This is a genomic window from Rubrivirga marina (assembly GCF_002283365.1).
In the GTDB taxonomy this organism is placed as follows: Bacteria; Bacteroidota; Rhodothermia; order Rhodothermales; family Rubricoccaceae; genus Rubrivirga; species Rubrivirga marina.
In genome coordinates, this window is record NZ_MQWD01000010.1 from 1 (window position 1) to 57671 (window position 57671).

At 72.5% G+C, this 57671-nt stretch carries 37 protein-coding genes (1 of these 37 running past the window's edge); 24 read left to right on the forward strand and 13 right to left on the reverse strand.

Annotated features, from left to right (window positions below; translation table 11 throughout):
* The 4 genes from BSZ37_RS22280 to BSZ37_RS20950 form a co-directional block, all read left to right on the forward strand.
* Positions 1-408 (forward strand): hypothetical protein (locus BSZ37_RS22280; protein WP_179299814.1); only part of this gene is annotated, 408 nt, incomplete at its 5' end.
* The gene (locus BSZ37_RS20945) at positions 405-1610 is read left to right on the forward strand and encodes an ATP-binding protein (RefSeq protein ID WP_095512632.1); all 1206 of its coding nucleotides are present in this window, start codon (positions 405-407) and stop codon (positions 1608-1610) included. The genes BSZ37_RS22280 and BSZ37_RS20945, both read left to right, overlap by 4 nt.
* 87 nt (positions 1611-1697) lie before the next feature.
* The gene (locus BSZ37_RS22285) at positions 1698-1859 is read left to right on the forward strand and encodes a hypothetical protein (RefSeq protein WP_179299815.1); all 162 of its coding nucleotides are present in this window, start codon (positions 1698-1700) and stop codon (positions 1857-1859) included.
* Positions 1860-1861: 2 nt separating this feature from the next.
* Positions 1862-4312 carry an endonuclease gene (locus BSZ37_RS20950; protein WP_095512633.1) on the forward strand — a complete coding sequence of 817 codons (2451 nt, stop codon included), beginning with the start codon at positions 1862-1864 and terminating at the stop codon, positions 4310-4312.
* Positions 4313-4317: 5 nt separating this feature from the next.
* Here BSZ37_RS20950 and BSZ37_RS20955 read toward each other — a convergent pair whose 3' ends face one another.
* The 3 genes from BSZ37_RS20955 to BSZ37_RS20965 all read right to left on the reverse strand — a co-directional run bounded on the left by BSZ37_RS20955 (position 4318) and on the right by BSZ37_RS20965 (position 6512).
* Complete coding sequence (locus BSZ37_RS20955) at positions 4318-5196, reverse strand: hypothetical protein (protein WP_095512634.1); 879 nt, start codon at positions 5194-5196, stop codon at positions 4318-4320.
* A 67-nt stretch (positions 5197-5263) separates the two neighbouring features.
* A complete protein-coding gene (locus BSZ37_RS20960; RefSeq protein WP_095512635.1) occupies positions 5264-5596 on the reverse strand; it encodes a plasmid mobilization protein in 333 nt (110 codons plus the stop codon).
* 34 nt (positions 5597-5630) lie between these two features.
* Entirely contained in the window at positions 5631-6512 is an 882-nt protein-coding gene (locus BSZ37_RS20965; RefSeq protein WP_179299816.1) for a ParA family protein, read from the reverse strand.
* 1038 nt (positions 6513-7550) lie between these two features.
* Between BSZ37_RS20965 and BSZ37_RS20970 the strand changes: the two genes are divergently transcribed.
* The 12 genes from BSZ37_RS20970 to BSZ37_RS21025 all read left to right on the forward strand — a co-directional run bounded on the left by BSZ37_RS20970 (position 7551) and on the right by BSZ37_RS21025 (position 31550).
* Complete coding sequence (locus BSZ37_RS20970) at positions 7551-9032, forward strand: replication initiation protein (protein WP_095512637.1); 1482 nt, start codon at positions 7551-7553, stop codon at positions 9030-9032.
* A 411-nt stretch (positions 9033-9443) separates the two neighbouring features.
* Positions 9444-15170, forward strand: coding sequence for a tetratricopeptide repeat protein (locus BSZ37_RS20975; RefSeq protein WP_143537788.1), 5727 nt, complete (start codon positions 9444-9446; stop codon positions 15168-15170).
* A gap of 670 nt (positions 15171-15840) precedes the next feature.
* Positions 15841-16116 carry a hypothetical protein gene (locus tag BSZ37_RS20980; RefSeq protein WP_095512639.1) on the forward strand — a complete coding sequence of 92 codons (276 nt, stop codon included), beginning with the start codon at positions 15841-15843 and terminating at the stop codon, positions 16114-16116.
* Positions 16117-16192: 76 nt separating this feature from the next.
* The gene (locus BSZ37_RS20985) at positions 16193-16522 is read left to right on the forward strand and encodes a hypothetical protein (protein ID WP_095512640.1); all 330 of its coding nucleotides are present in this window, start codon (positions 16193-16195) and stop codon (positions 16520-16522) included.
* Positions 16523-16575: 53 nt separating this feature from the next.
* Positions 16576-17502: a DUF6166 domain-containing protein gene (locus BSZ37_RS20990; RefSeq protein WP_095512641.1), complete on the forward strand. Its 927-nt coding sequence runs from the start codon at positions 16576-16578 to the stop codon at positions 17500-17502.
* 21 nt (positions 17503-17523) lie between these two features.
* Complete coding sequence (locus BSZ37_RS20995; RefSeq protein WP_095512642.1) at positions 17524-18207, forward strand: SprT-like domain-containing protein; 684 nt, start codon at positions 17524-17526, stop codon at positions 18205-18207.
* 175 nt (positions 18208-18382) lie between these two features.
* A complete protein-coding gene (locus BSZ37_RS21000; RefSeq protein WP_095512643.1) occupies positions 18383-21211 on the forward strand; it encodes a hypothetical protein in 2829 nt (942 codons plus the stop codon).
* Positions 21208-23364: a hypothetical protein gene (locus BSZ37_RS21005; RefSeq protein WP_095512644.1), complete on the forward strand. Its 2157-nt coding sequence runs from the start codon at positions 21208-21210 to the stop codon at positions 23362-23364. Before BSZ37_RS21000 ends, BSZ37_RS21005 begins: the two co-directional genes overlap by 4 nt.
* Before the next feature lie 2 nt (positions 23365-23366).
* Complete coding sequence (locus tag BSZ37_RS21010; RefSeq protein ID WP_095512645.1) at positions 23367-29372, forward strand: DEAD/DEAH box helicase; 6006 nt, start codon at positions 23367-23369, stop codon at positions 29370-29372.
* Positions 29369-30577 (forward strand): PD-(D/E)XK nuclease family protein, encoded by a 1209-nt coding sequence (locus BSZ37_RS21015; protein WP_179299817.1) that lies wholly within the window; start codon positions 29369-29371, stop codon positions 30575-30577. The genes BSZ37_RS21010 and BSZ37_RS21015 overlap by 4 nt, the downstream gene beginning before the upstream one ends.
* A gap of 8 nt (positions 30578-30585) precedes the next feature.
* On the forward strand, positions 30586-31122 hold the full coding sequence (locus BSZ37_RS21020; protein WP_095512647.1) for a hypothetical protein: 537 nt from the start codon (positions 30586-30588) through the stop codon (positions 31120-31122).
* Complete coding sequence (locus tag BSZ37_RS21025; RefSeq protein WP_281253055.1) at positions 31119-31550, forward strand: very short patch repair endonuclease; 432 nt, start codon at positions 31119-31121, stop codon at positions 31548-31550. The genes BSZ37_RS21020 and BSZ37_RS21025 overlap by 4 nt, the downstream gene beginning before the upstream one ends.
* Here BSZ37_RS21025 and BSZ37_RS21030 read toward each other — a convergent pair.
* Positions 31531-32253 (reverse strand): HNH endonuclease, encoded by a 723-nt coding sequence (locus BSZ37_RS21030; RefSeq protein ID WP_095512648.1) that lies wholly within the window; start codon positions 32251-32253, stop codon positions 31531-31533. The two genes, BSZ37_RS21025 and BSZ37_RS21030, sit on opposite strands and share 20 nt — an antisense overlap.
* A gap of 5 nt (positions 32254-32258) precedes the next feature.
* Positions 32259-33581 (reverse strand): DNA cytosine methyltransferase, encoded by a 1323-nt coding sequence (locus BSZ37_RS21035; RefSeq protein ID WP_218830618.1) that lies wholly within the window; start codon positions 33579-33581, stop codon positions 32259-32261.
* Between the two features lie 410 nt (positions 33582-33991).
* Here BSZ37_RS21035 and BSZ37_RS21045 point away from each other — a divergent pair, with 410 nt between their 5' ends.
* The 3 genes from BSZ37_RS21045 (at position 33992) to BSZ37_RS21055 (ending at position 37730) form a co-directional block, all read left to right on the forward strand.
* Positions 33992-35080 carry a MarR family transcriptional regulator gene (locus BSZ37_RS21045; protein WP_095512650.1) on the forward strand — a complete coding sequence of 363 codons (1089 nt, stop codon included), beginning with the start codon at positions 33992-33994 and terminating at the stop codon, positions 35078-35080.
* On the forward strand, positions 35080-35940 hold the full coding sequence (locus BSZ37_RS21050) for a hypothetical protein (RefSeq protein ID WP_095512651.1): 861 nt from the start codon (positions 35080-35082) through the stop codon (positions 35938-35940). The genes BSZ37_RS21045 and BSZ37_RS21050 overlap by 1 nt, the downstream gene beginning before the upstream one ends.
* Before the next feature lie 77 nt (positions 35941-36017).
* Positions 36018-37730 (forward strand): hypothetical protein, encoded by a 1713-nt coding sequence (locus BSZ37_RS21055; protein WP_095512652.1) that lies wholly within the window; start codon positions 36018-36020, stop codon positions 37728-37730.
* A gap of 122 nt (positions 37731-37852) precedes the next feature.
* Here BSZ37_RS21055 and BSZ37_RS21060 read toward each other — a convergent pair whose 3' ends face one another.
* The 6 genes from BSZ37_RS21060 to BSZ37_RS21090 form a co-directional block, all read right to left on the reverse strand.
* Positions 37853-43153: a hypothetical protein gene (locus tag BSZ37_RS21060; protein WP_095512653.1), complete on the reverse strand. Its 5301-nt coding sequence runs from the start codon at positions 43151-43153 to the stop codon at positions 37853-37855.
* 237 nt (positions 43154-43390) lie between these two features.
* Positions 43391-45877, reverse strand: a complete 2487-nt coding sequence (locus BSZ37_RS21065; protein WP_143537791.1) for a hypothetical protein — start codon at positions 45875-45877, stop codon at positions 43391-43393.
* A gap of 338 nt (positions 45878-46215) precedes the next feature.
* Positions 46216-47250 (reverse strand): hypothetical protein, encoded by a 1035-nt coding sequence (locus BSZ37_RS21075; protein WP_143537792.1) that lies wholly within the window; start codon positions 47248-47250, stop codon positions 46216-46218.
* A 241-nt stretch (positions 47251-47491) separates the two neighbouring features.
* Positions 47492-48316, reverse strand: a complete 825-nt coding sequence (locus BSZ37_RS21080; RefSeq protein ID WP_179299818.1) for a phage exclusion protein Lit family protein — start codon at positions 48314-48316, stop codon at positions 47492-47494.
* A 182-nt stretch (positions 48317-48498) separates the two neighbouring features.
* Positions 48499-49587 carry a site-specific integrase gene (locus BSZ37_RS21085; RefSeq protein WP_095512658.1) on the reverse strand — a complete coding sequence of 363 codons (1089 nt, stop codon included), beginning with the start codon at positions 49585-49587 and terminating at the stop codon, positions 48499-48501.
* Complete coding sequence (locus BSZ37_RS21090; protein WP_095512659.1) at positions 49584-50969, reverse strand: hypothetical protein; 1386 nt, start codon at positions 50967-50969, stop codon at positions 49584-49586. The genes BSZ37_RS21085 and BSZ37_RS21090 overlap by 4 nt, the downstream gene beginning before the upstream one ends.
* A gap of 578 nt (positions 50970-51547) precedes the next feature.
* Here BSZ37_RS21090 and BSZ37_RS21095 point away from each other — a divergent pair.
* Positions 51548-52057 carry an HPP family protein gene (locus BSZ37_RS21095; RefSeq protein WP_218830619.1) on the forward strand — a complete coding sequence of 170 codons (510 nt, stop codon included), beginning with the start codon at positions 51548-51550 and terminating at the stop codon, positions 52055-52057.
* A 441-nt stretch (positions 52058-52498) separates the two neighbouring features.
* Here BSZ37_RS21095 and BSZ37_RS22290 read toward each other — a convergent pair whose 3' ends face one another.
* Together BSZ37_RS22290 and BSZ37_RS21100 are read right to left on the reverse strand one after the other, a co-directional pair.
* A complete protein-coding gene (locus BSZ37_RS22290; protein ID WP_179299819.1) occupies positions 52499-52642 on the reverse strand; it encodes a hypothetical protein in 144 nt (47 codons plus the stop codon).
* Positions 52643-53026: 384 nt separating this feature from the next.
* On the reverse strand, positions 53027-53965 hold the full coding sequence (locus BSZ37_RS21100; RefSeq protein ID WP_095512660.1) for a LysR substrate-binding domain-containing protein: 939 nt from the start codon (positions 53963-53965) through the stop codon (positions 53027-53029).
* Between the two features lie 222 nt (positions 53966-54187).
* On the opposite strand from BSZ37_RS21100, the gene BSZ37_RS21105 reads away from it, so the two are divergent.
* The 4 genes from BSZ37_RS21105 to BSZ37_RS21120 form a co-directional block, all read left to right on the forward strand.
* Positions 54188-54604 (forward strand): GreA/GreB family elongation factor, encoded by a 417-nt coding sequence (locus BSZ37_RS21105; protein WP_095512661.1) that lies wholly within the window; start codon positions 54188-54190, stop codon positions 54602-54604.
* Positions 54605-54636: 32 nt separating this feature from the next.
* Entirely contained in the window at positions 54637-55023 is a 387-nt protein-coding gene (locus BSZ37_RS21110; RefSeq protein ID WP_095512662.1) for a hypothetical protein, read from the forward strand.
* Positions 55024-55067: 44 nt separating this feature from the next.
* A complete protein-coding gene (locus tag BSZ37_RS21115; protein WP_095512663.1) occupies positions 55068-56435 on the forward strand; it encodes a Glu/Leu/Phe/Val family dehydrogenase in 1368 nt (455 codons plus the stop codon).
* Between the two features lie 337 nt (positions 56436-56772).
* On the forward strand, positions 56773-57671 hold the 5' portion of the coding sequence (locus tag BSZ37_RS21120; protein WP_179299820.1) for a universal stress protein. The gene runs 67 nt beyond the window's last position; the window shows 899 of its 966 coding nt (coding positions 1-899); its start codon is at positions 56773-56775; its stop codon lies off the right edge, out of view.

A 57671-nucleotide genomic window follows, 5' to 3' on the forward strand; every position in this document is an offset into this window, starting at 1 on the left:
TCCCCCATCCCCGCCGCCGAAGGCGGCCATCCCCCATCCCTGGCGAGCGTCAGCGAGCCGCCGCACCCCCTCGCGGCCGACCTGGACCGGCTCCGCGCCGACGTCGTGGCCCTCTTCGAGGACGCCGTCGGTCGCGACCGCGCCCGGCAGCACGAGGCCCACGTCCTCGAAACGCTCGGGCTCCCCTCGCCCATCCCGCCCGAGCACGCGGTCCCGTTCCTCCGCGCGCTCCTCACCGCCGACCCGCCCCGCCGGTGGCACCTCTTCAAGCGCGCCCGGGGACGCCTCCACGCCCCCGTCGCCGACCGGCTCATGGCCTTCCACGTCGCCCACGGTCACGCCGCCGAGCCGCGCGCCCAGGACGCCGTCGAGGCCGTCGCCGCGCTCTGGACCCGCCTCCACCGATGACGGAGGCCGTCCCCACCCTCGACCACTGGCGGCCCGTCCTCCCGACCGTGGCCCGCCCCGGCGCCCTCGTCGGCACCGAAGGCCCCGGCCGCTCTGGGGCCGGCGGCATCGCCGTAGGCCCCGACGGGCTCCGCACGGCCGGACCCGCCGCCGACGGCCCGGCCCACACCGTCCTCACCGACCCGGTCCGCGTCGGCCACGGCCGCGCCCTCGCCGAGCTGGTCGGCCGCGCCGCACGCGGGCGCCACACGCTCCTCGTCGGCGACGAGGGCGTCGGGAAGACCCGGCTCCTCCAGGAGCTGGCCGCCGTCGTGGCCGGCCGCCGCGTCGTCCTCGACCCGGCCGACCAGCGGGCCACGAGACGCCGGACGGTCCAGCTCCCCCAGAGCCCCGACCGCGCGTTCACGCTCGTGTTCGTCCCCGAGGCCGGGCCGCCCTCGCGGCTCGTCGCCGCGCTCGTCGACGCGTTCCACGCGCTCGGCGTGCTGGCGCTGCCCGGCGTCCCCGTCGCCATGCGGGCCGGGGCCTGCGCCGAGCTGTCGGCCGCCGAGGTCCGAAAACTCCTCCGCACCGTGGACGAGCGCCAGGCGGCCCTCGTCGAGTCGCTCGCGGACCTCGCGGGCGGCGGCCGCGCGCCCCGCCTCCTCCTCGCCCTCGACGGGCTCGACCGGGCCTCGCCGACGCAGGGCCTCTTCTTCCGCGAGCTGCAACGCCGCGCGACCGTCGTCGGCGCCGTCCGCACGGTCCCCCAGGGCCGCTCGCTCCGGACGTTCTTCGCCACGTTCGGCCAGGTCCCGGTCGCGCCGCTCGACGAGGCCCACGCGGGCGCGCTCTTCGAGTACGTCCGCGCCCGCTACGACGTCGCCGCGGCCGACCCCGCCCACTACCGCCGCGAGGTCCTCCGCCGGGCCGAGGGGAATCCTGCCGTCCTCCGGGCCATGATGCACGACGGCGCGCAGTCCCGGCTCGTCACGCCCCAGGACGTCCGCGACCTCCAAGCCCGCGACGACGCCCCCTTCTTCAACCTCGGCCTCGTCTACGTCTTCGGGCTCATCGGGCTCGGCGCGCTCCGGGTCCTCATGATCGGCGTCCGCGACACCGACCTCTACATCGTCCTCACGCTCGCGACGGTCCTCGGCTACCTCGTCTTCCGGGTGTTCCGGACCTTCTTCATGTTCCAGCCGAGGCCGGACAGCAAGTAGCGCCACCCGGGTCCCCCGCGGACCCGCCCGGCGCCGCTCGCTGGCGGCGGCGCCCGGACCCTCCCGCCAGCGCCACCCCCGAGTCCCGTGCTCCCGTCCCTCTTCTACGCCCTCGCGCTCGCCGCCGCTCAACTCTTCGCGACGCCGGCCGACATCTGCGACGACTGCAACTACCCCGTCGACGACGGCTGCAAGTGCGTCTGCTACTCCGGCGGCTACGACCCCGACGACCCGGCCTGCCAGTTCTAGCCATGCGGCGTAGCCTCCTCCCGCTGGCGGCGCTCCTCGGAGTCGCCGCCAGCGCCCAACCGCAGGTCGGCGCTAGCCAAACGCCGTGCTCGGACAGGCCCGACGGCTGGCCGCTCCGCGCGTGCCTCCGGGCCGCCCACGCGCCCGCCTCGGTCCTCTCGGCCGAGAGCGCGACGGCCGCGCTCGTCTCGACCGTCGACGTCCGCGTCCGCCGCGACTCGACGCGGCAGACCGACAGCACGTTCGTCGAGGCGGACTCGGCGTGGACCGTCGAGTCGTGGTGGGAGGTCACGGAGACCCCCTCCCTCGCCGCGATCGACGACACGACGACGGCCCACGCGCCCGGCGCGCTGCCGCCCGGCTGGACCGTCCACACGCCCGAACGGGTCGCCGAGCCCCTGGCCCACGTCGTCGGCACCCCGCTCCCCGCCGATGCCCTTCCCACTCCCGTAGACGGTCACCTCGACCTCCACGCCGCCTGGCCGTCGGCCTCCGGCGGCGCCGGTCTCGAGGATCGCCGTGGCGACGTGGCGCGCGCCGCGCTCTACGTCCGCACGGTCTACCCGCTCCACGTCGAAGCCTCCGGCGAGTGGCCCGCCTCGGCGCACGCCCGGGGGCCGCGCGTCGAGCAGCTCCTCGCCGATCACGAGGCCGACCCGCCCGACGACTGGGAGCGCGAGCGCCACGGCCGCGCCTCTGCGGGCCAGGGCAACCTGAACCCGTTCGTCCTCTCCCCTGCCCTCGCCCGCCGCGCCTTCCCGCTCGGGCCGCGCGTCGACCGCGAGGCCCCGCCGCTCTGGGTCAACGAGGTCCACGCCACGAACGACGGCCGCGACGCGGGCGAGGGCGTCGAGGTCGCCGGTCCTGCCCACACCGACCTCGCCGCCTGGCGGCTCGTCCTCTACGGCGGGCGTGGTCACCCCTACGACCCGTACGACGACTTCGTCTTGGCCACGCCCGCGCTCTCCGGCGCGCTCCCCGCCGAGGGGTCGCTCGGGGCCGCCTGGCTCCCGGTCCGTGGGATGTGGAACCGGTGCAACGGGGTCGCCCTGTTCGACCCCGACGCCGCGCTCGTCCAGTTCGTGAGCTACGGGGGCTGCCGGTTCAACGCCTCGACCGGCCCCGTCGCCGACGCTGCCGAAACCGTGGCCTCCGGCGCGAGCGATCCCGCCCACCCCGACTCGCTCGCCTGGACCACGCCCACGCTCGGGCACGACGGCCGCGCGCTCCAGGAGTGGACCCAGATGCCCGTCGGCCTCAGCCTCCAGCTCACGGGCGCGGGCAGCGTCGCCGCCGACTTCGCGTGGGGCGGCCCGCACCCCGCCTCGCCCGGACGACTCAACGACTACCAGGCCCCCGCGATGGGTGCGAACGGTCGCACTGCTCGCACCGCCCCGAGCACTCCTTCGATCTACCCTGATCTCACGGGTCGTCCCCTCCTCACGGCGCTCGCCGCCGACTACAGCCCGGCGACCACGTTCTCGTACGACCGCGCCCGGGACTCCCTCTTCGCCGCCGTTTGGCGCGAGCCGCGGGAGGACACCGGCGCGGCGTCAGACTCCCTCCGCGGCTTCTACTCCGGCCTCGCCATCGCCCTCCCGCGCGGCGTCGATCCCACGACGCACGCGTGGAACAGCGCGCCCCGGTTCTCGACCGAGCACCTCTGGCCGCAGTCGCGCGGCGCCGTCGAGGGCACCCCGCTCCACGCCGATCTCCACGGCCTCGCCCCGGTCCGGCAATCAGTCAACAGCTCGCGCTCGAACCACCCGCTCGGGGAGGTCCCCGACGCCCAGGTCGACCGCTGGTACGGCCCCGTAGACGGGTACCTGTCGTCCCCGCCCGGCGTCTCGGTCCGCGACGCCTACAGCAAGAAGCGCGGCGGCGCCTCCCCCCTCTTCGAGCCGCGCGAGGGGCACGCGGGCGACGCCGCGCGCGCCCTGTTCTACGCCTGGACCGTCTACGGTCCCTACGACGGTCCGCTCGACGAAGGCCGCCTCGACGTTGCGTTCTGGGAGGACCAGCTCCCCGACCTCCTCGCGTGGCACGTACAGGATCCGCCCCACGACGCCGAGCGCCAGCGGTCTGCGACCATCGCCGCCTGGCAAGGAACCGAGAACCCGTTCGTTCTCGACCCCACGCTCGCCGAGCGGGCCTTCGCGCCCCGTCCGACGGAGACCGAGAACGCGTCAGCGCCCGCGCTCTCGCTCTCGCTCCCTCGGCCGAACCCCGCTCGCGGTCCCGTCTCTGCCACGCTCACGCTCCCCCGCCCCGGGCCTGTCCGCGTCGTGGTCCACGACGCGCTCGGCCGTGAAGTCCTCGTCGCCCACGATGGCCCCGCCCCTCTACGCCTGGACGTCCGGCTCGACACCTCCACGCTGGGGACGGGCGTGTACACGCTCCGCGCCCTCACGAGCGTGGGGGCCGCGGTGAGATCCGTGGTCGTGGTCCGGTGAGAGCGCTACGTCCAGCACTGACCCGACGTGCACGGCAGGTCTTCCGCCTGGTGGCATCCTTCGCCGAGGTCTGCCTCGCCCAGCGGTACCCCACTCCGGTGGAGGTAGACCCCGGAGTCGCGCCGACGTAACTCCGCCTCCAACGAAATCGCTCGCGCCCAGTCTTCCGGCCACGCCTCGCGTAGCTCACGCCACTGCGCATCGCTCCGGTACGGGCAGCACCAGCACGACGACTTCGGTGGGCGCGGCCATCCCGCCTCGGCCACGAGCTCCAGACACTCCGCCCGCGTCGTCGGCCGGTCGAAGACGAGCGGCCACCGGGTCACGATCCACTTCCGCCGGTCCCCGCCCATCCGCCCCGCCTCGTCGCGGCTGATCCCCAGCCAGTTCACCACGGGGCCGAGTTCGCTCCGCCCCTCCGGCCCGTACCCGAGTTGGCGGACGTACCGCCGCACCACGTCGCGCTTCCACTCGCCCGAGCAGAAGTTCCGCATCTGGCCGACCTTCCCGGACCGCTGGCGGTCCTCCGCTTGGCGCGTGTAGACCGGCATCAGCGGCCTCCCGTCGGTCGAGACCAGGTCCTTCGTCGCGAGCTCGTGCGGCGCGACCTCGACCCGGAGCCCGCCCCCCGCCAGCGCGGGCTGGACCACGTCCTCGAGGTAGGCCCATGTGGCACTCGCCTCGCGCGACGTGTCGGCCATGACGATCCGCTCGGGCCGAGGCAGCTCGCCCCGCAGCACGAGCACAGCGATCGCGGCCGACTGCACCCCGCCCCCGTAGCTCCAGATCACGGGCCGGTCCACCGCGGCCGTCGTCCACCGCTCCCGTAGCGCGGCGACGTCCCGACCTCCCGCCGTGAACAGGTCGAGTTGGGCGTCGAGCACGGCGTGCCAAACGGTGGTATCCGTTTGACAAGATGGCCCCCCCTGCCCTTCCATGCAACCCACCCGCCTAGACGAAGCCGAGCGCGCGCCGGACGTAGTCCGACGGCGACAGCCCGGCCTCCAGCGCGAGCGCCTTCAGCCGCCGACGCTCGGCCTCCGTCACCATCACCACCGTCCGGACCATCTTCGTCCCGTCGGCCTTGACGTACCCCGTCCCCGTCCTCCGGTACCCGTCCCCCCCCACCGACTCGTCGGGTGCGAGCGGTGTGACCGTTGACACCGGTGCGACGTTCGTTTCCTTGTCCTCCGTTCCGGCGGGTTCGGCCGCCTCGGGCTTCGGGCGGGACACCATCCCGCCCAGGGCGGCGGCCATCGCTTCGCGGTCGGTCTTCTTCGCCATCGGTCTCGGGGTCGTGTGAGAAGGGCGTCAGGGTCTACAAATCGAGGTCGGCGGCCACGCGCTCCGCCAGCGCGACGTAGGCGGCGGCCGAGCCGTGCCCCGACCGCGCGTGCTCGCGGACCGTCCGCCCGAGCGCCGCCGCCTCCTGCACGCGGACCGACTGCGGCACGGGCTCAGCCACGACGGGGGCCGCCCCGTCGCCCCGGTCGATCTCGGCCGCCGCCGCCCGGATCGCCTCCAGCACCTGGCCGTGCGCCACGGGCCGCGAGTCGAACATCGTCGGGACGATCTGGAGGAGGAGCGGCAACCGCTCGCCCCCGAACCGCTGGCGCGTCCGCTGGACCCCGCCGAGGTGGCCCACGAACGTCCCCAGCGCCTGCAGCGCGAGCGGCTGGAGCGAGACGGGCGCGAGCACGACATCGGAGGCCGCGAGCACACCGAGCGCGAGTGGCCCCCATCCTGGGGGCACGTCGACCACGACGAGCGGCGCGTCCCCGCGGACGGCCTCGGCCAGCGCCTCGATGGCGTCGCCCACGGCGAGGAGCCCCGCCGCCGGGTCCGCCCCGAGCCGCGACGACTCCGTCGCGAGCGCGTCGCCCGCCGGGCACACGTCGAGCCCAGGCCGGACGTCGGCGACCACGGCCTCGACCGCCCGTGCCGGCCGACCGGCCTCCGAGGCCGACAGCACACCGGACAGCCCGGGCGAGGCCACCGCCGCCTCCGGGTCCACGCCGAGCGCGCCCGCGAGCTGGTCCTGGGGGTCGGCGTCGACGAGGAGCACCCGCCGCGCCGCGTCGCCGTCGCGCTCTTGGAAAAGCGCGGCCAGCTCCGCGGCGAGGTTCGCGGCCGTCGTGGTCTTCCCGGTCCCGCCCTTCGTGAGGGCGACGGCCAGGACGAGGGGGGAGGGGGTAGGCACGGGGTCGTACGGGTGTGAGCGGTGCGACTGCTCGCATGGGTGACAGTCCGGAAGGTACGACCGGTGCGACCCCTGCGACGGAAACCCATCATCTCGGCCCCTCCGACCCGGCCACCCCGAAGCGAGATCGTACGGAGCGCCCTCTGAGCGCGTCGCCCGCCCCGTCCGACCTCCGACACTCTCCCGCCGTCCGCGCGCAGCAGCGGCGACGCCAGGGCCTCTGGCGGGGCTCTCCGACACCGGCCGCGCTCGGTCCTCGTCATCACGCCCTCCGTTGGCCTCGTCGGGACATGTGTCGACGGATAGTTCGGCTGGGTGGCGGCTCGCGGGGCGAACGGTCGCACCGCTCGCACGGGTCGTTCTCGTCGCACCCAGTGACGGCAGGCACTCTGTCCACGCCCCTGCCTCCGGGACCACCAGCGACAAGTGGACCGACGGGATCGCCATGGACCGTCTGACGAGACAGTCGTGCAGATGGGGCAGGGGAGGGGCCGTCCCCGAACGACGGGGAAGGACGCCCGCTCGTCACGGTGCTCGTCGGTCCGTCTCGAGTAGGCGAGAGCCCGTTCCCCTCTCCTCATCCCCACGACGCGCGCTCGTCGCGTTTAAGAGAGTTTAGAACCTTTAAATACCGTTTAGGGGCGCCCATCTTGTTGGGGCGCAACGGGATCGAGACGCAAAGGTGGCCGTCTATGGGACGACGGGTGGTCATCTATGGGACGTGAGGTGGCCGTTTATGGGACGTCGGGGGGTCATCTATGGGATGGCCTCGCCCAAAGGTGGCCGTTTATGGGACCGTGCTCGATCTCGTTGTCCGGCAACGCACTGGGAGGCCGAATGCGCCGCTCGCGGCCCAAAGGTGGCCGTCTATGGGACGTGAGGTGGTCGTTTGTGGGACGGAGGCTCCGTACAGGTGGCCGTTTGTGGGACGGGACCGGCCTCGACGTCCTCAGACGCCCGTCTGGACACCCCGCCTCGCCGCCTACGAGGGGCCCAAGGCGCTCAGGTGGTCATCTATGGGACGGGCCCGCGTGACCCTTGCCACGCACGGACCCCGCGCGTACCCTGACCGTCCGGCCCCGGCCGCGACTCCCACAGACGACCACCCGAGCCATCCAGACCTCGCTCCTCCTCGGCATCGACGACCCCGCCCCGCCCGCGGTCGAGGTCAAGAAGCACGTGGGCGCGGTCCACGCCAAGGCCCCCCTCTCGCTCCTCCAGCGGAAGGTCGCCAACGTCCTCCTCCTCAACGCCTTCGAGGAGCTGGCCGACGACGGCGTCGAGCGCCACGAGATCGCCCTCCGCGACCTCGCCCGGATCTGCGGGTTCGACTCCAACAACTGGGAGTACCTCCAGGACGCCCTCCGCGCGCTCACCGACGTCCGGATCGAGTGGAACGTGCTCGACGAGAAGGGAAAAAAACGGTGGGGGCGGAGCGCCTACCTCGCCGAGGTCGAGATGGTCGAGCGGTCCGGGACGGCCAGCTACGTCTACCCGCCGACCCTCCGCCGCCAGCTCGCCGACCCCGCCGTCTATGCCCGGATCAACCTGGCCATCCAGGCCCGGTTCGGGTCCGGCTACGCGCTCGCCCTCTACGAGAACTGCGTCCGGTTCCGGAAGGTCGGCACGACGGGGTGGATCTCGCTCGACGACTGGCGCGGGCTCCTCGGCGTCGAGGACGGCCAGTACGCCGAGTACAAGTACCTCAACAAGCAGGTCCTGAAGCGGGCCGCCGCCGAGGTCAACGAGTTCTCCGACATCCGGGTCGAGATGGAGACCCGGAAGGAGGGCCGCTCCGTCGTTGCCCTCCGGTTCACCGTCGCCGAGGCCCCCGACGACGACGCCCTCCGCGCCTCCGGCGCCGTCGGCCCGGCCATCCGCGAGGCGCTCGGGGCCGTCCCCGACCCCCGTGACCTCGCCCCCGAGCCGGCCGACGTTATCGCCGACCACCCCCTCGCCGACCTCCAGCGCCGGCTCCTCACGTTCGGGCTCACCGAGGCCCAGGCCCTCGACCTCTCGACCGAGTTCGACGCCGACCGCGTCGTCCGCAACCTCGACCACGTCGAGCACGAGGTGGCCCGGTCGAAGAAGGGGAGGGGGGAGGTCAAGAACGTGGCCGCGTTCACCGTCGCCGCCGTCCGGGGCGACTACGCCGCGGCGTCCGGTCCGCCCCCCGTCGTCCAGCGCGCCCAGGAGAAGGAGGTCCAAGCCGAGCGCGCGCAGGCCGACGAGCGCCGCCAGCGCCAGGCCGAGAAGGCCCAGCGCGCCCGGGCCGAGCGCGAGAGCGTGGAGGCGCGCGCCGAGGCGCTCGACGAGGCCTTCGGCGCGCTCCCCGAGGCCGAGCGCGACGCGCTCACGGCCCGCGCCGTCGCCCGCCTGGCGGACGAGGCCCCCCAGGTCCACGCCTGGTACCGAGAGGAGGTCGAGGCCGGCCTGGGCGAGGACGCCATGCGCCCGGCCGTCCGGTCCACTCTCCGCGCCTTCCGCCGCGACCTCCTCGCCGAGGATACCGCGGACTAACAGTCGGCGTCCACGGCGGCCTGCTCAAACAGGTCCGCCCGCGTCGGGTACCGGCTTGGCCGCCCGCGCCGACTACCGCGTTCGGCTGCGACACTCGGCTGTCGCGGTCACGTGCGAACATGGGCAGCGTTGGTCTCCCTCGATACTGTATCCGTGACAGCTTTTCTGCTCTGGCTAGTGTCTGCACTCGGCGAGACGACCGTGGGAAGCGCTGTGTCAGGCCTCGCCGGTCGGTTCCTCGGTCGTCCCATCGACGAGGCTGAACGGGCTACGGCCGCCGCGCTCGACGAAACCCGACGCGCACACCATGACGCGTATGGTGCGGCCTTCGGGTCACCCGGTTCCACGTTCCTTGACCGCGAGGCGAACGAGGTGCTCCTGCTCCGCTCCACGTTTCCCCGGGGGCGGCGCGTGACCACGACCGACCTCAGCCCTGAGGGGTTCGACGGGGCGCCGTCGGCGACGCCAGAGGTCCTCGACGCCGCGCTCCGCGCGTTCTACGCCGCGCTCGATCTCGCCCCGTCGCGCGCGTTGGACCGGGACCGTGGCGCGCAGGAGGACCGGCTTCTCTTGGAAAACGTCGCTGCCGACACGAAGGCGACGCGTGAGGCCCTCTTGGCCGACGCCGAGATCCCGGACGCTCTCCGCACCGTCCTCGAGCAGCAGGCACCCGACGCGGCGGCGCTCGCCCGCGATGGCCGGCCTGCTGAGGCGGTCCACCAACTCCAAGAGCACATCAGACGGATCGAGGATCTCGGCACCGGCGCGGGCACGGGGCTCCGCACGCTCCTCGATGCCCACCTCCTCACGCTCCGTCTCGAGCTCGGAGGCGCCCACGCACGAGCGGGTGACCACGCCGCCGCTGCGGGCGAGTTCGCGGGCCTCCCCGACATCCGGAGGCTCGCGCCAACGGTCCTCCCCGCGGTCGCCCGGCTCGCGTACAACGCCCGGGACGCCCGAGCCCTCGCGGACCTCACCCCCCGGATCCCGGAAGGGTCCGTCGAGCGTCTCCGCGCAGAGTTGTGGCTCGCCATCACCCGCGGGGACTGGACGGCGACGCTGGCAGCGCTCGACGCCCTCGATGCCATCGAGACCGAGGACGGCACCCGGCTTCAAGCCCGCGCGCGGGCGCTCATCGAGCTCGGCCGGGACCCGGTCGAGGCGGTCGCCTTACTCGACCGCGCGTGGGACGCTGCCGACACGCCGCTCGCCCGGCTCGCCGTCGCCGCAGCCACCGCCGACCTTGTGGAGGGGGTCATCGACCGCGAGGCCGAAGCCCCAGGCCTCGACCGCCCCGCCACGGTTCAGAGCGCCTCCGTACGTCTCGTCGAATGCGTCGACGACGGCGATGCGCCCCTGGTACACGCCGCGGCTCATACGCGGGCCTCAGCGTGGTTCGGGTTTCTTGACGACCACGAGCGCTACGACCGCCACCGCCTCGCGTTCGACGCTGTCGAACTGCCGGACGGCGTCCGCGAGCGGTTCGTTATCGATCCCGCCCTCGGAGCCCCCGCCCTCGCACGCCTCGCTGACGACGGCGTCATCGATCAAGCCACGCTCCACCGCGTCCGCGCCCTCCACCATAAGGCCTCCGGCGACGCGCTCCGTGAGGAGGCGTCCATCCGCGAGGCGCTTGACGCGGGCGCCGACGGACCCATCCGCTCGGCGCTCATCGAGCGCTTGCTCGACCTCCGGCTCGGCGCGAACGACCTCCCGGGCGCCGAGGCGCTTCTCGACGGCCTCGCTCAGGACGACCCGATGCGCCCGCTCTTCGAGGCCAAGGTGGTCTTGGCACGCCACGGGCGCGACGCGGCCCGGACCGCGCTCCGCGCCGTCCTCAACGGCCGTCCCCGCGCGCGCCCGGCGCTCCGGTCCCTCGCGCTCCTCACGGCCAACGCTGCTCGCGACGCCGAGGGGGAGCGGCGTGATGAGCTGTTCGCAGACGCGGTCGCCTTGCTCCGTCGTCTCAACTCTCTGCTCCCATGCCGTGCCCACGCGCTCATGGAGGCCGAGATCGCCGCGAGCCTGGGGCGGACCGCGGACGCCCTTGCCGCCCTCGACCGCGCGGACGTCTTCCACACGTCCCCGGCGTCCCAGCGGATGCGCGCAAGCGTGCTCCACGCCGCCGACCGACTCCCCGAGGCCGCACAGGCGCTCGCTGACGCCTACGATCTCGACCCGACGGACCCGGAAGCCGGCTCCGAGGCGGGCCGGCTGTGGATCGAGGCCACCCGCTTCGACACGGCGGCCGACCTCCTCGCCCGCGTCGCGGCCGACCACCCGGACGAGCCGGTCATCCACGCGAATCTGGGCCTCGCGCTCCTCAAGACGTCCGCCCCGGAGCGTCGTGCCCAGGCCCTCGCAGCGCTCGACCACGCTCTTCGCCTCGACCCGGCCCTTCCGATCCCCCCGTTCGCGCGCATGGAGGCGGCCGACGCCGCGGGGGATACGGAGGCCGGGCGCCGAGCCGCCGCTGACGCCCGGCGCAGCTCGCCGACGCTCACGGTCGCCACCGACGAGGACGTCCGCGAGAGCGAGCGCCTCGTGAGCGAGTCCGGGGCCGTCTGGCTCGACATGCAAGGTCGACCCGCGCTCGAGGCCTTCCTCCGCGTTCACTCCGACCGTGCCGAGGCCGCCCATCGGCTCTCGCAGTCGGACATGGCCCCTTTCGGAGGCATCGCTACGCGGCCGTGGACGAACTGGCTCGCGGCCGTCGACGCCTTCCGCCGCGGCGACGGCGCCGCGCACCCCGAGGCCTTCACGAACCGCGCGCCGTGGCCGTCCGAGTCCATGATGCAGCCGTTCGGGCCGGGCAGCGACCCACTCCCACCCGCGGACGGCCTGCTCCTCGACCTCACCGCGCTCCTCACGCTCGCCTCGCTCGACGCCCTCGACGAGGGGCTCCGCGCGGCCCACGCCTCGTTCGGCCGCATCGTCCTCTACCCCGGAGCCCTCGCCGACCTCCGCGACGAAGTCGGCAACCTCGCCGGCGGGTTCGACTGGGAGGGCCGCCAGCCATACCCCGAGACGCTCGCCCTCGTCGAGCGCTACGCGCTCGGCCCGCGCCCCGACGACCCCGCACCGGACGCGCTCCGCGACGCCGTCCCCGAGCCCGCCCGGACCCCGCTCGGGAACAGCGCCGATGACGTCGGGCTCGCGGTCCACCTCGGCGCCGACTTCGTCCGGCAGCCGTCCTCCTTCGACGAGGGCGATGAGGAGCTGTGGGGGGGGCGGACCTGGACCTCGGCCGAGGTTCTCGCCGCGCTCCACCGCGAGAACCGGGTCGGCCTCTCACAAGCCCGCCAGATGGCCGAGGCCGCCCCAGAGACGTTCGGGGGATGGGAAGCCGCCGACCCGCCTCCGCTCCCCGACCTCGTCGTGTCCGGCTTCCTCTTGACCGATTGGTACAAGGCGGGCCTCCTCGATCTGTGGACGTCGCGGGGGGCAGCCTGGCCGGCCCTCCGCGTTGGCCCGTTCGCCCTCGCCACGCTCAGGGGGCAGACCGAGGGCCGCGCCCGACGCCAGAGCCTCGCCGAGCGGGTGCAAGGAGCCCTCCGTACCCTCGACACCCTGGCCGCCGAGGGGGTCGTGGAGCCACTCGCGCGCCCGCCCGACGCCGACGCCCCTGAGGACCCCATCTCGCGACTCTGGGACCACGCGACGGTGCTCTTCGACGCCGCCCACAGCCGGGGCCTCCACGTCTGGGCCGACGACCGCGCCCTCGGCTTCCTCCTGTGGAGTTACGACGTTCCCATCTCCGGCCCCGAGGTCGCCCCCCAACTCCGCGCCCTCCGCGAACGGTACGAGGGAACGGGCCTGCTGAGCACCGAGATGGTACTCGAGCGGTCAGCCGGCCTCGCACCTAACCGCGCCGCCGCTCTCGGCTGGCGTCTCTTCGAGGCCGGGTACCGGCCGCTCCTCGGTCGCCTCGCGCTCCGGCACCTTCTGGCCGAGTACGCCCACACGTTCGACGCGGACCCGTTCCGTCGCCTCCTCGCCGCCGCGGGCGCGCTCGACGCGTTCCTCCCGAGCCAAGAGATCCTCCCAGCGGGTCGCCGAGAGCCGTTCCTCAACGCCGCCGCCGTCCCCATCCTCGACTCCCTCCTCGGCGTCGCGTGGGACGACCCGTCCCTGCCCGACGACGAGCGCCCCGGGCTCGGCACAGCCATCCTCGACGCCTGCTGGCCCCTCTTTGAGGGACCCGCACTCCGCGACGCCCTCGGCCTGAGCGTCGCCCGCCTCCTCCTATCCCGGGCCGTCCGCGCTCGCCGGGACCCCGACGCAGACGACCCTGCCGACGTGGGGGAGGGGGACCCCCGCGCTGAGCTCTGGCTCGCGACGGCCCTCGCTGAGCGCCTCTCCTCGGACGACCGCGCGGCGGTCGCGCGGGCCGTCGAGGACATGGCCCTCGACTTCTACCGCGGCCTCTGCGACCGCCCGCTCGATGTCGAGGGCGCGCCGCCCCTCGTGACCGACGAGGAGCGGATCGGGGCCGAGATCTTTACGCGGCGCCTCGCGGCTCGGACCGCCTGGCGGCGCCTCACCCCTCTGCTCCGCACGCCGCTCCTCGACGACCTTGCCCCCGTCGTCCGGCGTGTCCTGGCCCTCCTCGCTGGAGAGCCCGCGGCCGGCCTCACGGAGCGTGCGTACCGCGTCGGGTCCGGCGAGTCCGGCGGGGTCATTCGGGTGGACGAGGAAGACATCGAGGCCGCAGCGATGCGCGCGATCGAGGCCGCCGTGGCCGGCAACGCGGGTCCGGGCTCGCCCGTCTTCCCCTCGCGCGTTCACGGGACGTGGAACAGGGCCGTACCCGTGGAGGACCGCGAACAGGAGCCGTCCCTCCCCGAGATCCTCCCTATCGGCCTCGACGTCCCCGCCCTCGTGCTCGCCCTCCGAGACCACCCCGTCCTCCAACCCGCCGTCGTCGAGCACCTCGCGCGGTCGCTCGACCACATCGACCCGCCCCTCCGCGCGCGCGTCCTCGGCCTCCGGGACGATCTCCTCGCCGACGACGAGGCCGAGCGCGAACTCGCCGTCGAGCGGCTCGCGGACGCCGCCGTCGGCAGCGTCTCTCTCGACCTCGAGCGCGACCCGGCGCACGCCGCCACCCGGCTCCGCTCACGCTCGCTCGAAGACCTCGAAGCGTGGCTCTACGCCCCGACCGCGGACCCCACCCCCTTCGACGAGGCCGACGTCGTGGTGTACGGCGACTTCCGCGCGCCCCTCAGCAGCCTCCAGACGGCCCTCCTCTTGACGCTCGACGGGTCGCAGTCGGACGGCCACTTCTTCCCGCAGGCGGACGCCGCCCTCCGAGCCGTCACCGACGGCACCGTCCCGTCTCCGACCGACGCGCTCTCCGCGTTCGCCCACGCTGCTGAGACGAGACGGTCCAGCTTCTCCGCGGTGTACGTCTTCCTCATCGCGCTCCACCTTGCTGCCCGTCACTCCGACGTCGCCGACGGGGAACTCGCCCGACGACCGGGGGACGGGGGGGGCAGCAGGGCGCTCTCCGGCACCGACTGGCTCCGGCGGTTCGCCGCTGAGGCGCTCGGTCATCGTGGCGAGGGTTCTCCGCTCCGGGACCCTCTCCTCGGCCACGCTCACTCGCGCGTGCTCCGCCTGGCCGTCCACGCGTGCAGCGGACCGGCCGCCGTCGGCGCTCTCTTCGCCCGCGCAGAGGGTGACGCTGACCGGGTCGCGGCCGAGTGGGCTACGGCGGTCCTCGTCGCCTCTGACCGTCTCTGGGCCTTCCTCGCCGACCGGTACCCGGAACCCGTCGTTGCTGCCCAAGAACTCGACGCTGCTTGTACGCGCGTCGGATTCGTCCTCGGCGCTCCAGGTCGGACCGGCGACCTCTTCAACCCCCTCGCCGTCGGCCCGGGACTCGTCGATTACGAGCGGTGGCTCATGCTCCACGCCCTGGACCAGACGTGGGACGCGCTGACGCCACCGGCCGGCCTCCCCCTATGGTGGTCTACCGACGCAGCCGACGCGCTCCGCGCAATCGCTGAGCGCCCCCATGAGCGCGAGGCCCAGCTCTTCGAGGGAGTGGAACGCAATGGCCTGCGTTCCACGCTCGACCGCCCCCCCTCTGCCATCGCTCAGAGCCTCCTCGACCGTTCGGCTGCCGCCCTCTAGCACGATCGGAGAGCGGAGAGGGCGCCCGTATACCGCTCAAAAAGTCGGTCGAGCCCATAGGCTGCGGGCATCTCGCCCGGTGCGCATTCGCCGAGTCCAGCCCTGAGTCTCGCGCCGCCGGGCCGCTCGGCGCCGCTGCACCGACGGCCCCGCGCCCGCTCGGTGAGCCCCCCGCCTGGCCGACGCCCCGCTCGCCGCGCAGGCGGAGACCCGCCGCCCGGCGCCTGGTGGGGAAGGGGAGAGGCTCGCCCCGCCGCCCGTCTAGGAGGCCGGGCCGCGCGGCTCTGAGCACCCCGTGGCCGGCTGATCCCTCTCTAACCGCCCGGCCCTGGCGGCCCCGGCGGAGGTGCGCCGAGGGCTGGCCCTCCCTCCGGTCGGGGGCGGACTGCGGTGCGGCCTCCGGCCGCGAATGAGGGTGCGCGCCCGGGGGCTCACGCAAGAAAGGCGCGCCGGGCCTCCGGCCCTCTCCGGGCTGCGGCAAGGGGCGCTCGGCTCGGGCCGACGAGCGGCCCGGCCTCGCTCCGTGCTCGCCGTCCTCCCGACGAGCGGTCCGGGCGGCTCCGCGCGGCCCTGGCCTCCGCCCTCCGCGCGCGAATGCGGGGCTTCCAGCCCCCGGGCGCTGGGCCTCTCGGTCCCCCTCGGGGTGTGGTTCCACTCATCCCCCAAACCCATGTCCTCCGCCACCTCCGCCGCGCTCACCGTCCGGTTCGAGCGCCTCTCGTGCGACGCCTTCACCGTCACCGACCGCGACCGGCCCTGGCGGGTCCTCGTCGTCTACCGCGACCGCGACCCGCTCGCCTACGACGCCCTCCGCGAGCTCGAGCTCTGCACCGCCGACGTCACGCCGCGCCGGGAGGCCCACCTCCTCGGCGTCGTCGCCGCCGCCTGGCAGGCCCGCGACGCCCGCCTCGGCCGTCCGCCGCTCCCCGTCCGCCCCGCCGCCTAGTCCCTCACGTGCGCCGCTGGCGGCTCCCGTCGCCAACCGAAGGTCGACGCAGTCAGCGGCCCAGCCCTCCGATCCCATGACCGCTCTCCGCTCCCGCGTCGCCGAGACCGCCCGCGTCTACCGCCTCCATCCGCCCCGCGTCTCGCTCGGCCGCGTCGTCGCCACTCCCGGTGCCCTCGACGTCGTCCGCGACCACGGCGTCGACCTCCCCGGCCTCCTCCGCCGCCACGCGTCCGGCGACTGGGGCGACGTGTGCGCCGCCGACGCCCAGGCCAACGACCTCGCCGCCGACCCGGCGTGCCCGGCCCGGCTCCTCTCGGCCTACGACACGGCCGGCGGCCGGCTCTGGGTCCTCACCGAGGCCGACCGCTCCGCCACCACGGTCCTCCTCCCCAGCGAGTACTAGCCCCGTCCACCGGCGCCCCCGCCGTGCGTGGGGGCGCCCTCCCCTCCGGCCCCATGTCCGCCCTCCGCATCGCCCCCTTCACCGCCTCGCCCGCGCTCGACCCGGCCCGCCGGCCGGCGCCCGACGCGCTCACCGACCAGGCCGCCCGCTGGGCCGAGCACGTCCTCCGGACGGCCCGGCACCTCCCGCCGGTCTACGTCACCCGGAAAGCCCTCGACGCCGTCGCCTTCTCGCTCCGCCACGGGCTCCGCCGCCTCGCCGTCCCCACCAAGCTCGTCGGCGTGGCCGCCCACCAGCCGGCCGTCGAGGCCCTGGCCCGGTCCCACCGCCTCCCGCGCGCGCTCCGGCCCCGCCTCGTCGTCTCGCGCACTCGCCGGGCCGAGGGCGGCCCCGAGCGCCTCGCCGTGCTCGCCCCGCAGCCCGACCGGACGCTCGCCCCCCTCGGCTACGTCCAACCCAAGCACGTCGCCTGGCTCGCGCCGCTCCTCGGCGCCGGCGGCGGCTCGGCCGAGACGGACGGCCCCCACCCGCCGGCGGCGTCCGTCCACCTCGTGGAGGTCACCGGCCTCGGCCGTCGCGAGCGCGGGCTCCCCGTGACGCTGGGCGTCAACGTCCGCATCGAGCCCGCAACTCCGGACGTCACGCAGCGCGAGCCGCGCACTGCACCGGCCGTCCTCGCGGTCCGCCTCTGGCGGGACGCCGACGGCACGGCCCGCATGAGCTGCCCGCACCTCGTCCGCCATTCGCCGTCGGGCCCTGAGTGGGGCTATCGTGGCTCCGGCCCCGCCGACTGTGCGCGGTCCGTCCTCATCGCCTTGGTCGACGAGCCCACGGCGGACGCCCACTACCAGGCCTTCAAGGACGAGGTCGTCGCCGTGCTCCCCGAGACCGGGGCGATCATCCAGCGCACGGCCGTCCTCGCCTGGCTGGCGGGCCGCGCCGAGGCGCCCGCCCAGACGACCACCCCCCGCACGGCCTGACCGCGAAGCGACGACGACGTCATGCCCACGCTCGATGAAACCCGCGCCCTCGCGCTCCGGCTCTTCGACGAGCTGGGCCGCGACGTCCTCGGCGAGTCGCTCCGCCAGCGCGGCTGGACCTTCGGGTTCGACCGCGCCCGCAAACGGCTCGGCGTCTGTCGCGTCCGCGACAAGCGGGTCACGCTCTCCTCGCACCTCGCCCGGACGCTCCCCGAGGCCGAGGTCGAGGACACCGTCCGCCACGAGATCGCCCACGCTCTCGACGCCGAGCGGCGCGGGCGCACGAACCACGACCGGACGTGGAAGGCGCTTGCCCGCCGCTGCGGGGCCAAGCCCGAACGGTGCTACTCCGGCGACCTCCCCGACGACCCGGCCGCGCCCTACGTCGCGACGTGCCCCTCGTGCGACGCCACGCTCGGCCGCTACCGCGAGCCGGCCACGCCGCTCCGGTGCCGGGCCTGCGCACCCGCCGGGCGGCCCGCCTACCTCCGCGTCGTCCACCGGGCCTCCGGCCGCGTGGTCTGGCCCGGCGGAGCCGAGCCCGGCGACTACGGCGGCACGGCCGGCGTCGAGGCCACGTGCCCCCGGTGCGGGGCCACGTACCGACGCACCCGGCGGCCCAAGAAGGCGACGGCGTGCGCCCCGTGCTGCCGACGCCACGCCCGAGGGCGCTACGACGACCGCTTCCGCCTCCGGTACCGTTGACCAGACCTCCCGCCCGTGGTGAGGGATACCACGGCGGATTCCGCGTCACGAATGCTCAGCCGCGCTTCGGTGGTCGTGAGAGGACGATGCGACGGGTGCCACTAACGGGGGGTTACTTTGGCGGGCCGTGAATCCAACGCCAAACGTCCCGACGGACTGGCGCACGTGGGGTCCCTTGGAGTGGAGCGCCTGCCTCTGCCGTCACCTGTTCGGGACCGACCGCGCGGCCGGCCCCGTCGCCTTCGTCCCCGCTACCCGGTTCGACCTCCGCCGCGCCGTCGCCGACCCGAGCGCCGACGCGGCCGAGGTCGAGTGGGCGTTCGTGCGGGCGGTCCGGACGACGCCGGAGCGCACGCGCCGACTGCTGTCGCCTCGGAGCCCCGAGTTCGTGGCGTCTTGGCTCTCGGACGACCCCCCCGCGTACCTCGCGCACCTCGTCCTCACGTGCTACGTGGCGGCCGGGGGGGAAGAGGGGACGCTCGACGAGGGCCGGTTCCGGGAGCGCCTACGGCGGACGCTCGGGCACCCCGAGGGGACGACGTACGACCTCCCGAACCTCGGCCTCCTCTGGGAAGCCTTCGCCGCGTGGCTCGAGGTCAGGGCGTCCGCCGGCAACCTCCGCCCCCTTCGGCTGCCCGACCCTGGGAGGATGAGCAGGATTGGGTACTCCCTCCGTCTCGCCTTTCCGACCCTGCGCGACCGGAGGATTCTGGCCGACGCGTTCGCCGACCTCCGCGGGGACGTTCCGTCGACGCGCGCCGCCGTCGAGCGCGTCCGGGGGCTCGACTTCGGAGAGCGCTCTCAGGTCCCGTCCGTAACGGACGACTTCATCCGTCACCTCCGCCGAGGGGACCCCCACGTCCACGGCCACCCGTTCTGGACGGCCGTCCGCGATGCCGTCGCGCTCGACTACGCCTCCCCGAGCGAGCCCCGCCTCCGTCTCGCGCTCGTCGTCGACGAGCCGGCCGCGCTCGACCTGTCCTGCCTCCTCGCGTGCGGCGAGCTCCCAGCGGGGTGGATGCCGCCTCCCCGCGTGTGGATCGAACCGCTCGCCGCTCGCGTCGGCGGCTTCGAGCGCGCCATCCACTTCGACGGCGGCCCGGGTCCGGTCCAGGCGCTCCTGGATGGCCGCGCCGGGTCACGGTGGACCCCTCTCGGCAGGACGGCCTTGGCGCGGGCAGCCTCGGAAGGGGCCGTCCTGCTGGCCCGAGACGAGTCGGGGTGGCCGGTCTCTCGCCTCTCGCTCCCCGACCCCGGCACGGACGTCTGGGTCCTCGCGCGCCGCCAGACCCTGGCCGCCGTACTCCGCGTCGCTGCGGTCGCTCCGCGCCCGAGGTCGTCCGCTTACGAGGGGTGGGACTGGGTCGGTCCCCTCGACGCAGAGGCCTTCTGCGGGGTGAGCGACCAGCTCCCTAAGCTCAGCGTCTTCCAGCGGTCGGTCCCGCCCCCTGCCGTCCGACTCGTCGGTGGGGTAAGGACGGGGGCCGCGTACTTGGGCGTGCCGGGCGCCCTCCCAGCCGTCTCTGCGCCCTCGGGCGCTCGGGTCGTCCGAGAGGAGCCCGACGGACGCCAAGTCGCTCTCCGTCCTGCTAGCGGCGGCCGGTACTACGACCCCGACGACGCCGAGCCCATCGGCCTCCACCGCTATGAGGCCGCCGTCGGAGGTCGGCACGTCGGCAGCACCTCGGCCCGCTTCGTGGCGGCCCACGTCGGCGTCGACTACCGAGCCCCCGGCGGGGGGCCGTGGTACGTCGAGTCCAGCCACGCCGAGTTGGAAGTCTGGGGAGACCCGCCGGAGACGACTGAGGAGGGGGCGTCTACCGAGCGCGTCGCCGACTTCTCCGTCCTGGTAGGCGGTCGGTCGGCCGTCGTCCCTGACGCCCAGCCGGTTCGAGAACTGGCCCCGTTCGTTGAAGTCGTTGCCGCCCTCTCCACGACGAGGGCCGGACTCCCGGAGGGCGAGTTCGTCCGGCTCCTCGCCAGCGTGCTGGGCGTCCCCGGGGGCCCGCTCCTGTGGGACGTCGCGCGGGCGTGGGTCGAGGCGGGGCACCTCGACCTCCTCGCGCCAAACGCGTGGCCGAATCGGAGATACGTCGCCCGGAGGCCTGCCCTCGTCATCTGGCCCGAGGAGAGGCGGACGGCGACGCTCGTGGGCCTCGCACCGGCCGAGGTCCGGGACCGGATCGCGTCGCACGCTGGGCGCCTCGGAGTCGAGGTGCACCGACGGACGCGCCATTCGCCTTGGGTGCCGGACCTCCCGACGGTACGCGCGCCGTCCGAAGCCTCTCTCGCCGAGCTCGCACGGATCGTGGACCTCCCCTCGCCCGTCGCGGCGAGCCCGTTCCGCGCGGCCGCTCCGTCGGCCGTCGTGAGGACGGCGCCCATCGATCTGCCGAGAGACCTCGTTTCTCAGGGAGTGTGGTCGTGGGCGTACGGTGGCTTTGGCCACCACGCCGGTGGGGACGTCTCCGTCTCTCGATGGACGCACCCCCGCCGCGCCCCGGCTTACGCGGTCGAGTCGGGAGGGGAGAGGAGGGTCTTCCGGACGCGCACGTGGGCGTTCCTGTACGCCACTGCGCTCCGCGGCGAGCACGCGTTCTCCGCTGACGCTGGCGGACGCCTCGTGACGACCGGCCCCGTCCGCCTCCCCGTCCCGCTCGCCCGCGCGCTCGCGGTCGTCGCCGGGGCACCAGGGCCGTTCGCCGACTCGGCCGGTCAGTCAGGCTACGCCATCCCGTGCGTGCCCGCGGCGCAGACGGCCCTCGTCGACTGGCTCTCAGAGACGCGGAAGGTCCCGCAGAGGGCGTCCCTTCACGCCCGACGTCTCGCCCAGCTCGCCGCCTCGTCGGCGGGGCCTACCATGCCGATCTCCTCCGTCATCCGTAACCGGCTCCGTCCGTTCGACCACGACCCAGACGTACGCCGTCTGCTCAGTCTCCGCGTCCCAGTCCCTTTGACCGCGCACGTCGCCCGCCTGGCCGACGACCTCGCAGCACGCCGATGAAGCCGCCTCCGCCCTCCGAGTCCCTATGGCTGTGCCGAGTCGACTGGGTCAACCGGCACGCGGACGGTGAGCCGTACGGAAACGTCGAGCCCCTCGCGTGGTCGGACGACGCCGGGTGGGGTCAGAGCCCCAAGATCCCCGAACGCTTCCCCGACCGCGGCCGGGCGTTCTGGCACGGCGTGCCGGACGACGTCGGAGAAGGCGACCTGGTCGTGGCTCGGTTCGAGCGGCGGCACAACTACCGACCCGACGGGCGGAGCGAGGCGTTCCAACTCGCGTGGTGGGAGCCCGCCGTCGAGGTCGTCGACCTCAGCGCACACGGCGACGAGCGGGCCGTCCGCACGGCGCTGGCGAACGACGGTGTCGAAGCCGATCTCGCGACGCGCCGCGTCGTCGTCCAAGTCGACGAGGAGACCGTCGCCGGCCCCCTCGACCTCGACCGCACGGACGGCGGGCGGTGGCGGCTCCCCGACGAGGGGCACGAAGACGTCGAGGCCCGGCCGACGGAGGGCCTCCTGGCCTCCCCGGTCGCTCTCGACGGAGTGTCTAGGCAGGTGGTCCATGGGCCTCTCGGGCGGCCCGCCAAACTCCTCAACTGGACCTCCGACCGCACGCTCGCGCTCGGGCTTCTACGTCGCCTCCGTAAGCTCGGCGGCGCGTCCACGGAAGAGCTCGGCGTGACGGAGGGCATCTTTCGGCAGTACGTGGAGGCCTATCCCAGCTTCCAATGCCACAACGACCGCCAGCGCGACCAGGAGGCCGCTCGGTTCCGTCGCGTCCAGGAGCTCGTCGCAGTCGTCGAGCGCGACCGGACCCTGCTCGACTCGGCTGCCAACGCCCTCCTCGCGCATCCCCGTGTCGCCGCCGCCCTGGAGGAGCCTAAGCGTGCGGCCGTCGAGGCTGCGGTCACCAGCGCGCGTGGCGAGATCGAGGCGGCGCTCGCCGACGTTCAGAGTGCGCTGGAGGCGGCGCGGCGGGAGCACGACGCCCTCTCCGCTGAGAAACGCACGTTGCTCGCCGAGATCGAGGAGGCGAGGGCGAGGTCGGAGCGCGTGAGGGCCGCCGCGGAGACGGACGCCGCGGAAGCCGAGTTGGCCCTTCGATCGCGGCTGGAAGCGCTGGCGGAGGAGCCCGCCAAGCTCTTTGCCGAGGCCGCCATCCTCCGCGCGCTGACGGGTCCCCACGCCGAGGGCAGTCCGAGACCGAGCCCGACGCGAGTGGAGGAGAGCGAGGACGCCCCCGTGGGAACGCTCGTCGAGAGCGTCGAGGACGCGGCGGTCGCTCTCGCTGGGCGGATCCGGGCGGGCGGCGGAGACTTCGCGACCGGGCCGACGGCGCTAGCCGCGTTCCTCACGGGCCGCGCCGTCGTCGTCGCGGGGGACTCGGCTTACGACCTCCTCCGCGCCCTGGCCGACGTCGTCGCAGACGGGCGGCTCACCTGGATCCCCGCCGCCCCGACGCTCGCGTCCCCCACCGACCTCCTCGGCGCGTTCGAGCCGGCCGTCGGGCGGTTCGTCCCCCACCCGGGAGGACTCCTCGCGGAGCTCGAGGGTGGCGGACCCGACGACCCGATGTCGGTCGTCGTCGTCGAGGGGTTCGACCGAGCCCCACCGGAGCACTACCTCACTCCCCTCGTCCAGGCCTACGCCGACGCCGGCAAGCCGCGCGCGCGAACGCTCCCGCACGCCGCGGTCGACGGCTCGCCCCGCCGCTTAACGTGGCCCCCCAGCGTCCTCCTCGCCCTCACCCCGAGCGAGGGGAGCGGGGGGTTCCCGGCCGGACCCGCGTTCTGGCGCGAGGCCGTCCTCCTCGACGCCGGCGACGACTTCGTCTCACCCGTCGCGCCGCCGTCGTGGCTCTCGTCCAACGCGTGGCGGCGCGCCCGCGCGGGCGTCGAGCCCGGCGACCGTCCGTTCCACGTCGAGGGGTCCTCGCCCTCGGTCGACCGGGCCACCGCCGATCTTTACGCAGCGGCGACTCACCTCGGACTCGGACCCGACGACGCACGCCGCGCGGCCTTCGTCGCCGCCCAGATCCCGAACCAAGCGGCCGTCGACGACGCGCGGAACGCCATGCAGATCGCTCTCGGAGCTGCCGCCGCCCCCCTGGAGGGCCGCCTCGCCCGCCTCTTCGCCGCGACGCCCACGACCTGACCATGCACGACCCCATCGGCAGTTTCGAGAGGATCCGGGACCTCTACCTCACCTACCTCGAGACGGCCTTCCGCGTCCGGGACGAGGGCATCTCCCGAGAGCGGCGGGCGCTTCTCGAAGGCGAGCTGAGCTCCGAAGGGTCGACCGACGCGCTAGCGACGGACCCGCTCGTCGAGCCCGTCCCGCGGTACGCCCCGGCGACGGACGGCGCAGGGCGCCCGGTCCACCTCCACGACCTCACCGACGACGAGCACGGCCACCGCCTCCCAGGGTTCACCTCGGCCGAGCGGGAGGCGTTCGTCGACCTCGCTCTCGCGGGCCTCTTCGACGCCGCGCCCATCCCCGAGGGAACTCCCGTACGGCGGAGAGCGGACTACCCGCTCTACGAGCACCAGGCCGACATGCTTTCGCGGGGCGTTCAGGCAGGCCGGCCCGGCGTCGTCACGTCGGGGACCGGCTCAGGTAAGACCGAGGCGTTCCTCTTACCCGTCCTCGCGAGGATCGCCAAGGAGGCGGCGTCGTGGCCGGCTCCCAAACCGGGCTACCTCGGCGGCCGGTGGTGGCGTCAGGGCGGCGACTTTCGACCCCACCGCGAGGGCGAGCACCCGGACCGCCCCGCCGCCGTCCGCGCCCTCGTTCTCTACCCGATGAACGCGCTCGTCGAGGACCAGCTCACCCGCATCCGCCGAGCGCTGGACTCCCCGGAGGCCCGCCGCGTCATGGACGACCGCTTCCGCGGCAACCGGGTCTTCTTCGGGCGCTACACCAGCGCGTCGCCCGTGACGGGGCACCTCGACCACCCGCGGCCCGGCCCAGACGAGGCCGAACGAAAGAAACGCGTGGTCGAACGACTCGCCGCCGCGCTCGCCGACGCCGAGCAGACGCAAGCCGCGGCCCGCGACCACGACGCCGCAGCAGAGAAAGCGGCCCGCGAACGGAGCGGCCCGACGCCCGAGCCCACGCGTTACCTCTTCCCGTCCGTCGACGGGGCCGAGCTTCTCTCACGGTGGGACGCCCAGCGGACCCCGCCCGACCTCCTCGTCACCAACACCAGCATGCTGAGCGCCATGCTGGTCCGCGAGGTCGACGCCCCGGTCTTCGACCGGACGCGTGCGTGGATCGAGTCCGACCCCGACGCCTACTTCTACCTCGTACTCGACGAGCTCCACCTTCAGCGAGGGTCGGCCGGGACGGAGGTGGCCTACCTCCTCCGCGTCCTGCTGGAGCGCCTCGGGCTCACTCAGCCCGAGCACCGGCACAAGCTCCGCGTCCTCGCCTCTAGCGCGTCGCTCCCCGTCGACCAGGAGCCCGAGCGGAGTCGGAGCCTCCAGTACCTCTACGACTTCTTCGGGAACCACGGGCTCCATGGACACGAAGGGGCCGTTCCCATCGACGCGCCCGAGGCCTGGGCCGGGGCCGTCGTCGACGGGCACCCACTTCTCCCGAGCCCGGCGGAGACGGGCTTCCTCGACCCCGCGCCGTTCGTTGGTCTTCTTGATGCGTACGAGGGTGCGGAACGGGAGGCGCTCGGCCATCCTCGCCATCATGAGGCCGCCTGGCGCGCGGCGGCGACGGGCTTGGGGCTTGGCGAGGGCGGCGACCTCGTGGACTTGGCTCCCGCCGTCGTTCGCGAGTGCGGAGCACATCTCGTCCGGGCGTGCCTCGACGACGGTCGCCCCCGTGCCACGGCCACGACGGCCCTCGCCCGCACCCTCTTCGGGTTCGCCTCCCCCGCGGCTCTGCGGGCGGTCCGGGGGCTCCTCGTCGCCCGCGGGCTCGGCGACGCTCTCCCGACGTGGTGGCCCGAACGGGCCTCGACGTTCGCCAAAGCCCTAGCGGCCGAGCCTTCCTTCCGGGTTCACCTCTTCTTTCGGGCCATCGAGGGGCTCTTCGCGGCTCCCGATGAGCCGTCCGCCGTCGATCCCCAATTCCAATCGGAGGGCCGGATGCTCGGGCCGCTCTCCGTCGAGCGCGGCGAGCGGTTCGCCGAGCGAGCCGACGGCTCGCGAGGCCACCGCATGCTCGAGCTCCTCTATTGCGAGTGCTGCGGTGAACTCTACCTCGGCGGACGGCGGAGCGAGGTCGATGGGGCCATCGAGCTCCTGCCGTACGAGCCCGACGTCTCGAACCTCCCCGAGGCCGCTCGTCAGCGGCTCTTCGAGGAGCTCTCCTACGACGACTACGCCGTCTTCTGGCCCTCGACGCGAACCCCGGCCGAGACGCCGAGTGGGGAGCCCGAGGCCGGCACGTGGCAGCGGGCCGTCCTCGACCCGTCCGCCGGCGTGGTCCGTCTCACTCAGTCCCGGACCGACGGCGTCGTCGGTAAGCTCTTCGTCCGCGGCCCTGGGCACCACGACCGCCGCCACGGCCGGGCCAACGACGAGCCCGGGACGGCCGTCCCCTTCGCGTGCCCGTACTGCGGGACGAACTACGGCTTCCGGAAGCCTGAGATGCGGCTCTCCCCACTCCGAAGCTTCCGGGCCGGCTTCGCCAAGACGACCCAGCTCCTCGCTACGGAGCTGTTCGACGTGCTCCGGCTCGGGTCCGACGACCCCAAGCTCATCTCGTTCTCGGACAGCCGGCAGGAGGCGGCCCGCGCCGCGCTCGACGTCGAGGCTGGCCATCACGCCGACCTCCGACGTGACCTCCTCGTCGCCGCTCTCCGCGAGGCGGCCCGCTCCGACGCCGCCCTCGACCCTGACGAGGTCGAGGCGCAGATCCAGAAGGCCATCGAGGCCCGTGACTTCGAGCGCGCCGGCATACTTGACGCGGCCCTCAAAGCCGCCCAGGCGGCGGGGGCCGACGACGCCATCCCGCTAGACCGCGTCGTCGAGAGCAACGACCGCAAGGACTTCCAGTCCGCCGCGGGCGGCACGCGCCGCCCGCTCCGGCCCTTCGTCGCGGGCTTCGTCCGGCTCGGGCTCCACCCGGCCGACGACGCCGGCGTCGCCCCGGTCACGTACCGGCACGGCGACGAACGCCTCGAGCGACACTGGGCCGAGCTGTTCGCCGTCGACGCCGACGGCCGGCCGGACTGGCGGGACGACCCGGCCCACGCCGCCGAGATCGACCAGGCCCGCGTTGCCCTCGTCGACCAAGTCCAGCGCGTCCTCACGGACGCCCTGTTTAGCCGGAACTACTTCGCCCTCGAAGAGACCGGCCTCGGCTACCCCTGCCTCCTCAACGTACCCCCCGGCGAGCGGTCCGAGGCCGACGCGTTCCTCCGCGTGCTCACTGACGCCTATCGGCTCCGCGACGACCCATGGGCGAAGCCCGGCGACGAGCGCGGCAAGCCGTGGGCCTCCGCGGCCGACGTGCCCAAGCGGAACCGGCTCCGCCGGTTCGCGGAGCGGGCCGGGCAGGACCCCGACGCCGCCCTGGACCGCGTCCTCCGGCGCCTCCGGGCGTCGGGCCACCCCGACGGGTTCGTCGCAACGGCCCAACTCGGCGTCCGCCTCGTCGGGCCTGCCGACCCGTTCTGGCGGTGCGGGCACTGTGGCCGGGTCCACCTCCACCGCGGCGTCGGGGCGTGCACCCGGTGCTTCCAGCCCCTCCCCAGTGCGCCCTCCGGCGAGGCCGGAGCCCTCCGCCGTCGGCACTACCTCGCCAAGCGCGTCGAGCGCAGCGCGCCCCCGTTCCGCCTCCGATGCGAGGAGTTGACCGGTCAGACGTTCGATCCCGCCGACCGCCAGCGCCGCTTCCGCGGCGTGGTCCTCGGCGCGGCCACCTCCGGGACGGGCCTTCCCGACGCCGTCGAGGGCCCGCTCCGCCGGGTCGCGAGCGAGGTCGACCTCCTCACGGTCACGACGACGATGGAGGTCGGCGTCGACGTGGGCAGCCTCCAGGCCACCGTCCAGGCCAACATGCCGCCCCAGAGGTTCAACTACCAGCAGCGCGTCGGACGGGCGGGTCGGCGACGCCAGGCGTTCTCCGTCGTCCTCACGGTCTGCCGTAACCGGAGCCACGACCTCCACTACTTCCGCCACCCCGAGGCCATCACCGGCGACCAGCCGCCGCCGCCGTTCCTGTCCAAGTCGCTCCCCGAGCCGGCCCTCCGGTTCGCGCGGAAGGCGTGGCTCTCGCGGGCGTTCGAGCACGTTCGCAGCGCGTGCGCCCAGACTGGGGAGCCGTTCCCGTACGACGACCTCCGTCCGCCGGACGTCCACGGCGAGTTCGTCCCGACGGCCGACTTCTTCGCCGGCCCGGTCTGGGCCGACCGGCTCCGCCGCGCGCTCGCGGCGACGAAGTCGTACGCCGACCGCCTGCTCGGCGTGCTCGCCGAGAGCTCCCCGCTCGGCCGGCTCGACCTCGGCGTCGACGACCTCCTCGCCGACGTGGCGTCCGTTGACCCGACCGCCGAGGGGCGACTGGAGGCGACCGCCGAGGGGCTCGGCCAGACGCTCGCCGAGGCGGGCCTCCTCCCCATGCTCGGCATGCCGACCCGCGTCCGCGACCTCTACTACGACGCGGAGCCGAAGGGGAACCCCTTCCGACCCCGGGCCGAGTGGAAGACGATCGACCGTGACCTCGACGTCGCCATCTACGAGTTCGCCCCCGGCGCCGTCCTCGTCAACGACAAGCGCCAGCTCGAGTGCGTCGGGTTCACGGGGCCGCTCCCCGAGACGCCTAAGAAAGACGCCTCGGGACGGTGGACCTACGAGCCTCGAGCCCGCGCTCTCGGCGCCCCCTTCTGGCTCGTCGAGTGCGAGCGGTGCGGGGGCTGGAACCGCCTCGACCGCGCGCCCGACCTCGCCGCGCCCGACCCCTGTGAGAACTGCGGGGCCGCGCTCGACGCGACGGCCGCGGCCGAGCACCGCGTGCCGAACGGGTTCCGCACCGACCTCCGGCCGAAGCCGTTCGACCCGGGGCTCCGCTCGCCGCGGCGGTCGGGCTTCGGCCTCGTCGCCGAGAGCCATCCCGCCCCGTTCGGCGACGGCCCCGGCAACCTCGCCTGCGCGTTCTCCTCCCGCGCCCGTACCTACCGCGTCAACGGGGGCGACGGGGCCGGGTACCGGGCGGTGACGGTCCGGGATTGGAAGTACCCCCGGCGCACGCTCCCGGGACAGCCCGTCCTCGTGGACCAGGTCGTCGCTGCCGAAGACCTCGACGAGGTCCGCGACCGGTTCGACCTCGACGGGCCGCGGTTCGACGGCCTCCACCTCGCGGCCCCGAAAACGACCGACGCCCTCTACCTCGCCCCCCGCGCCATCCACCCCCACCTCGACCTCCTCCCGCGCCGCGATGGGAAGCGGACGGTCGCCGTCCGGGCCGCCGCGCTCTCGGCCGCGTTCCTCCTGACCTACCGGGCCGCTGAGGCGCTCGACGTCGACCCCGACGAGCTCGAGGTCGTCGAGCCCCGCGTCGTCCGCCTCGAGGATGGGGCGCCGCCCGTCCCCGCGCTCCAAATCACCGACCAGCTCGTCAACGGGGCCGGCTACTGCCGGCAGCTCCACGAGCGCGACGCCGACGGCGTCCCCCTCGCCGTCCGCCTGGCCCGGTCCGTCGTCGGCGACCCCGGCCGCAGCCCGCTCGCGGACCTCCTCGCTCCGGGCCACCCCGACGCCTGCGACCAGGCCTGCTACCGCTGCCTCCAGCGGTACGGGAACCAGCCGTACCACGGCCTCCTCGACTGGCGGCTCGGCCTCGCCTATCTCCAGGCGCTCCTCGACCCCGCGTACGACTGCGCTCTCGGCGGGGCCGGCGGCGACCCGGCAACGGCCGACTGGCTCGACCTCGCCCACCGCTACGCGACCGACCTCGTCCGCTTCGACGGGGCCGGCGAGGTCCGCGAGGCCGGCGGCCTCGTCGCCTTCCAGGTCCATCCCCACGGCCGGTGGGCGGTCGTCGTCCACCCGCTCTGGAACGTCCGCGGCGACATCCTGCCCCCGAGGGTCGAGGAGGCGCTCGACGAGATCGAGCTCGGCGACGAGCAGGGGAGGGCCGTCTGCGTCGACACCTTCGACCTCGCCCGAAGCGCGCTCACGGTCCGGGGTCGCCTCCTCTCGTGACGCCGTCCCCGCTCCCCCCGCCGGTTCGGAGCGTCGTCGGCCCGGACGCCCTCTCGGCGTCCGGGCTTGGTCGAGCGTCACAGTGCCCGCTCTCGGCCGCACTCGACGCGGACCCCGACGCCCCCCGTCTGCCGGTCCACCCCCGCGCCCTCTACGGCCGGGTCCTCCACCGCCTCGTCGAGGCCGCCGCACGCGGCCAAGTGGACGACCGGGACGGATTCGCGAGGGGCGCTCGCCGCGCGGTCGACGCCCTCCTCGCCGAGCTCCCCGAGCGGACGCCCGCCCCGCAACGTGTGCTCGGGGCGCTCGAGTGGAGGCGCAGGCGGGCCGACGCCGTCGCGGTCGCGCGGTCCGTCGCCGGCAAAGCACCCGTTCGCCGCGGAGCCTCGGCTCCAGCCCGCTCGCCGGACCGCCCTGAACCTTGGACCGTGGCGGACGGCCGGTGGACGGAGGTGGTGCTCCGGAGCGACGTGCTCCGCGTGACGGGGCGGGCCGACCTCGTCGAGCGCTCCGGCGACCTCGTCCGCATCTCGGACTTGAAGACCGGGTCGCCGACGACCTCCGACGGTACCGTCCGCGCGTCGGTCGTCCTCCAACTCCGCGCTTACGGTCTCGTCGCGGCCGAGAGGCTGCCCAGCGCGCGGATCGAGCTCCGCGTCGTCGGCACGTCGTCCTTCGACGTTTCATTCAATGAGGGCGACCGGGACGCCGCGCTGAGGACGATCCGTTCGGTCTCCGACCAACTCCCGCCGTCGCGCCACGTCTCCGCTGCGGACCTCGCCAGACCGGGGGCCGCGTGCGGGTCATGCCGCCATCGACACCGTTGCGGGCCGTACCTGGCGAGCGCTCCGAGTTGGTGGAGGGACGGCGAGGACTTCCCGTTCCCCCTCGACCTCTGGGGGACCGTCGAGTCCGTCAGGAGCGGAGGGGAGACGTCGGACCTCGTTCTCCGCGACCCCACAGGGCGCCGGGTCCGCGTCGCCGGGCTCCGTGCAGCGCTCGCGCGCGACCTCGAACCCGGCGACGCCCTCTTCGCGTTCGGCTTCGACGAACCGACTGGGCGCCGGGGTCCCAGCTGGCGCCCGGCCCCGCTCGTGCTCCGCGACCTCGACCCCGACACGGGTGCCGCGGCGTGGTCGCTCGCCGTGTTCGGCCCCCCGCTCCCCGACGTGCCGCCGCTCCCCGTCCGATCACCCGCCCACTGACCCGACTGATGGCGACCTACGACATCCGACTCGTCTACGAGGCCGGCCCCGACCCCGTCACGCGCGAGCCGCTCGGCCGAGACGATGAAGTCGTCACGGTTGCCGCAGACTCCCCTTGGGAGGCCCGCTCCCGCGCTTTGGCGTCCGCCACCACCCGCGCGATGGGCCGCGTCGTCAGGGCTTACGACCTCGCCACCGGTGAAGAGGTCAGGCCGCCGCTCTCCGAGGGGTTCCGGCCCGGGCGGTTCCGCGTGGACGGCCTCGACGGGACCTACGATGGCTTCACTCGCGGCGAGACGTGGAACGGGTTTGCCGTCCCCTACTTCCCCCTCGCCGAAGCCCGCCGCATCGCGGCCGACTTCGCCGCGCAGCCTCCGAACCCGGACGGCCAGCCCATCGGCGAGTACGACGCCGACCGAGACGTCGTCCGGCTGCGGGATCCTTCGTCGGACGACTGGGACGAGACGCCGCGCGTCGAGATCGACGGCCGTTCGCTCTACCCCGTTGGCGCCCACCTCTGGACGTGGGAGGAGGCGGAGCGGTGACCGGGCCGAACGCTGGGGACCGTGACGACGAAGCACCGTCGGAGACCACGCGGCGGCGGATGTCCCGCGTCGGGTCGAAGGACACGGGACCCGAGATGCGCGTCCGCCAGACGGCCCACGCCCTCGGCTACCGCTACCGGCTTCACGCGCGGGACCTCCCCGGCTCGCCGGACCTCGTCTTCCGAGGCCGGAGGAAGGTGATCTTCGTCCACGGCTGCTACTGGCACCGCCACCCGGGGTGCAAGCGGGCCTCGATGCCCTCGACGCGGCGTGAATACTGGCAGGCCAAGTTCGACCGGAACGTCGCGCGCGACGCCGACGCCGAGACCGCCCTGCGAGAGGCTGGTTGGGACGTCCTCGTCGTGTGGGAATGCGAGACGAAAGACTCCCATGGGCTCAAGGACCGGCTCAGGCGGTTCCTCGGATAGCCTCGATCAAGGTCCGAAGGTCGGCCACCGCCATCATCGGTCGGCTCCTGTGGATCATCCGGTGGCAGTTCGCACAAAGAAGTGCGAGGTCACGGAGACGCGTCGCGCCGCCTCCGGGCCGGAGCGACGACACGGGTACGGTGTGGTGGCATTCGATGAAGCCGTCTCCGAGCTCTCCGTACGTCGCAGAGAAGTCGAAGCCGCACGTCTCGCATGTCAGACGCCCTTGCTCTGCCATGGCTCTCTTCTTCCTACGGACGGCTCCTGCGTTCCGTTCACGCGTCCGATGCAGCCTCGTGAGCAAGCGGCCCTCGGCGAACTCCTCCATGTCCTCTCCCAGATCCAGCGCGTCGCTTCCGACGAGCGATCGGATGGCGTCCGCTGCGTTCCCGATCGCGTCGGGATCCCCGCCGAAGTCGTCCCACACCTCGCGCTCGACGCGGCCCCCGCGTGGCAAGCCGCTCCCGACGTGCTCCGGGTCGACGGCCAACAAGTTGCCGAGCTTCATCGACACGCTCGTCGGGTTCCTGAACGTCGCCAGACGGTCGCTTGGGGCGTGGAGGGGCAATCGCCCCAAGAGGTCACTCAGCGCGACCACCTCCGGATCCGTCGCGGGGAGCTGGCGGCGCCCAGCCGCGAAGTAGAGGTCGAGGGCGAGGATGACCTCGTCGCGGCTCCAGTTCGGGTTGCGCGTCGTGCCCACGGCCCTCAGAGCCGTTTCACCGCCCGGCGGTGTCGGGGGTCCGCCGCTGGGAGGAGCTCGTCGTCGGAGATGGCCTCGGGACTGTCGAGGAGCCTAGCCAGGACCCGCCCGTGCAACCCGGTGAAGAGGGGGGGGACGGCCTCGCCGATCATGGTGCGGACCGTTCCCAGTCCGCGACGGACGGCCTCGCCCCATTGAAACGAATCGGGGAACGTCTGAAGCTTCTGGCACTCGTACGGGCTGAGGACGCGGGGCTCCCGGTGGTGGAGCGTCACGTCGCTCCCGACGCGTCCCGACGCGGTCGTTACCGTCGAGGCCGGCGCGTCGGCGCGCATCCGGCGGTAGCTCGAGTTTCGAAACCCCTTTACGAGCCGGGGAGCGCCGTCCGTGACGACGACGGGGCGGAGGAGCGGCTCCCCGCACGTCGGGCACGTGGCCTCATCCTCACCCACGCTGAGGTTCTCGCACCCCGCCTCGCAGCACCGGTTCTCCCACGCGCTACCGCCTTGGTCAGGAGGGATCGAGTCGACCATCGCGAACTGGCGCTCTGACCACACGGGCACGGCGTGGAGTCCCCCGAACCCATCCGCACGTGCCGCGTCCGGGCTCCCGGCGCTGAGCGGCGGGACGCCCGCGAGAGCCTCCGCGACCGTCACGCGTTCGCCGCCGTAGTCCGGCGCACAACGGGGGAGGGGGTACGGCGTCAGGCCGCGCGCCTCGAGCACGGAGAACGCCGGGAGGTCGCGCCGGACGAACGTGGTGAACGCCCGTCGCCGCGACTGAGGAACGCCGAAGTCGGCCAGATCCACGACGACGGGATACGCCTCGTACCCGAGCGCGTCGAGCTTGTCCGTGAGATACCGCGCGGCCGTGACCGCCGCGGCCGTCTCCGGGTGGCGGACCTTCCGAGTCAGGAACTGGGGCACGTTCTCCACCACGACGAACTGAGGGCGCGACTCCGCGACCACGTCGGCGATCACCGTGACGAGCAGGTTCCTCTCGTCCTTGGAACCCGCGTCTGGGTCGTCCCCTCTCCCGAGGTCGTTCCGGGCCGCGCTCATACCTTGGCATGGGGGGCACGCGGTCAACAGCGCGAGGGGGGCGCTCTCGGCCGTGCTCCTCCGCCGCGCGTCTAGCCTCGTGAGGACGTCCCGCCACGTCTCGCGGAGATCCCCTTCTATGGTGTCCGCCTGTGGGTGGTTGAGGTGGCACACGGCGAGCCGGTCCGGCTCCAGCTCCGCCATGACCTCGAAGCGAAACCCGGCCTCCACGTAGCCCAGGTCCCCTGCGCCGCAGTTCGAGAACAAGCTGGCGGACCTCTTGGGCACCGTCACGACCAGAGGGAAGAAACGGACGCCACAGAGTCATCCGGCTCCAGGGGGAGCTCTTTGGTGACCCTCTCTGCCATCCGGCCTTGGGCTGCGAGTAGCTCGACCGTGCCGGTCCGGATCTCGGCATCCCCGACCTTCACGCCCTTGACTTTCGAATATGTGGGCGTCGGTGGAGGCATGAGCAGAGGCAGAACGGGGAGGCGCAAGCTAGCCATTGAGTGTGTCCCAGGCTGCCGGCGAGAGGGAGGGGAGCCCATGTGAAGCGAAGAGCCGCCAGTCAGGTCCGGCCTTCCGGACGATCCTGTTCCATTGCTTGTTACAGCCCAGAAGCCCTTCAGCGCCAGGGCAAGGTAGTTGACTCAATAGAACGAGTTGACAAATATTGTCAACTAGGCTAATTTGGTCAAATGCCAACCGATCCCACCGGACTCGAGACCGAGATGCGGGCCGCCGTCGACGTGCCCCGCTGGCTCCACGACTGGACCGGCCTCGACATCCACGTCGAGGAGGAGGCCGAGAGGGGAGGGGCCCGGGTTGACCTCGCGGGCACGCTCGGGGGGGCCCCGTTCGTCGTTGAGGTCAAGGCCGAGGGGGGCGTCGCCGCCGTCCAGCGCGCCATCGACGGCCTCCAGGCCGTCGGCGACGCGGCCCGCATCGTCGTCGTCCCGTTCATGTCGCCCGCCGGGCGCGAGCGGTGCGAGGCCGCGGGGGTCTCCTGGATCGACCTCTCGGGCAACGCCCAGCTCCGCGTCCAGCGCGGCGACCTCCGCGTCGCCGTCCACGTCGAGGGCAAGCCCGACGCGTTCCGCGGCCCCGGGCGCCCCCGCAACGCGTTCGCCCCCAAGGCCGCCCGCGTCGTCCGCCTGCTCCTCGCCGACCCCACACGCCGGCTCACCCAGGCCGAGATCGCCGAGGCCACCGACCTCGGGCCGGGCTACGTGAGCCGGATCGTCCGGCACCTCGAGGACGAGCGGCTCCTCGACCGCGACGACGCCCGCGCCGTCGGGCCCCCCGACCCCGGCCTCCTCCTCGACGCCTGGGCCGACGCCGACGCCTTCCGCCACGAGGTCCTCGGCGGCCACGTCCCCGGCCGCACGGGCGAGGAGCGCGCCCGTCGGCTCCAGGACGCCCTCGCGGACCACGGGCTCCGCCACGCCTTCACCGGCCTCGCCGCCGCCTGGGCCTACACCCACGCCGCCGCCTTCCGGTCCGTCGCGTGCTACGTCGCCGGCGACGCCGCCGCGCGCGCCCGCGCCCTCGCCGACGCCGGGTTCCGCGCCGACACGGCCGCCCCGAACGCCCGCGTCCTCCTGCCCGCCGACGAGGGCGTCTTCGACGGGGCCCGCGCGGCCTCCGGCCTCGAGTGCGTCTCGCCGGTCCAGGCCGTCGTCGACCTCGCGCACGAGCCGGAGCGGGCCGCCGAGTTCCGCGAGGCGCTCCGCGAGCGGGCGCTCGCCGGATCCCCAGCGGACCACGACACGACCGCCGCCGACTGATGGCCGACCCCAAGCCGCTCTACGCCACCGACTACTCGCCCGAACAGGTCGACCGGACCGTCCGGGCGCTCCTCCAGGTCGCCGTCGCCCTCGGCGACGACCTCCCCCACGTCGTCCTCGTCGGTGGCCTCGTCCCGCTCTTCCTCGTCGACCAGGCCGAGGCGGCCACGCGCGACGAGGCCCACGTCGGCTCGGCGGACGTCGACGTCGCCCTCCACTTCGCGCTCCTCGACGAGGACCGCTACGACGCCCTCGCCGGGCGCCTCGCCGCGAGCCGGTTCGAGCCCGACGAGAACGCCCGGGGCAACCCCACCCCCCAGCGGTGGAGGTACGGGCCGGCCCCCTCCGTCAAGGTCGACTTCCTCATCGACGAGACCGAGACCGACGACGGAACCTGGGACCGCGTCCTCCACCTGGGCGAGGGCCTCGCCGCCGTCCGCGCGCTCGGGCTGGCGCTCGCCTTCGACGACGCCGTCGAGCACGAGCTGGACGGCGACACCCTCGACGGCGCCCACGCCCGACGCACGATCCGCGTCTGCGGCCCCGGCGCGTTCGTCGTCCTCAAGGCGCTCGCGTTCCGGAACCGGGCCGCGCGGAAGGACGCGTACGACCTCGCCTACGTCCTCCGGAACGTCGGGGGCGGGCCCGAGGGCGTCGCCGACCACTTGGCGCCGTTCCGGGACCACCCCGCCGTGCAGCGCGCCGTCCGAGTGCTCCAGGAGGACTTCGGGTCGGAGCGGGAGACCGGTCCCCGCGCGGCGTCGGCCTTCCTCTACGCCGAACGGATCGACCCGGACTACGTCGCGGGCGTCGCGGGCTCGGTCCAGATCGTCCTCCGGCGACTCCAGGCCACCGGCTGACCAGCACTTACTGGCGCCTCACCGATTGCGTCACCAGCAGCGACCACCCTAGAGCCCGCTCGCGCTGACCTCGATCCATGCCTCGGCACCGCTACAGAACCTCGGACACGATCGGGAAGATCGGTGCGGCCGCCTTCCGAAGCTGGGCGGAGGCCGTCGGGCTCGTCGTCAACGAGTCGGCCGACGACCAGGCTGGGTGGGACTTCATCGTCGAGTCCAATCCCGAGGCGGCCCACGAGCCGCCAGCGGACCCCTTCGGGCATGCCGACTCCTTCCCGGTCCGCGCCCGAGTGCAGGTCAAGGCCACCGACAAACGGGACGGGGCCATCGACATGAAGTTGAGCAACTGGGTCCGGCTTGTCGAGTCGCCCGACCCGGCGTTCGTCTTCGTCGCCGAGCTCGACGGCAAGGACATCCCCCAACGGGCGTGGCTCTACCACGTCGGCGAGGACGACTGGCGCGACATCGAGCGGCGGAAGTGGGAGAACGAGACGGGGCACGGCAAGAAGGCGAAGCGCCCGCTCCACAAACTGTCCCGGCGACTCCGGTACGGCGCACACGATGCGCTCCCGTCCCTGGACGGTTGTGCCCTCCTCGACGCGATGGCCGACGCCGTCGGACCGTCGCCCTCCGAGTACGCATCGCGCAAAATGACCGTAGTCCGCGAGGCGGGGTACGAGCGAGGCAACGCGACGGTCCGCCTCCGGATCGGCGGTGACGCTCCCCCGGACGTCACGCTCGCGGAGGCCCAACTCGGTCTGCGGCCCCGCGTCCGTGTTCGCGACGTCCACGTCGCGCCCATGCGTTTCGGCGTCACCCACGAGGGCCGTGTCCACGTCGTCGGAGACGCCGAGCTGTTTGTGCAGACGGCCGCGCCCGGGGTGCCTGTGGAGGTCGAGTTGGAGGCTAGCGGCGACGTCGCCCGCGTCCCGGCCACGCTGCACGTGCCCCACGCCTTCACTCACCGACTGGCGTCCGGTCAGGACCCCGAGGGGCTGAGCCTCCGAGCCCGGTCGCCCGAACTCGACCTCGTCGTCCGGTTCGGACGGGCGTCGTCGCTCAACTTGAGTTCCCCGGCATCGGATCACCCCACCCCTCTCCGCTCTCTCCTCGTCCTCTCGCGGGCGACCCGGGTAATGGGCTCGGCGGCCCGGAACGGCGTCCCGCTCGACATTCGGGTCGTGGGTCCGGACGGGGTCGCACTCAAGCTGAAGCAGGATCCAGTCCCTCCCAGTGAGGGCGGCATCAACATCGATGACTTTCCACCCGACTGGCTCCTCGACGGCGTCGAGGACGCGTGGCACGTCGCCCGTGTGTTCGAAGCGGAGAACGAGGTGGTGACCACGATCGACGAGATTGCCGAGAGCGCCCTCGGTCTCTCGCAACTCCGGTCCTTCGCCGACGGGAGCGCCGACGGGGCGTACCGTTTTGAGTGGGAACCCGGTGCCGAAGGCGAAGGACCGCAGCGTTTGACCGAGCTGTCCGAGGCCGTCATCGTGGCCTACCACGCGGCGCTGGGGGCGACTCGCTTCAGCGTCGCGGCCCACCTCGGGGGCTCTTTGGAGTTCGAACACCCCTGTGCCTACTCGGTCCATTTCGGCTCGGTCGACCACCAGGTGCTGCGAGCGACCAAGATGGCCGCGCCCCCGCCGGATCTGGCGGCCCTCGCAAACCGGTCGTGCCAGAAGCTTGGGAAGGTCGCCCTCCTGTGCCTCCTCGTCGAAGACCAGATGCGTATGCTGCTCCCCGGTCCGAGCGGTGAGCTCCCACCACCCGCTGGCCAGGACTAGAGGGCACCTCCCTCGGAGCCATCCTCGTCGAAGAGCCATCACTCGCGGACGTACTCGGCGAGCATGGCGGCCGACTTGTGCCACGCGCTACTGGATAAAACGCACGGACCGCCCCAGCATCCTTAGCCGTCGCCTACGCGCTGCGCTAGTTCGAACGCGACGGGGACTTGCTGCGTGACCATCGCTCCAAGCAGGTGCCGAAACGCGGCGAACGCCGCCTCGCGCTGGCGGAGCGCCTCGCGGTCGTGCTGCCACACGTGGACGAGAAGCTGAATCGTCAGGTCCACTGACTTGCTGCGAGCCCGCGGACCGACCGTATGGTCTTTCCATAAATGGGCTCCTTCTCGCCGGGCGGCGTCGCTGAGCCAGATTAGACCGTCGAACCGAACCGCGTCAGCTGCAGGCAGAACCAGGAAGGCCGCCAGATGGGCGACGTCCGTGTCACGCCGGAGATGGGTCTCAGCCCACGCTCTCAGGCCCGGCTCAACGGCGGCCACCACCTGGGCTCGGTCCGCCGTCCAGGTCTCCGCCGAGAGGTGCTTGAGTCCCAAGAGGTCGCGCCACAGCTCGTCTCGCCGGAACCATACGCCCGCGTCCGCCAGCGCCCAACGCGCGTGACCCTGTGCGTACTCGATCATCAGCTGCCATCGTCGGAGAACGACCTGAGACGCGCCCAGCACCGCTCGTGGCCACCACTCCATTAAGAACCACGAGACGAGCCCTGAGGCCGACGGTCCGAGGTTGAGAATCGGCTCCCAGTACTCGCGGGCCTCAGCATCGGAGTCGGCCTCTGCGGCGAGTGCCGCCGCGTGCGACGCGACGAACCGGACCCAGGGATCGTCCACACCCTCGAAGTCCTCGGTCGGGGCATCATCTGGGAGCGTGAGCCATTCCGCGGTCTCGCGAACGGCGTCTGCCCAGACGGCCCGCCACCGCTCCCACGACTCCACCTCCGCCAACTCACCTGGCAGAGGGATACCACGGAAGGCCGAGACAGCGAGTCCAGAGTCGAACGGCATATCCGGGCGGGCGCGGTGACCCGGTCGCGCAGATCGAAGCCTCGGCTCGGTGTCCGAGTCACCTGCTGTCAACTCCGACACCGGGGGCACGGTCGCGCTCAGGCTCCCATCGACGAAACGGCGGCTCGCGTCCTCGCGCTCCGCATCGAGCCGGTCGATTTCATCCTGGATGATCGCCTCGCCTCCCTCTGGTGGGAATCTCGCGACGTTCCTGAGCTGCCCCAGCCTCCGATCCGTGCGGGCGAGTCGCAGAATCAAGTGAACAAGGCGCAGGTGGTCGTTCCCTAGGCGCGCCCTCTGTGCCTTGACGCCGTCCACCAGTGCGTCGATCTCCTCGCCGACGCCCGTCAGAGCGAGCCGTGCGACCGCTCGACGGAGTTCTTGGTCGTCTGGGTCGGAAGCCCACACCGTCGGGAGCACACGTGCGGCGAAAGACCGCGCGCTCCACATCCCAAGGCCGGGGTGATCGGAAACCGACCTGGCGGCCTCCAGCAGAGTCGCGCGCGCCCACGCCGCACGCTCAGCGTGCGACGCAGTGCTGCGTTCTCCGAACACGGCGAGGACGGCGGCGATGCCGGCGAGTACATCGAGAGCGCTCTGCGGAGTATCTGCCCACTGACGATCGCTGAGAGCCTCGAGCCGTTCGACGCGCGACCACAACTCGTCGAGACACTCAGGCGTCGCCTCCTTCTCCCGGTCTAGAAGCTGGGAGCAGTCCATCGGCGTCGTGAGCGGAAGCATGTTCGCAACGAACTCGGCCTGAGCTTCGTCATTCCGGACTTGCTGCTCGGGCGGAGGCTGGAACACGAGGATTTGGCGCGCGGGCCCCCCGTCTTCGTCGTCTGTCGCTTCTATGGCGTCCTCCTCGGCCGGCGCCCAATTGTCCGGGTCGAACTGTGCGAGAAGGGTCGGGATGTACTCCCACCCGTGATAGACCGTGTCGACCTCGCGAGACCAACGTTCCCGCGCGTCCGCGACCGCCTCGCGAAAGCTCTCGTCGCTGTGGAGCAGGAAGAGGGCCACGTTGACCAGGGAGGCCCGACGGTGGGGGTACTCGTGCCACTCGCGGTAGGCGTCGTGCTGAGCACGAGGGAGGAGCGTGAATGGCGGCGAGATCGCCGACTTCCACATCATGTTCTGGCTCCCCATGTTCGTCCAAGAGAACAGGTGCGGGCTGAGCAGGAGCGGCCTCAGAGGCCCGAGGAACAGATGGGGCGCCCGCCGCCCGACTGACGCTAGCACGCCGACCATGGCCGTTGAGGTGGTCTCTCGCAGCAGCCGGGCCACGAGAGGGCCGACATCGTCACCCGCCTCGATCCGGTCGTACAGGTGCTTTTCCAGCGCCATCAGCGCGCTCGCCACGACCCCCTCCGATGTAGGGCCGTCGAGGTTCCAGCCGAACACCTCGGCGTGACCGACCGTCTCGATCTCTCCATCGGACGTCGCCAATCGCAAGACGAACGGCTCGGCGCGCTTCCCGTGCCACCGTTCGAACCGGTCGGAATGGTTCTCCGCCCAGCGCTCCGTCGCGTGACGCAGCAACCGGACGATCACCTCAATTCCGGCGTCCTCGTCGAGGGTGAGCAGCTGTCGGAACGGACCGCGGGTGTAGAACGGGGGGTGCCACTGGGGTCGGGCGACGTAGACATCGCGAAGCGGAACCTCGTCGTACCGGTCCCTTGCGGCGGGTGCGCGGATCAAGAGCGCGAGGAGGATCTCGACGGCGGCTTCGGGAGCCGCGACCACGAGCGGTGCCAGCGCTCCCTCTTCGAGGACCACGTGCTGCAAGGACCCATCTACCTCGAAGGCCGGGCCGTCAGGCCACGGCTCAGGCGTCGGACCGGGTGGGCCGAACACGGAGCCCAGAGGGACGCCCTTCTGGCGCGCAAACGCCCGGTTCTCCTCTTTCTCTTCCTCCGTCAGCGGCGGCGGCTCGAACCGTTTGGGGCTGAGTCCGGACGCCTCTCGGAGGATGGCCAGCGCGGGGTCGGTGTCCTGCGACGCCGAGAGGAGCACCGCCGTATACACCGAGCGGCTCACCAGGTCGTCGCTGCGGAGCCCGTAGCTGCCCCGGCCCTCCTTGTCGCGGAGCGTGGCTTCGCCCAGCGCCACGGCCGTCTCTGCGGCCTCGACCCTCATCGGCCAACCGTCGCGCGTGTGCTGAAGCCAGAGCGCGACCACACGCGCCACGACTAGGCGTGCGGGGTAGGGGATCTCGTTCCGGTGCGTGTGGAGCACCGCCAGCGGCGCGACCCAGTACGGCGCGTACGGAATCCGAGCCGAGGCCGCGAGGTACGGTTCCATGTCGGGCGCGACCTCGGCGAGGACCGTGCGGAACGCGTCGTTCGGAACGGTCGCTGAGTGGAGCAGTCGGTGCAGGAGCCGGTTGAGCAAGGCGCCTTCGTCCTCGATGAGGACCGGCCACAAGGCCGTCAGTGCACGCGCGGACCCGACCGTATGCGCCGAGGCTTCGAGCAGCAGGTCGCGCGCGAGGTCCGCCGCGTCGCCCAGGTCCTCGAACGCGGCGAACGCCTCCCGCCAGGACGCCAGTCCGTCGTGTTCGAGAAGGTGGAGGCCGTAGAGCCGAACCGCTCGGTACCACACGGGTGAGTCCATCCGGCTCTTCAAGAACTCCACCAACCGGCCGCTCTCCGTCTGCTCGCGCAGGATTCGGAGCCGGACCCAATCCCCGTAGAGGTCGTGCTCGAACCGGACGCGGTCGTCCCGCCGAGTCAGGAGACGGTCGTCAACGAGTGCCTCCAGCGCGCTCCGTTCACCCGTGTCGAACTCGCCCGACTCAACGCGAACCTCCGTCACCAGGCGATCCGCCTGCTTGCGCGCGAGCGTGGCCGCGGCGGCGCCTCGGTCGAGGGACACGTCGGCGCGCTCGATCTGCTGGTCCCAGAACCACATCGCGAGATGCGACTCGCCGACCGTGTGGAGGTCGAGTCCGCTCGTCGAGTGCAGCGCGAGCAGGTCGAGCACCTTGGGGCGGAGCAGCACGGGCGCCAGGTGCTGCCGCAGACGCAGCGGCCTCAGCTCGGGGAACGCCTCCCAGACGGGCGCCAACTCGTCCACGTCTGGGCTCTCGACCGCGTACGACTCGACGCGCTCGGCCGCTAACCCGTCGCGCCGCAACTCGTCCCGGACGCGCGGCCACGCCTCCGGCGTACAGGTGAGCAGCGTCCGCCAGCCCGGCCGGACCTCTTCGCCGTGGGTCAAGCCCACCGCGGCGAGCAGCGCGCCCACGCGGGCGAAGGCCTCGGGGGCGTACAGCCGGTCCAGCTGGTCGATCACGAGGAGACCCGGAGCGACGTCGTGCTCCATCAACGTCGGGAACGATGGAGATCCTGAGACCACGTTGCCGCGCTCCAACGCGTCCCCGGACGCCCACACCACGCGGCCGGCGTCGTCCTCAAGGGCATTGAGGGCTTCGTGACGCGCGATTACGGACTTCCCGACGCCGGACGCACCTAGCAAGATCACCGCTGGCGCGTCCATGCCCGCTAGATCGGTTCGGGCACGTGACCGGGGGAGCACTACCTGGCCTCCGATCCGGTGGCGGACGCGCCTCGCCGCCTCGGCGCTCGCGTCTCGCAGAGCCTCCCATGCAGGACGGTGGTCCGGTCGGCCGCGCAGCACGAACCGGGGCGGCACCCGGGCGAGCACCCCCGCACGGTCTACGTCTCCCGAGGCGGTGCGCAGACTCCACGCGATCTCTTTGAGCGATTCCCACAGGGCGTCGGCCTCGTCGGCGTCTCCGCTCTGCAGCGTGTCTTGCAACAGTTCCTTCGCGCGCAATCGCCGCAACGAGTTCTGAGCGTTGAGGTCGAACGGGAGCCACAGCACGCGTCGCAGCATCCGGCCCGCTAGGGGAGGGCTCGAGCCTGCGGGCACGAGGTCGTCGGGGCACGCCGCGCTCGCGAGCAGTCCACGGACGGTGTCGTTGGCGCGGTGAGGTCGAGCGACATCCTCGTCCAACTCGTCCGGGCTCTGTGCGTGGGCACGTGCCAGGAGGTCCTGGACATCCGACTCCACGTGGGGCGCAGGAGCCGACACGAGAGCCAGCCAGTCCCGATCCTCGACGAACGCGTCAGACGACGTGCCGAGGAGTTGCTCCCACGCGTCCCGTACGAAGTCCGCCGGGAACGATGCCACGCCGAACTGCGCGCTGCTCTTCACGGAGGCCGCCACGTAGACGGAGCCTGGGTACGTGAGCACGACATCGTCGAGATGCCACACGCTCGCCGGCTCTTGCACGTCCACGCGCTGTGGCACGCCGGGGACCCTCTCGATTAGAGTGCGTCCTGCGATAAGGTGTGCCAGGACGTAGGCCACCACCTCGGTCTCGAAGTCGTACCCGCCGCCGCCGGTCTGCTTCGGAGTCGCGTCGCGTCGGGCCATCGATTAGTGACTAGGGTACCGGTCAGATAGGAGCATAATCTCGCAGTTGCACGAACGCTCTCTGGACTTCCGAGCGGAGCCTGACGCTCACAGCCCGATCCCCTCGCTGGCGTTCTCGTCGAAGAGCCGGCCCTCCCGGACGTCCTCGGCGAGCATCGCCGCGCTCTTGTACAGCGTCTGCTTCTGAATCACCTAGTTGCTCCACGCCGAGCGGGGGTTGATGTGACAGACGGGCGGCTACGTCGGTTCGTCCGGGGGCGTGGGACGCTGCTGGAGCGCATCGAGCGCAGGGTTGGGCACCCAGGGCTCTGCGTTCAGGACCACGACGGACGCCCATTCGTCGGCACCCGCACGAGTCCCAATCCCGAGCCACCGGTCGCTCCGGGTCTCGTACTTCCGCGTCGCGACCATCCCACCCACCTGGGGTATGCCCTCTTGGTCTGGCGTCTCCGGCCGGAGCATGAGGTGTGTGAGCCCGAGGCTCGCGCCCTGGATCGGGAACGAGGCCCCGGTGTCACGGCCCTCGGTCTCAGCCACTTGGCGGTTCTCTCGAATCCGCTCGGCGATGGGCTCTCGAAGCTCGTGCGGGAGGTCGTAGATCACCGACGCGATAGCCATTCTCCCTCTTGGTGCTCGGGCCTCAATCTCGTCGCGGATCTTTCGGAGCGGTTCGGGGAGCGGCTGGGCTGGCTTCGCAGCGGGCGTCTGGCGCCCGCCATAGGTATGCATGAAGTAGGCGTCCATCGAAGTGGTGTAACCCATGAGTTGGACGCCAGCGTCGGGGTCGCCGCCGGTGGCGTGCTCGAATCCGGTCCCCTCAAGGAGGTAGTGGCCGAGCCAGTCGAGCTCGTCGTTCGCCTTCGCTGAGGGATTCCCGGCCACATCGACGCGGTGCGCGAGGAAGTGGAGAAACTCGGTTGGTGAGTCTACTAGCTCTGCGACCACTTCGAGGTCGGCGAGACTCACGCACCACGGCGTGTCGTCGGGGCCTGCGTTCTCGGCGAGGAGGCCCGCCTCAGCCAGTTCGGGGAGGTCGGTCGTGAACGCACCGAGGTCCTCCAGCGTGATGACGACGAGCGCCGCGTCTTGGACGTCGCCTGGGGCCAGATTCACCTCCGACCCGTCCTCGCGTCGGAACCGGTCTCCGCCCTCGAAGAACCGTTTCGCCCGGACAGCCTGATAATGGCCCTCGCCGACGAGTCGGTCCCGCAGCTCTTCCCGGAGCGAGTCCGACGCGCCCCGTCTCGCGGGGGGTGAGAGGACGCCGGCCTTGACCTCGACGAAGAGGAGCGTCTCGTCGTAGCGCAGCAAACCGTCCAATTCTGTCTCGCCCACCTCGCCCGCGCGGTCCTCCGCCTCGTAGGTGAGGTTCCGCTCGACGGTGGCGCCTGGAAGGAGCCCTGACAGAAGCTCCATCGCGCGACGCTCGGCGTATGACGCACGCGAGCGTTCGTAGCGGTCCCAGGCCGCTTCCGTCGCCTCTGCAGCCTGGAGCGGGCGGAGCTCTCTCGGCGGGTCGGGGTTGAGAGCGCTCTCGATGTTCGCTCGCAGAGCCCAGAACACCGACTGGGGCACGGGGCAGAAATATGCGTCTCCAGCGTGCGCCTCGACTGAGTGCTCGCCGGGGCGGAGCCGGATCAGGGGGCGGACGTGGAGCGGCGGCGTCGCCGAGGGCTGGGTGAAGAACTGCGATGCGACGTCGCCGAACCCGAGCGCCATCCGCTCCGCGAACGCGGCGGCCCGGTCGGGAGCTACGCCCGACGTGACCGCCAGTTCGTCGGCTGTGAACACGAGCGCGTCGCCGATGAACGTGTAGGCCCACGGCATGAGCCGGTACAGCGCGCGTTCGCGGCGTTCGTCCGGTGGGAGCGCCGCCCCCTCGCGGTAGAAGGTCTCGTCATGTGGAGGGGTCACCGTCCCGTCTTCCACGTACGCATCGACCCCAGCTAACAGACCGTCCACAGCCTCCCGGAGCCGCTGGAGGTGCTGGTTCAGCTTCTGCTCTGTCACTGCTTCCACGGCCGCGCACAGAGCGAGCGCGTCGGTCCCCGAGAACCCCAGCACGTCCAGGAGCACATCGTCGATGGGCGTGAGCACGCCGCGCAGCATTCGCTCGAGATGGACCGGGTAGGCAGCGTACCGGGTTGCCGTGCCCGTGATGAGGGCTTTGAACCGTAGCCACGCGAACCTGGACTGGGGTTCGTCGGCCTCCAGGTCGATGCTCTTTGCCCCATGCAGTCCAACGACCGAGCGGAACAGGTCCTCCACTCGCGCCTGGATTCTCGCCATCTCGGACGGGAGGTGGGGCACGAGCCCGCCCCCCTCACCCCGGTCGAACGGCTGGGTCAGCGCGAGCGTTGCCACGTACTCGGTGAATGCGTCGTTGCCGTGGTGAAGGTATTCGGCGTAGGTCTCACCGTCGGTGATCGCATTGGCGAGCCAGAGCGAGGCGATCACGTTGAGCGGGTTCCGCTGGGCGAGCACGTGCTGGATCGCCGCTACCTCCGCCTCGATCTCGCCCTCCACCCGTGGGATCGCCTCGACCAGCGGACGGAGCGCGTCGCGCCGCTCCTCCAACGTCATGTCCAGGTTGTGCCGAACGATCCGATCTCCTTCGTTGACGAGTACGAAGCCGGGTCCGACGAGGACATCTTCGCCGTGGGCGGGCTCACCAGGCTCACGTTCAGCCAGCTGACCCTGTTCGCTAGCTTCGTCGTCAGACATGGCGTTCAGTGTGGGTGAAGTGAGGGTAGCGGACCGACCGGCGCGAAATCTCGCAGGAGCGATGACGCTCCCCGCCTCTCCGAGCGGAGCCTGACGCTCAGAGCCCGATGCCCTCGGAGGCTTTGTCGTCGAAAGGGCGTCCCTCGCGGACGTACTCGGTGAGCATGGCTGCGCGCTTGTGCCGGGTCTGCTTCTGGATGGCCCGTCAGCCTTAGTGTCGTCATAACCATGCTCTTCTCTCGCCCCAACTGATTGCGTCCTGCCTCCCAATCGGCCCCGCCTGCCAGACGGGCGACGGGTGCATCCCTATCGGCGACTTCCCCGAGGCCCCCTATAAGTCAGGGCGGTGCATCCGACAGCGGGGATCCCCCCTCGACGGACTGTCCGTCGTAGGTCCCGTGCTCAAAGTACTCGCTCAGCCAGTTTGCATTCCCCCTCGGCCTCGCGAACCCTTCGATCCCCCACAGGTGGTCCAGGTGGCGCTGGACCAGCCCCGGGATGAGTTGCGCTCCGTAGAACATCGTCGCTCCTTTCCGGTGGAGAATCTGCTCATCCTCGTCGTCACGATTGATCCACGTCGGTTCTCGGAGCTGGCCCGTGTGAAGGAGCCCGTTACGCATCTCAGCCACGTGGTTCGCTCGTTTTTTGGCGTCCGAGCCGTCCGGGAGGTTCGAGAGCCCGTAGTGAACCACGTACCGACGGACGAGCGGGCCGAGACCGGGTGCGCCCCAGTCCTCCACCTTCTGTCGGAAGCGGGATTTCCGGGCGCTTGACAGGTCCGTGCGTGCGTCGACCACCGCTCGGAGCTCGTCTCGCAGGTCCTCGGCAACGGGCTCGTCCGGCTCCGGGGGCGCCTGGGCACCGATGTCACGGACCGCGTTCTCGAGGGCGACGGAACCCATTGCGGCTCTGACTTCGGCCTCGACCGAGTCGACCGCCTGGAGGTACAGGAGGAACGCGGTGCGCCTCTCCGGCGGCACGAGGTTCGGACGGTGCTCCCAGGCCACCCAAGCGGCCCTGTGCAACTCAAACTCCTCAACGACGGGTGCGCTGACGCGGGGCAAGACGTACCGTCCCGCGTCGGACGGTAGCATCACGCGGCGTCCAGTGAGGTAGCTCAAAATCTGGAGGAGGTCCCAGATCGCTCCCATCGGCCTCTCGTCGGGTAGGTGCGGCACACCCAGTAGCGCCTCACCTTCAGAGTCGGTCTCGGCAGTGGCCGTGACCAGCGGCTGCCTCATCACCGTGCTGTTGAGAGATAGGTAGAGAGGCAGGCGGGGCTCCTCGAACCGAATCGTGAAGGGGCCGACGTGCCACGGCTGCCCTGTCGTAGACGGGTGGGCTTGCAGGTTGCCGAGTTCGTAGCGGGGCACTGGGATGACAGCTGAGTCCCTGCCGGGACGCGTTTTCGGCGCATGTGGGTCCCGACTTCCTTTTCCTCTCGTGTTGTAGAAGAGCAGTCGCTCGCCGGGAGGAGACGCGAGCGCGTCCGCGGCCGCAACGCCTTCGAGCGGGTCGTACCGCCGGCTCCGGCGGGCGAAGGCGTGGCGCAGATCGGACTGGGTTGGAAACGGAGTGTCGGATGCAGTACCAACTACCGGAGGCCACAGCCACTCATCCATCACCCCCGATGCCCTCCTTCAACTCGTCCACCTCACGGACGAGCTGGCCGACCCACGCCTGAGCCGTCTCCGACTCCACGATCTCCGGCGGCCGCTCGGACAGGGACAGGAACAGGGTGAGAGCGCACCCCGCCATCGTCCAGAGGTGGTCCTCTGGACCGACGGCCTCCGGGTCGAGGAACCCGAGCGCGTGGAGGAGCCGGTCGTCGAGGTCGGGGTGCCTCGACTGGCTCAGGCGCGACCCGCCGTGCCGCTCGCGGTCGTTCTTGCTCTCGACGGCGAGGAAGAGGAGCGCGCAGTGCGCGACGACGACCCCCGCCCTACGGGTGCGCGCCTCCCTACCGTCGTCGCCGTCGAGCAGGGCCTCGCGGGCGAACACGTCGGCCTCGGCCTCGACCGCCTTCGCCTCCTCCAACGACCGATCGCCAGCCTCCCACAGGTGATCGAGAGTCACGTGAGCGTACTCGTGGAGCAGGACGTAGACAGCGGCCGCCACATACAGGCCGTTTGCCTTCGCCACGTAGTCTATTCCGTCTCCAGGCACGGGCCGTCCGGGCCGTGGCCACTCCTGTCTCCAGGCCGGAGTGGTTTCGCGCGCGTCGAACGCCCAACCGAAGGCGGCCTCCGCCGCTCGTACGAGTCGGTTCCGGACGGCGGGGTTGGGATGCTCCGGGACCCCACGCTGCGCCCGCCGGTGGACCTCCTGGTCGAGGACGACCATCGCGAAGGCGATTGCCCAGAGATACTGGAGGAAGGGTTCGTGGAGTTCGATCCGCGCCGGCACCCCATCCTCATAACGGACCCGCGGCGTCTCCAACGGGCGGGGCTCGACGTCGAATTGGATGGCCGGCGAGAGCACCCCGCCCTCGACATCCGTCTGGTACTGGCAGAGGAGGAACGGCCGGGCGCGTTCGAAGCCGTGCAGGACGTTCCCGTTGAGCTCCGAGATGGGGAGGAGAGAGGCCACACCTTCGCCGTCTGTCCCAGGGTTGAGGGTGTTCATAGCCCGATCCCCTCGCTGGCGTTGTCGTCAAAGAGCCGACCCTCGCGGACGTACTCGGCGAGCATGGCGGCCGACTTGTGCCGGGTCTGCTTCTGGATGGCCCGGTCGGGCTTCCCCGCGCGGGCGGCCGTCGTCGCGAACCCCGCCCTCAGCGAGTGCCCGGCGTACAGGGCCGGGTCGAGTCCCGCGGACTCCGCGCGCTCCTTGACGACGTTCGCCACGGTCCGCCCCGTGACAGCCTTACGCCCCAGCCGGCCCCACCGGTCAACGCCTCGGAACACGGGCCCCGAGAGGGGGGAGGGCCGCCCCTGGTCGGCGAGCGCCCCGCTCGCGGCGGCCACGTACGACCGGACCGCCCGGACGGGGCACGTCTCGGCGTGGTCGCCGTAAGCGACACCCACGACTTGGCCCGCCCCCTCCTGGTCGCTCTTCGACTTGGGGATCAGGAGCCTCAAGCCCTCCGGCGTGTACGAAACGTCCTCCAGGCGGACGGCGGCGAGCTCGCTCCGCCGGAGCGCGGCGGCGAACCCGAGGAGGAGCATCGCCTTGTCCCGCCTCGCCCGGAGCATCACGCCCGGCGCCGTGTCGTCGGGGAACGCCGTCGCCAGCCGCACGGCCTCGTCGCAGACGGCCGCCATCTGGACGACGTCGGCGGCCAGGGCCGGGGCCACCTTCCGACGGGCGACCCCGAGCTGGCGGACGACGCCCGCCCACACCGAGTGGAGCGGTTCTCTCGACCGCGACGCCGGGGTCTCGAGCCCAGCCAGCTTGTGAGCTTGGCTGATCGCGGCGAGCCGGCGCTCGAGCGTGGCCACCTTCAGCGGGGCCGTCGGCCGCCCGCGGTCGTCGTCGGGCCCGGCCTCGGCGCGGCTCGCTATATATAAGGCGACGGTCTCTGGCGTCGCCGGCATGGCCAAGACCGAGCGCTCATCACACCAGCCCGCGAAGTCGGCCCAGTCCGAGCGGTAGGCCCGGAGCGTGGCGTCGGACCGGGAGGCCTCCGCGAACCGCCGGGCGGCCTCCGCGTCGGCCTGGAGCGGGGAGGGGACATGGCTCCGGCGCGGGGCCGGGAGAGACTCGCTCATGTCGGAGACGACGCGCCGGTGAGGAGGGACGGACGGGGTTTCCGAGGGAACCGCTGGACGCCCAGATCAAGGTCCTCGCGCTCTGCCCACGCGTCGAAGTCGACCTGGACGCGCGCCTCCTCGCCGTCAATCCAAATCGCCGACTCGAACATGAGGTCGATGAGTCCGGCGGTCTCGTCGTCGTACTGAGCGAGGAGCGCCCCCGGGGTCTCGAGTGTGACCCGTGAGGGGGCTCCGTCCGGTCCCCTCGGCGTCCGTGTGACGTACGGTTCGAACAGGTCCCCGTAGACCGTCTGGGCCAGGAGGTTGTAGCGGAAGAGCGGGATCGCGGCGTTGAGGACGGCCTCGTCCGTTTCGGCTTCGGCCAGCGCCCGGTTCAACTCCGGATCGTCGACCTCCAGAACGAGCGGAGTAGGGTTCTCGCTCGACCGGACAAACGCGCTCGGGGGCGTCATCCCACGCACGCGGAGGTTCTCGTCGAGGATCTCACGCAGTCGACGCATCTTCTCACCGAACGGCATGTCCGGGGCGGCGCGGATCGCCGGGATCCCCGCGTCGATTCGTTCTCGCATCTCCCTCCGCTGGTCCTCATCGAACGCGTAGTTCATGAGCGCTGCGACGCCATCGAAGCCGCTCATCAGCGTCTCGATGCAGTCGAAGCCGAACACGTTCTCCGCGAGGGAGATCGATCGGACCGTCTCGATCAGGCCGGCCGTGTGCTGGAGCACCTCGTCGTGCGTCCACCGGACCACTTCCACCTTCCGGTCCGAACGGCGGACGTTCCGGAAGATGACGGTATCCTCGTGGACCTCGTAGCCGTGTGAGCCGGCGTGAGAGACGGCGTTGCGCACCACCGGGTCGTAGTGTTGGAAAAGGTCCCAGCCCTCGTTGTCCCGTCGGATCCTGCTCCGGGCGTACTCCACCTTCCCCAACTCCGTCGACCCCAGGTTCGCCACCTCGATCCCGTCGAAGGTCCCCTCGATGAACTGGTAGCTCGCGGACACCAGAGTCGCGTAGGGGTCGAACAGGTCACCGACGACATCCCGGTAGACCCGGACGAGCTCGTTGCTCCGCGCGGCAACGTCGTCGTCGAGGAATGCCCCTACAAAGGAGCTATAGACGCGGGCCGCATGAGTCCGTGCGCGGTTCTTGACCGCCACCCACGGCAGGAAGACCCGCTGCAGGTAACCGGTCTCGTCGCGCTGGCGCGCCTCGTGGAGAAGTCCGAGCAGGAAGTGGATGTTGTCAGACCGCTCAGCGAGGTCGCCAAGCGGCATGAGCAGAGCACGCTGGATATCAGCAGCGACCTCCGGGTCGTCCTGAGACGAGCGGAGGTAGAGGAGCCCGTCAAGCTCGAGGAGAGAGTGTGGCGCCGAAGGCATTAGCTGTTATTGCAAATCGACAAGCCCCATATAGAATCCCATCGGGGAGCCGGAAGGTACGCCGTGTGGCGGCGTCGATTTCCGATAACGTCCCCTTATCGGAAGTCAGACACGACCGGCCTCGGCACGTCCGAAAAGCCGGAGCGCGCGAGGTTGATGGACGCCGATTCCTGAACGGGATCCCGAACGGCAAACGCTGCCATCAGGGCCGATCCGGTCTCGGCTTCTGCCGCGATGCGAAACCCGCCGTTTGCCGAACTGGGGAGGACCTTCCGGTGCAACGTCGAGCCCGATCGGCTGCCACTCCTGAGCAACCCCGGCGGGCGCTGGCTGCCGAGACCGAGCGCCGGTCGACGACCGGGGTGTGCATGAGGCGCCGTCGGACCGCGGCGTATCCTGTCGCGCACCGTGCCCGTCCCTCCCGTAGCTCACCCCGTCCTTTCTTATGAGCGCCGTCGCGGTGCTCGGATGACCGCTTGGTCAGACCGCAGGGCCGGCCGCGTCGGGGAGGGTCGGGGCCTCGCCGGTCGGTGTCCAGCCCGCCGGCCTCTTTCCTGGCGGTCGGGCTGGTGCGTCGCGTGAGCCGTAGGTCGCAGGGGGGGCCGGGGCTGGGCGGCCGCGCCCTCCGCGTCGGCGTCGAGGCCGGCCTCCAGGTGGCCCTCCTCGGGGCCGTCCTGTGGGCGACCGGCCTCCCGTTCGTGTTCCCGAGCCTCGGCCCGACCGCCTTCGCCCTCGTCACGCGGTCGGGGACGGCCCCGGCCCGGGAGGTCCTCGGCGGCCACCTCTGTGGCCTCGCCGCCGGGCTCCTCGCCTACCACGCCCTCGCGCCCGGCCTCGCGATCACCGACGCGATCGGCCCGCTCTCCGCGGGCGGCCTCCGGCTCGCCGCGAGCGGGGCCCTCTCGGTCGCGCTCACGGCCGGGGCGATGGTCCGGCTCCGGGCCGTCCACGGCCCCGCCTGCGCGACGACGCTCATCGTCGCGCTCGGCGTGCTCCCCGGGCTCCGGGAGGCCGCCGTCATCGTGGCCGCGGTGGCCGGGATGTACGGGGCGCACGTGGCGTCCCGCGGGCGGCGGGCGCGCGGCTAGGCGTCGGGGCCGAGGGCCCGCTCGACGAGCGCGAGGAGGTCGTCTTCCCCCGGCGTCACGCGGCCGTCGGCCGCGGCCACCCGGCGGAGGTCGGCGAGGACGCGGGCCCGGGCGCGCGGCCCTGCGCCGGCAGCCCCCGAGAGCGGTGCCGTCCGTGACGGGCCTCGGCGGCATCCGCGCTGCGATCCGGGGGTGTGGGGCCCCTCCGGTCCGTGTCGCTTCGCCCCGCGTCGGGAGCGACAGGGTCGCTGGCTGGGGGAGCATAGACCACCCACGACCGCCAATGTCGACGGGCGTAGAGGACCGCCCCCGCGGCCAAGGCGATGGGCAGGACGATCGCGAGGAGGGCCAGGGCGCTGAGGGCAGCGTAGAGGGGGGTCGGCACGGCTAGAGAGATCGGGTCGAGGGGGGCTCCACAGCAGGCGTACAGGGCACCGGGGGCTAGAGGACGGCTGTGCCCCGTGGGGGGCGCGCGGCGCGTCCGACCCCGCGGAGGCGCTCGCCCACCTGCCAGGCGAGGACGTAGAAGGAGATGAAGGCAGCGAGGCCAGCGGCCTCGAGAACCTGCGTGAGGGAGATCGACATGGCGAGCGAGGCGAGGGGGAGCGGGCGGCAGGGGGCGTTGACGGGCCGGTGGCCTATTGGCCCCCCCGAGACCGGCGGCGCCTCAGCGTAGGCCGAGGTTCAGGGGCGTGCGCCCGTGGGATCACGGGGGCGTGAGGAGCGGGGAGGGCTCGTCATCGGTGCGGGGGTCCGCTGAGGTGTGAGTCGTGTAGCGCCGGAGATCACTATTCGTTTCATCTATTGTTTTCATGACGCGACAATCTTTGATTATCGGACGGCCACCTCACTCCCCACGCGCGACCGAACACCCCTCGACGCAGAGGGGCGCTCCCACACGCCGCGCCCGGGGCGCCCCCTTACTGGGCGGCCCTAGACCCCGGAGGGCACGGCGCCTAAGAGTGTCGGTCAACCCTCAGGCGCGTAGAGGACCGCGCCCTCCGGGAGGTCCGCCGCCGCAGCGCGCGCGACCTCGGCCGCGAACGCCCGGACGAGCTGGCGGCGCACGAGCGTCGCCGCGTAGACGAGCCGGACGGTCCGGCTCGGGGCCGGGGCTCGGAACGGGCGGACCGAGGCGGGCGCGTGCGACCCCTGCCCCTGGACGGCCAGCCACGGGAGGAGCGTCATCCCGTAGCCGCGGTCGACGATCCGCTGGAGCGTCTCGAGGTTGCCGCTCTCGAACTGGACGGCCTTCGCGTCGGGCCGCCCGGCCGCGCCACGCGCGAGAAGGTCGAGAGCCTGATCTCGGAAGCAGTGGCCCTCGCGCATGACCCACACGTCGTCCGGGCTGAGGTCCTCGACGCCGATCGCGTCCTGGTCGTAGAGCCGGTGGCCCGGGGCCACGTAGCCCACGAGCGGCTCCTCAAAAAGCGGAACCTCCTCGACCCCGCGTACGGTCGGGGGCGTCGCCACGAGCCCGGCGTCCAAGAGGTCGCGGCGGACGTGGTCCGAGATCGTCTCGGCGACGAGCTCCTCGAACACCAGCTCGACGCCGGGGTAGCGCCGGGCGAACGGGCCGATCACGAGCGGGATGAGGTAGGGCGCGAGCGTGGACAGGATGCCGACGCGGAGCTCGCCGGCCAGCTCGCCCGTCGCCTCGCTCACGAGGTCCTCCAGCCGCTCGGCCTCAGCGAGGACCTGGCGCGCCTGGGCGACGACGGCCCGGCCGACCTCCGTCGGCTCGATGGGGTGGGCCGCCCGGTCGAACAGGACCACGCCGAGCTCGGCCTCGAGCTTCTGGAGACCGGCGCTGAGCGCGGGCTGCGTGACGTGGCAGGCCTCGGCTGCCCGGCCGAAGTGGCCGTGGCGATCGAGGGCGACGGCGTAGGTGAGTTGGAGGAGGGTCACGGTGATAAAGATCGATTATCGCGGGATGAAAACAAGCGATTGGACTAATGATCCCGGGGTGCCGAACCTGCCTCCAGCCTGGCGCTCCGCCCGGCCCGGGCCCCGCCCGGTCTCCCCATCTCGACCACCCGTCCCCGCCGCCCCTCGGGGGCCGGGGCCCCGCGCCCCGGCCCCCGAGGGGCGGCGGGTCCCACCCCGACGGGCCGCGAGTCCCCCGCAGCCATGTCCACGCGCCCCCTTACGCTGACCGCCCCCGACCGAGCCCTGCTCGGTCAGATCCTCTCGTCCCGCGCGCCCACGGGCGACGAGGCCCGCACGCTGGCCGACCTCGTCGTGGGGATGAGCGAGGCCGTGACCGTCCCCTCGGCCGAGGTCCCCCGCACCGTCGTCACGCTCAACTCGCGCGTCCGCGTCCGGCCGCTCGGGACCGACGGCGCGCGGGAGTTCACGCTCGTCGTCCCGGGCCAGGCCGACGTCCAGCGAGGCCGGCTCTCCGTGCTCACCCCGGTGGGGGGCGCGCTCTTGGGCCGTCGCGAGGGCGACGTCGTGACCTGCGAGGCGCCGGCCGGCCGGGTCCACTACAAGATCGAGGCGGTCCTCTACCAGCCCGAGGCCGACGGCCTCGCGGCGGCGGCCTGACCCCACCGAGCGATCCTCCTGCGGACCGGGCCATGCTCCACCCCGCCTTCCTCATCGCCGCCGCCGTCAACGACGAGGGGCACGTCGAGCTCCCCGCCGCCGGGGGCGGCACGGCCTTCCCCATCGCGCGCGCTCACTTCGCCCCCGACGACCAGGGCGGGTTCGTCCAGCGCGTCGTGCCCGCCGTCGGGCAAGACGGCCGCTGGGAGACCCTCGACATGGCCTTTTTCGCGCGGTGCCTCGCGCTCGCCCTTGGCGCGCTCACGCCCGACCTCTTCGCCGTCCGCGGCGTCGGCGTGCCGGGCCAGGCGCGGGGCCGGCTGGCCCGGCGGGACCCGGCCTCAGAAGAGGCCCGCCTCCAGACGCTCCGCGCGGCGTTCCTCGTCCACCTCGCGGCCTACGAAGGCCGCCTCGTCTAGCACGGCGTCGTCTCGCACCTCCCGTTTCGTCCCCCCGACCTCCCATGTCCGCCCCGACCACGCTCCCTGCCCCGTCCACCCAGGAAGAGCTCAACCCGTTCGCCATCGCGCAGGCCCAGTTCCACGCGGCCGTCCGGTACCTCCCGGACCTCGAGCCCGGGCTCATCGAGTTTCTCGTCCGTCCCGAACGCCTCATCACGGTCGAGTTCCCGATCGAGACGGCCGACGGGCGGGTCCAGAACTTCGTCGGGCACCGCGTGCTCCACAGCAGCATCCGCGGGCCGGGCAAGGGCGGCATCCGGTTCCACCCCGACGTCACGGCCGACGAGGTCCGCGCGCTCGCGGCGTGGATGACGTGGAAGTGCGCCGTCGTCGACGTCCCGTTCGGCGGGGCCAAGGGCGGCGTCTGCTGCGACCCGTCCGAACTAACGGAGTCCGACCTCCGGCGGATCACGCGGCGGTTCGTGTCCCAGCTCGGCGACGCGCTTGGGCCGTTCGTCGACGTCCCCGCCCCCGACGTCAACACGAACGCCCGGACGATGGCGTGGGTCTACGACACCTACGCCATGATGCACCCCGGCGAGAACAACCTCCCCGTCGTGACCGGCAAGCCGGTCGACATGGGCGGCTCGCTCGGGCGCGCCGAGGCGACCGGCCGCGGCGTCCTCTTCGCCTGCCAGCGGGCCCTCGCGCGCGGCGTCGTCGACGGGCTCGACTCGCTCGACGGGGCGACCGTCGCCGTCCAGGGGTTCGGGAACGTCGGCGCGACGGCGGCCCGGCTCTTCGCCGAGGCCGGCGCGCGCGTCGTCGCGATCAGCGACGTGACCGGGGGGCGGTACAACCCGGACGGGATCGATATCGACGCCGCCCTCGCGCTCCGCGACGCGACCGGGTTCGTCGACGGGCTGGAGGACACCGAGCCGATCTCGAACGACGACCTGCTCGCGCTCGACGTCGACGTCCTGGTGCCGGCCGCGCTCGAGAACCAGATCCGCGCCGACAACGTGGACTCGGTCCGCGCCCGGTTCGTGGTCGAGGGCGCGAACGGGCCGACGACGCCGGCCGCCGACCGGGCCCTCTTCGAGCGGGGTGTCCCCGTCCTCCCGGACATCCTGTGCAACGCCGGCGGCGTGACCGTGAGCTACTACGAGTGGGTCCAGAACCACGAGAACGAGCAGTGGGACGAGGACACGGTCAACGCCAAGCTCCTCGCCAAGATGGACCGGGCGACCGACGCCGTCCTCGACGCCCAGGCCCGGATCAACGGCGGCCTCGACGGGCTCGAGCGCCAGCGCGCCGAGCGCGGCCTGAACGGCCAGCCCCTCGCCCCGGTCGACCTCCGGACGGCCGCCTACGTCCTCGCCGTCGGCCGCGTGGCCGGCGTAGCCCTCCAGCGGGGGATCTGGCCGTAGGAAACGCACGGGGCGTGCCGGACATCGCCCCCCCTGAGCACGGGGGGGGCTGCCTCGACGTGGGTTTCCCCGCAGAGGAGAGGCAGAACCATCGGGCGCGACGGCGTGCCCGACGGCGTGCCTGAGCTCCGCCCGAGGCGGAGGGGCAGGAGCGCCCCCCTCTCGCTCCGTCCCCGCGACGATGGCCGACGGCCCGTCGCGCGGCGACCCGGCTCGATAGTTCACCCCTATCGAGCCGTTCGAATCATTCCATCGAATGAATCATACGGCCGCGCGTTCTCTCCCCGACGGCGCCCTCGCGGCCCGCGCTCCCCGCGTCATCAGCCCCCCGCTCGCCATGTTCGCCCCGACCCGCATCCTCGCCCCCGTCGACTTCTCCGAAGGCTCCGAGGCCGCGCTCCGCTGGGCCGTCGACCTCGCCCAGCGCACCGGGGCCGAGCTCCACGTCCTCCACGTCGAGTCGGGCTCGGCCTTCGGTGGGGAGACGTCCGGCGACGCCTCCCTCGCGGGAGGGCGCTCGCTCCGAGTCCCCGATCGGGATCGGTCCGGCGACGACCTGGCGGCGTTGATCGACCGCGTGCCCACGGGCGAGGTCCTCGTGACGCGCGCGCGCGCCCACGGCCGCCCCTCGCGTGAGGTGCTCGACTACGCGGAGCGGGAGGGGGCCGACCTCGTCGTGATGGGTACGCGGGGCCGCCGCGGCCTCCGCCGGCTCCTGCTCGGCAGCGTCGCCGGGGAGGTGCTCCGTCGGGCTCGGGTGCCGGTCCTCGTCGTGCCCGAGACCGCGCCGCTGGGGCCGGTCCGCCTCGTCCTCGCCCCCACCGACTTCTCCGACGCCGCGCGCCAGACGCTCCCCATCGCCGCAGGGCTCGCCGCGCTCCACGGGGCCGACCTCGAGCTCGTCCACGCCCTCGAACCCGTCCGAGCCGTCCGGGTGACGATCCCGGCCGGTGCGATCCCCGGCCTCTCGGACGGAGCCCGATGCCGGCTCCGCGCTATGGCCGGCGACCCCGCTCTCACCGCGGAGCTGGGCAGCGGAAAGGCCACTGGGGTGGCCCACGAAGAGGGCGGCGTCCTCGTCGCGGCCCGCCCGCCCACGAAGATCGGCCACCACCTCATCGAGGGGTATGCGCCGGAGGCCATCGTCGGGTACGCCCGGTCGCGGGGCGCCGACGCGGTCGTGATGGCGCGGCGGGGCCTCACCGGCGTCGAGCGGCTCCTGCTCGGGAGCGTGAC

Coding starts and splice junctions, on each gene's coding strand:
- BSZ37_RS20945 (WP_095512632.1), top strand. CDS start 405: ATGACGGAGGCCGTCCCCACCCTCGACCACTGGCGGCCCGTCCTCCCG.
- BSZ37_RS20950 (WP_095512633.1), top strand. CDS start 1,862: ATGCGGCGTAGCCTCCTCCCGCTGGCGGCGCTCCTCGGAGTCGCCGCC.
- BSZ37_RS20960 (WP_095512635.1), bottom strand. CDS start 5,596: ATGGCGAAGAAGACCGACCGCGAAGCGATGGCCGCCGCCCTGGGCGGG.
- BSZ37_RS20980 (WP_095512639.1), top strand. CDS start 15,841: ATGTCCTCCGCCACCTCCGCCGCGCTCACCGTCCGGTTCGAGCGCCTC.
- BSZ37_RS20985 (WP_095512640.1), top strand. CDS start 16,193: ATGACCGCTCTCCGCTCCCGCGTCGCCGAGACCGCCCGCGTCTACCGC.
- BSZ37_RS20990 (WP_095512641.1), top strand. CDS start 16,576: ATGTCCGCCCTCCGCATCGCCCCCTTCACCGCCTCGCCCGCGCTCGAC.
- BSZ37_RS20995 (WP_095512642.1), top strand. CDS start 17,524: ATGCCCACGCTCGATGAAACCCGCGCCCTCGCGCTCCGGCTCTTCGAC.
- BSZ37_RS21005 (WP_095512644.1), top strand. CDS start 21,208: ATGAAGCCGCCTCCGCCCTCCGAGTCCCTATGGCTGTGCCGAGTCGAC.
- BSZ37_RS21010 (WP_095512645.1), top strand. CDS start 23,367: ATGCACGACCCCATCGGCAGTTTCGAGAGGATCCGGGACCTCTACCTC.
- BSZ37_RS21020 (WP_095512647.1), top strand. CDS start 30,586: ATGGCGACCTACGACATCCGACTCGTCTACGAGGCCGGCCCCGACCCC.
- BSZ37_RS21045 (WP_095512650.1), top strand. CDS start 33,992: ATGCCAACCGATCCCACCGGACTCGAGACCGAGATGCGGGCCGCCGTC.
- BSZ37_RS21050 (WP_095512651.1), top strand. CDS start 35,080: ATGGCCGACCCCAAGCCGCTCTACGCCACCGACTACTCGCCCGAACAG.
- BSZ37_RS21055 (WP_095512652.1), top strand. CDS start 36,018: ATGCCTCGGCACCGCTACAGAACCTCGGACACGATCGGGAAGATCGGT.
- BSZ37_RS21060 (WP_095512653.1), bottom strand. CDS start 43,153: ATGGCCCGACGCGACGCGACTCCGAAGCAGACCGGCGGCGGCGGGTAC.
- BSZ37_RS21065 (WP_143537791.1), bottom strand. CDS start 45,877: ATGTCTGACGACGAAGCTAGCGAACAGGGTCAGCTGGCTGAACGTGAG.
- BSZ37_RS21085 (WP_095512658.1), bottom strand. CDS start 49,587: ATGAGCGAGTCTCTCCCGGCCCCGCGCCGGAGCCATGTCCCCTCCCCG.
- BSZ37_RS21090 (WP_095512659.1), bottom strand. CDS start 50,969: ATGCCTTCGGCGCCACACTCTCTCCTCGAGCTTGACGGGCTCCTCTAC.
- BSZ37_RS22290 (WP_179299819.1), bottom strand. CDS start 52,642: ATGTCGATCTCCCTCACGCAGGTTCTCGAGGCCGCTGGCCTCGCTGCC.
- BSZ37_RS21105 (WP_095512661.1), top strand. CDS start 54,188: ATGTCCACGCGCCCCCTTACGCTGACCGCCCCCGACCGAGCCCTGCTC.
- BSZ37_RS21110 (WP_095512662.1), top strand. CDS start 54,637: ATGCTCCACCCCGCCTTCCTCATCGCCGCCGCCGTCAACGACGAGGGG.
- BSZ37_RS21115 (WP_095512663.1), top strand. CDS start 55,068: ATGTCCGCCCCGACCACGCTCCCTGCCCCGTCCACCCAGGAAGAGCTC.